This is a genomic window from Brevibacillus sp. FW306-2-1A-C05A, from assembly GCF_058781555.1.
In genome coordinates, this window is record NZ_JBYSWV010000003.1 from 1 (window position 1) to 56602 (window position 56602).

Below are 56602 nucleotides of genomic sequence, written 5' to 3' on the forward strand. Positions count from 1 at the left end.
GTCGTGACTTCATTTTACACGAATCAATCATGGGCCGTTTTTTTATCTAGGTGTCGCACTTGATATTACAATCTGTCTTAGTAAAAAAACTTTTTGCGAAAAAACATATGGGGAGGGATGACAATGACTTCCGTTCTGCTGTTGAACGGTCCCAATCTCAATTTGCTGGGAACGCGGGAGCCAGAAATTTACGGAAAGGAAACGCTGGACGATCTGGTAGCCAAGCTGTCTTCTGTCATGGACGAACTGGGCGGCAAACTTGCGCACTGCCAGTCCAATCACGAGGGAGTCCTGATTGATGCGATTCACCAGGCAAGAGGCGTTCACGACGGCATTTTGATTAACCCTGGCGCATTCACGCACTACAGCTATGCCATTCGCGATGCGCTCGCCAGTGTGGCGCTCCCGACGATTGAAATACATATTTCCAATATTCACGCGCGCGAGGAATTTCGCCATCACTCGGTCATTGCGCCCGTCGCGATCGGCCAGGTGGTCGGCTTGGGCATGGACGGATACGAGTGGGCGCTGCGGGCGCTCGTCCGCAAAATCGAAAAAAATAACGGCTTCGCATAGACGAAAGGGGAAACGGATTGCCATGAAACAACGTTTGGATAAATTGCGTGAAGCGCTTGCCCAAGTGGGAGCGAATGCGTTCATTACGGAAAAAGCGGAAAACCGCTTCTATCTGAGCGGCTTTACCGGCTCGACCGGCTGGGTGGTTGTCACCGAAACAGAAGCGTTCCTCGTTACAGACTTCCGCTACGTGGAGCAAGCGCAGGAGCAGGCGCCGGATTTTACGGTCGTCAACAACGAGCGCAAAGCCGTCGAGGCGATCGCCAAGCTGCTGCAGGAAAAAGGCGTCAAGCGACTGGCGTTCGAAAGCAGCATCTCCTTCGGCACGTATCAGGAGTGGAGCAAAGGCTTTGACGGCGTAGAGCTCGTCCCGACAAGCGGCCTGCTGGAAAAAATCCGCATGTTCAAAGACGAGGCGGAAATGGTCATCATCCGCGAAGCGGTGGGAATTGCCGAAGCGGCTTTTGCGCATATTCAAGGATATATCCGCCCAGGCGTGCGCGAGGTGGACGTCGCGCTGGAGCTGGAGTATTTCATGCGCAAGCAGGGCGCGACAGGCTCTGCCTTTGACATGATCGTGGCGTCCGGCGTGCGCGGTGCGCTGCCGCATGGACGAGCCAGCGAAAAAGTGATCGAGGCAGGCGAAATGGTCACGCTCGATTTCGGAGCTGCCTACAAAGGCTACAACTCGGACATTACCCGCACACTCGCTGTCGGAGAGCCGAGCGCGAAAATGAAAGAGATTTACGACATCGTGCTGCGGGCGCAACTGGCAGGTCTGGAAGCGCTGAAGCCAGGCGTGACGGCAAAAGCAGCGGATGCCGCAACGAGAGACATCATCACGGCGGCAGGCTACGGCGAAGCGTACGGACACAGCGCGGGTCACGGCCTTGGCATCGAAGTGCATGAGCTGCCAGGTCTGTCTACCGCAAGCACGTTCGTACTGGAGCCAGGCATGCTCGTGACGATGGAGCCGGGCATTTACATTACCGGACTGGGCGGCGTGCGCATCGAGGACGACGTGCTGATTACCGCAGACGGGCATGAGAACCTCAACAAGTCTACGAAAGAGTTGCTCATTTTGCCCGTGTAATTTATACTATTCTACGTTATTGATTGATTTGGGAGGACAACGATGATCTCTGTAAACGATTTTCGGACCGGTTTGACGATCGAAGTGGACGGCAACATCTACACCGTGCTTGAATTCCAACACGTAAAACCAGGAAAAGGCGCGGCGTTCGTACGCTCCAAACTGCGCAACCTGCGCAACGGCAACACCACAGAAATGACTTTCCGCGGCGGTGAAAAAGTAAACCCTGCCCGCATCGAAACCAGCACCATGCAATACTTGTATGCGAGCGGTGACGAGTACACGTTCATGAACACCGAAACCTATGAGCAACTGACGTTCACTCGTAGCCAGATCGAGCGCGAGCTGCGTTTCCTCAAGGAAAACATGAATGTGCAAATCATGCAGTACAACGGCGAAACCATCGGTATCCAGTTGCCAAACACAGTCGAACTGGTTGTAACGGAATGTGAGCCAGGCGTTAAAGGCGATACCGCTTCCAACGTGACCAAAAAAGCAACGCTGGAAACTGGCTTTGTCGTCAACGTTCCCCTCTTCGTAGAAGAAGGCGAGCGTCTGATTATCGACACGCGTACAGAGGCATACGTTTCTCGCGCGTAAGGCGTAACCGACAGAATGGACAAGAAAAAGCTGTGCCCGCTCGGGTGCGGCTTTTTTTTGTACGGACAAGAACCCCCTTTTTCGCCTGAGAAAAAGGGGGGTGCCGTTTACTTCCGATCTTGCCGCTTTTATTGGGGCCAGCGCCCGCCAAACCATTCCCACAGCTTCAGCACGAAAGCGGTAATGCCTGCCGCCATGAGGGGGCCGACGGGAATGCCGCGAAAAAACACGATGCCAATGATCGACCCGATGACGAGGCCGATAATCATGTGCGGCTCGGTGCGCAACAGGTCAAGCCCCTTGCCGTTCATCCAGGTGGCAATCGCGCCACCTGCGAGTGCTGTGAAACCGACGACTGTCGTAAACAGCGGCGTGACATCTTTCCACGATATTTTTTCGCTGGCAAACGGGACCAGTACGGAAATCGTCAAAAAAAGCAGGCCAAGTTCCAGGCCGCGACGCTCGACCGTGGGGAAAAAGCGCTCCAGGGCCGTCAGCTTCAGCACCAAAAGAATGCTCGCTGCCGTCGCGATAATCGGTGAACGGCCAATTAACCCTATGACGATCAGGATGACAAGCATCACTTCTCCAGACATCATCATTGGCATCAAAACCCCTGTCCCTGTTCTCCTTTCACTCTATGAGACAAGGTGGGGGAGTATGTGTTTGTCCTTGACGTAGGGGACGAGCTGGAACTGGTCGACCTGGGAGCAGAAGCGCAAATCCTCGGCAAAATGATGCGAGACGAGCCGCTTTCCCGTCGTCGTTTGCAGCAACTGCTCCCTCAATTTGTCCGCATAATACAGGTAGCTCGCTTTCAAGGCTTCCCCCAGATCGCAAGTCTGGATGTTGGCCAACGCTTTTTGCGCCTGCACGATCATCAGCCCGGCGGCAAGCCCATCCTCGAGCGCGAACTCGGAGCGCGTGCCCGCGCAGTACAGCGTAATATCGAGATGATAGGTGAGCGCGTGATTGATGCAGGCCGTCGCGTTTAAAAAGCAGCCGATCAGCAGCGCAGAGGCTCGCTCCGCCTTTTGGATCGCGCGCGTTCCGTTCGTCGTCGTGAGCACGAGGCGCTTGCCTGGCTTTTTGGTCGCAGAGATTTCCGTCGGCGAGTTGTTGCAGTCAAAATCCGGAATTTTGCGGCAGTGCCGCTCGCCAGCCAACAGGCAGTCGGCAGCGCGCAACGAGTTTGCCTGCCCGATCGTCTCGACGGGAATGACGCACACAAAGCTGTTTCCGAGCGCGGTGACGATCGTGCTGGAAGCGCGCAGGACGTCGATGACGATGACGACGTGGTTGCTGATCTGGTCAAAGCGAATTTCCTCGACTGTCGGCACTACTTCTATTCGCACGGAGCCGACCTCCCCTCTTCCATAATCAGGGCCGTATCCCCGCGCAGGCCCCGGCGCAGCGTCTCGACGGACAAGACGTCCGTGCAAGCGATGTTGCCGAGGTTGACATCGCTGCCAAGAGCCTGAATCAAGCCCACTTGCTGATCTTTTTGTGGCGCTTCCCAGATGAGCCGCTCCGCGTTGGCCTGCGCTGCCCAGACAATGTCCCGAAGAAACGTGTGATCGACCTTGCCGTTTCCGTCGAAGACGCCGACTGTCCCGCTCTCCCGCGCTTCGACGATGACGTAACTGGCGCCGGCCGTCAGGTCAAAGTCGAGCGTTTCGAGCAGCTCCTGGCGCTGGGCGCGGTAGCCGGCAGCCTTTTTGCCCACCTCTGTATAGACGATAAGCCCGGCGTCCACGCCCAGCGCAATCGCCTCCTTGCGTTTTTCAAAAGGGAGGGGAAAGGTGCCGTCGGAAATTTCCACAGCGGAAAATCCGAGCGAACGAATTTGCTGCATGTACTCCTTGATCGTGCTGTGCCGGATGGCGACCTCGAAAAAGGTTCCGCCAGGCATGATGTGCAGTCCGTGAGCCTTCGCGGCATCGAGCTTTTGCCGGAGCACTTTTGGCGGATAGAGGGCAGTCGTGCCAAAGCCGAGTTTGTATATATCCATATAAGGAGAAGCCAGATCCAGTAAATCGAAGTAAGCAGTAAGTCCCAGTCCTTTGTCAATGACCATGGTCAGCCCCTTCTGGCGGGGCTTTTCGCGCATGCGCCCGGACGGATTCGCCCAGCTTGGGGGCAAAAACGGATGCTCACAGTCTACCATCGCATTTTCCTCATTTCTTCTAGGCGTATGGTTCAGTGTATGCCCATCTGACAACAGGAGTGAAGAAGAAAGGCGGTAGGCGATCGCCCAGTGCAAGTGCTGAAATGAGCGGGTACAGGCATAGAGTGAACGGAGGGGAGGACGAGACGGTATGTGGGAAAAAGCGATTATGGGCATGGCCGCCCTGCGGGTTTTGTCAGGCAGCATCGAAATTTTGGCCGCCCTGCTCATTTTGAAGGTCAATCAGGTCGAAAAGGCGCTGCTCATCAATTCCGGGCTGGCGATTGTCGGACCTGTCATTTTGATTACGACGACGACGATCGGCCTGCTCGGCATGTCGGATCGGGTCAGCTTTGCCAAAATCGCCTGGATTTTGCTCGGCATCTCCTGCATCCTGATCGGGGTGCGCAAGTAGCGATTCGACGATCCAGTTCCTTCCAATGGTAATCCGCGCCGCTCTAGGGAATGCTAGTGTCAAAAGACCAATGGGAGGGAATGGGATGATCGAAGCGATGGCGAATCGAATCGCCTATTTGCGTGGACTGGCTGACGGCCTGGATGTGGGCGAAAAGAGTGCGGAAGGCAAAATCATGGCAGAGATGATCGAGATCATGGACGAGGTGTGCGCCCAGTTCCGCGAGCTGCACGCCCGCGTGGAAGAGGCGGAGGATTATGTCGAGGCGCTGGACGAAGACCTCGAAGATGTGGAACTCTATCTTTTCGAAGAGGACGACGACTTGTACGAAACGATAGAAGACGACGACATAGAGTACGCCACCTGCTACGACCTCGACGATGACGAGGACGCGTATTTGTACGAAGCAGATGGCGACGCATATCTGGCGGGCGGCTACGAATTTTCCTGCCCGCACTGCCAAAAAGAGATTCACTTGCGAGAGGGCCATGATGAGGAAGGCTACACCCACTACGTCATCGAGCAGTCTTCTGGCGAGCGTGAATACCAGCCGATCAACCCTACGTAAAAAGCTTGTCCCCGCGTGCTGCCAAAAGCGCCGGGGCAAGCTTTTTTTGTTTGCAGCGGCACGCGAATGAGCCTGCTGCTTTTTCGCATTTTGCCAAAAGAGTCTTAGCATAAATCTCGTCCATCCGCGCATAGGATGGAGGTAAGTCAATGTGGACAAACGAGAGTCAGCCACAAAAAGGAGGGTACCAGATGTGAGAGAGATCATGGCGATCTTGCCGGAAGCCATACGCTCGATTTTGACTGCTCTTCCCTCCGCAGTCAAAGAGCATTTGGAAGAGATACGGCTTCGGCAAAATCAGCCGTTGGAAGTGCGCTTTGGCCAGCAATCCAGCTATGTGACGCCGACAGGCCAGCTTACCTCCACCGCGAGTAAAGGATGGATTTTTTCCGCAGAGCACGCAGTCAAGCTGTTGAATCAGGTCAGCCAGCATTCTTTGTACGCGCTGGAGGAAGAGCTGAAGCGGGGCTACATTACAGTCGTAGGCGGCCATCGCATCGGCATCGCAGGAAAAGTGGTGCTGGACAAAGGGGATGTCAAAGGCATCAGGGATATCACCAGCTTCAATATCCGGATTGCCCGGGAGAAAAAAGGGGCTGCGCAAAAAGTAATGCCCTATTTGTTTGAAGGCGGCAAAGTGCTGAGTACGCTGGTGATCTCTCCGCCGCAATGCGGGAAGACGACGCTTTTGCGCGATATGGCCCGCTCCCTCAGCTACGGGAGTGAATGGTCGTCCAGTCGCAAGGTAGGGATTGTGGACGAGCGTTCCGAGCTGGCCGGGTGTCTCCAGGGAGTGCCGCAGCGAGATGTCGGCCCCAGGACAGATGTGCTGGACGCTTGCCCGAAAGCCGCAGGGATGATGATGCTGATTCGCTCCATGTCTCCCGATGTGCTGATCGTGGACGAGGTGGGGCGGGCGGAGGACGGGGATGCCGTCTGGGAAGCGATTCATGCCGGAGTCGCGGTCATCTGCTCCGCGCATGGCGCCGACATCCAGGAGGTGGCCCGGCGCCCGATGCTCGGCAACCTGGTGCGACACGGCGTGTTTGCCCGCTATATCGTGCTTAGCCGGGCGAAAGGCGTGGGCACGATCCAGGCGATCTACGACCAAAGCATGAAGCCGCTCGAAAAGGAGAAGGTCGCATGGTCAAGCTGATTGGTGCGGTGCTCATCCTGTTCTCCGCTTCCATGGTCGGCTGGCAGATCGGCAGGTACTACGCCTATCGCCCGGTTCAGCTACGGGCGCTCCTGGTCGCCTTGCAAATGCTGGAGACGGAAATCGTGTACGGCATGACGCCGCTGCACCGCGCTTTTGTCAAAGTGGGTCGCCGCGTCTCCGAGGAAGTGGGCAAAGTGTTTCTGCACGCCGCAGAGCTTTTGGTCAGCGAAAAGGCGCAATCGGCCGAAGATTCCTTGCAGCAGGCGATGGGAAAGCATTGGGCGCAAACGGCCCTGCGCCGGCAGGAGCGGGAGGTGCTCGCGAGTCTCGGACAGGTTCTCGGGTCATCCGACAGGGAAGACCAGCAAAAGCATCTGCGCCTTGCGGTGACCCACCTGCGAGGACTTGAGGAAGAAGCGCGGGCGGAGCAGGCAAAATACGAACGCATGTACAAAAGTCTTGGCTTCCTCGGCGGGCTCTTGGTCGTCATCCTGATGTTCTAAAGGCGAGGTGTTCACAGTGGATTTTGATTTGACACCTGTTTTCCAGATCGGAGCGGTAGGGTTCATCACAGCGATCTTGCACACGGTCCTCAAACAGGCGGGAAAGGAAGATATTGCGCACTGGGCGACACTGGTCGGATTCATCATCGTCCTGTACATGGTGTCCCACTACCTCGGCGACCTGTTTTCTGAGGTGAAACGCGTCTTCCTGTTCAACTGAGGAGGGGCTCTCGATGGAAATCGTACAAATCGTTGGACTTGGACTGGTCGCAACCATACTTGCCCTGGTGATTAAAGAACAAAAGCCGATGTTCGCTTTTCTTTTGGCGATTGCGAGCGGCGTCATCATTTTCTACTTCCTGGTAGGAAAAATCGCCGAAGTCATTCGCATTCTGGAAAGGCTGGCGGTCCAGGCAGATTTGAACCTCGTGTTTCTGGAAACGATTTTAAAAATTATCGGAATTGCCTACATCGCAGAATTTGGGGCGCAAATGACCCGCGATGCCGGACAAGGGGCGATTGCCTCCAAAATCGAGTTGGCGGGAAAAGTGCTGATCCTGGTCATGGCCGTGCCGATTATCCAAATCATCATCGAAACAGTGATCGACTTGCTGCCGGCGTAAGGGAGGGGGGATGTCTGTGGCGCGTACTGGCAAATTGATCCTGTTATGGTTCGCACTCTTTTTCTATCTGTCGCCGGGAATGGTCGATGCAGCCGGGGCACCCGCAGCCAACCCGATCAACCAAATCGTCGAAGAGCAAGTCGATCACCTGCAACTGGAGCGTGTCGAGCAGTATTGGCAGCAGCTTCAGCGGGAGTACAAAGGCTACTTGCCGGACTTGAAATCCCAGGGCTTCATCCAGATTTTGATGCAGCAGGAGGAACTGACGATCTCTGGCGTCCTGCAAGGGATGGGCAAATTCATCTTCCACGAAATCTTGATGAACGGCAAACTGCTCAGCTCGATTATCATCATCACGGTGTTTGCCATGATCCTGGAGACGATGCAAAATGCTTTCGAACGAAACGCCGTTTCTACCGTGGCCTATTCCATCGCTTATCTCGTTTTGATGGTGTTGGCTATCAACAGCTTTCACCTCGCCATCACTTACGCCAAGGACGCGATCAGCAGCATGACGGATTTCATGCTCGCCATGATCCCGCTGGTCATCGCCCTCCTGGCTTCAGTGGGGAACCTCGCGACAGCGACCATGTTTCACCCGCTGATTATTTTCATGATTAACATCAGCGGCATGATGATTACGTACGTCGTGTTCCCGCTCCTGTTTCTCTCGGCGATGCTGTCGATTGTCAGCCTGTTTTCGGAACGCTACAAGGTCACGCAGCTTGCTACGCTGCTCCGAAATATCGCGATGGGCGTGCTCGGTTCCTTCCTGACGATTTTTCTCGCGGTCATCTCGATTCAGGGAGCCACCTCGGCTGTCGCAGACGGCGTCACCTTGCGGACTGCCAAATACATTACCGGCAACTTCATCCCGATCGTCGGACGCATGTTCTCCGATGCGGCCGATACGGTCTTAAACGCATCGCTTCTGGTCAAAAACGCAGTCGGCCTCGCTGGAGTGGTCATCCTCATCATCTTGTGCGCTTTCCCGGCTCTCAAGATACTGGTGCTCGCCCTGATCTACAACGTGTCATCCGCCGTGCTGCAGCCGCTCGGCAACAGCCCGATCATCAGCGCGCTCGGCACGATCGGAAAAAGTCTCCTGTTCGTCTTCGCCGCGCTGGCGACGGTGGGCTTGATGTTCTTTCTGGCTATTACCATCATCATTGCGGCAGGCAACATCTCCATGATGGTTCGGTAGGTGATGACATGACATGGTTAACGCTTTGGCTGAAAAAAATCATCCTGCTCGTCCTCCTGGCAGCCTTTCTCGATCTGATCCTGCCCAATACGACCTTGCAGCGCTACGTGAAAATGGTCATGGGGCTGATCCTTTTGTTGACGATCATCTCCCCGGTGTTCAGCCTGTTCAGTCTGTCGCAGGATGATCTCGCCCTCCGGTTGGATCGCTACCAGCAAGAGCTGAACAAACCGGCCTCTGTCGAATGGAAAAAAATGACTGACAAGCTTCTGGGACAGCAAAACGAGCAGATGACCGCTTACGTGCAGGCGCAGGTAGCAGCCGCTGTGAAGGCGCAAATCAAGGCCGATTACGGTGTGGAGGTCGCGGACGTGGCAGTCGTGATCGAGCAGAAGCAGCAGGGAGAGCCGACCTTGTCCCGCATGGAGCTGGTGATCGGCGAAGCGGACAGCGCCCCGGACCAGAACGGGTTGCAGCAGGTCCAGCCGATCAAGCCGATTACGCCCATCGCCCCGGTGGAGGTCACGATTGGCGAGGCGCAGGAGCCCAAACAGGAAGTCGAGGTGGCGGCGCGCGAGGACAATCCGCTGATGAGCCGGATGGCGAGCGATCTGGCCGCACAATGGGGGCTTTCCAAAGAGCAGGTCATTATCAAAGACGAGTCCAGGGAAAGAGAAAAACAGTAATGGCGCTGTCGACACAAGCGAGGTGAGAAAAATGCTGGAAAAGCTGAAAAAACTGTGGGAAGGAAACGGCAGCAACAAAAAGCTCAAGCCGTTGCACTATTTGATCGTCGTCCTTGGCATCGGGATTGCTGTCATGATCTTGACGGATTTTCTGCACGTCGAAAAAGATCAGCCGCTCGGATTCGCGATAAACTCCGGCGAGACGTCGCCGCAGCCATCAGGCGATGCGACGTCTCCGGTGCTTGGCGGGTCGCCCGCGCCGGACATTATCGCGGAGTACGAAAACATCTACGAATCCCAGCTTCGCGATATCCTCGCGAGTGTAGTCGGCGTGGGAGAGGTGGAAGTCATGGTCAATCTGGAATCGACACCGGAGCTGGTCGTCGAGAAAAACACGAATGTCCGCTCCTCGGTCAACCAGGAGATGGATAAGGAAAAGGCAACCCGGAATCAGAGTGACCAATCACGCGATTCGCAGGTCGTCATTGTCCAGGGCGGCAAGCAAGACCAGCCCGTCATCGTCAAGACATTGAAGCCGCGCGTCCGGGGGGTGCTGGTCGTGGCCAAAGGGGCCGACAACATCCAGGTAAAAGCGTGGATCACCGAGGCCGTGCAAAAGGTTTTGGATGTTCCCGCTTACAAGATATCCATATTGCCCAAAAAAGGGTAGGAGGTAATGGCGAATGATTCTGCGCAAGCAAACAGTTTGGTTGTTGACGATGCTGGCTGTAATGGTGGTACTCTCCGGCTACTATTTGGTGAAGGGGCCGCAAGAGCAGATTCCGACCTCGGGACAAGAGCAGGCAGTCCAGAAGCAAGAGCAGATTTCCGGCGTGGAGGTGGAGACCAAGCAAGTCGAGCAGGCTCCAGGCGCTACTGCGGTCGATGCCAAGGATGGCAAGCAGGAAGCAACGACTCCTGTCGGGCAAACGCCAGCTCCTGAAGAAGCGAAGCAAACTTCTGGCAACGCGGTCGTTCCGGTAGCCGAGACGGCGGCCGAAGTTTTCCAGGGCTTCAAGCTGAATCGGGAAGCGCAAATCCAGCAGCAAAAGGATGAGCAGCTTGCGATTATCAACAATGCCGATGCTACTCCGCAGGCGGTAGCCGAAGCCAAGGCCAAGTACGACGAGCTGTCCACGTTGGAGACGGCTACGATGAACGTGGAAGAAATGCTCAAGGCGAGCGGCTACCAGGATGCGGTCGTCCTCATCAAGAACGACAAAGCCACTGTGATTGTGCAAAAAGACAAACTGAGCGCAAACGAAGTGGTGGAAATCATCGCCCAGGTCAAGCAGCATTTGAACATGCCGGCGACGAACATCAACGTCCAGTTCAAGGCGTCCTGACTGGCGAAAACAAGCTGAGCTACCCGTTATAAGCGGCCCCTGTAGTGGGCATGCTGGTAAGGATTTTCTCGCTTCCTCTCGGCAGGAAGCGGGGAAATCCTTTCTTGACGTGGTATGGGCAACAGGCTACCATGGATTTATGGTTTGCCAAAAAGGATACATATGGGACTCCCTGTTCCGCTATTGAAACAAACGAAGGAGTGCTTTTTCGTCATGAAAATTCATGAAATCCGAGAAATTATTAAGCTGATCGATCAATCTTCCATTAATGAATTTAAACTGGAGACCGAAGGGGCAAAAGTGACTCTGAAGAAATCCAGCGGTACAGAGACAGTAGTAGTGACACAACCAGTCGTACAAGCCCAGGCGGCGGCTCCTGTTGCGGCTGCGCCAGTAGCGGCGGCTCCAGCGCCTGTGCAAGCAGCGCCTGTTGCGGCGGAAGCGCCGAAAGCTGCTCCGAGCGCTCCTGCTGTTGACGACGCGAACCTGCACAAGATCGTCTCGCCGATGGTCGGAACCTTCTACAGCGCACCAGAGCCTGGCAAGCCTCCTTATGTACAAGCTGGCGACAAGGTCAATCCGAACAAGGTCGTCTGCATCGTGGAAGCGATGAAGCTGTTCAACGAAATCGAAGCAGAAGTACATGGCGAGATCGTCAAAGTGCTGGTCGAAGACGGCCAGCTCGTTGAATACGGTCAAGCACTGTTTTTGGTGAAGCCAGAATAAGGTGGGGGAGAGCGAAATGTTTCAAAAAGTATTGATTGCCAATCGCGGGGAGATTGCCGTTCGGATCATCCGGGCATGCTGCGAGCTGGGCATTCGTACGGTCGCTGTCTACTCCGAAGCGGATCGTGAAGCGCTTCATGTGAAAATGGCCGACGAAGCTTACTGTATTGGTCCAAAAGCATCTAAGGAAAGCTATCTGAACATAGCGAACATCATGAGCGTGGCGACCAAGGTGGGCGTAGACGCGATTCACCCGGGCTACGGATTTTTGGCGGAGAACGCTGACTTTGCCGAGATTTGCGCGGCATGCAACATCACCTTTATCGGTCCTGATCCGGAAGCGATCGTGAAGATGGGCGACAAGTCCACGGCAAAAGATACGATGAAAGCGGCCGGAGTGCCGACAGTACCTGGGACAGAAGGGCTGATTGAGGATATCGAGAGCGCCATCCGGACAGCCAACGAAATCGGCTATCCGGTGATGGTCAAAGCGACTGCGGGCGGCGGCGGACGCGGCATGCGCGTAGCGGTCGACGACGAAGATTTGGAAAAGGCGATCCGCCAGGCGCAAAACGAGGCGAAAACCGCTTTCGGCAACCCGGGCGTGTACCTGGAAAAATTCGTCGAAGGTCCGCGTCACGTCGAAATCCAGATCATGGCCGACAAGCATGGCAACGCGGTCTACCTGGGCGAGCGCGACTGCTCCATCCAGCGCCGTCACCAAAAGCTGATTGAAGAAGCGCCATCGCCTGCCTTGAGCGAGGAGACGCGCAAGCAAATGGGCGAAGCGGCTGTCGCGGCGGCCAAAGCGGTTTCCTATCACGGAGCCGGTACGGTCGAATTTTTGCTGGACAAGCACGGACAGTTTTACTTTATGGAAATGAACACGCGGATTCAGGTAGAGCATCCGGTGACCGAGCTGGTTACGGGCTTCGACTTAATCAAGGAGCAGCTCACGGTAGCAGCGGGAGAGCCGCTGTCCTTTACGCAGGAAGACATCAAGCTTGACGGCTGGGCGATCGAATGCCGGATCAACGCAGAGAACCCGGCGAAAAACTTCATGCCGTCACCTGGACGCATCACCGAATACTTGCCTCCGGGCGGTTTCGGCGTGCGGGTGGACAGCGCTGCCTATGCGGGCTATTCCATTCCGCCTTACTACGACTCCATGATCGCCAAGCTGATCGTCTGGGGCAAGGACCGCAACGAGGCGATCGAACGGATGAAGCGCGCACTCGGCGAATTTGTCATCGACGGCATCACCACGACGATTCCGTTCCATCAAAAAGTGCTGGAGCATGAAGTGTTCGTGAGCGGCCACTTCGACACCAAGTTCCTGGAAAACTACGAATTGAACCTGGATGAAGAATAATCAAGGCTGATTTGTAAAAAAACGGTGCGCTTGGTATAATGAATTACAAATCTAAAGGGAGGTGCGAAGCATGGAAGAGTTTACTCCGGATTTAGATAGAACAGAGCTTGGAAAGGTCCAGATCGCTCCCGAAGTACTGGAAGTGATCGCCGGCATGGCTGCGTCCGAGGTGGAAGGCGTAGCACAGATGAGCGGCGGTTTCGTAGGGGAAATAGCTGAACGATTAGGCCGTAAAAATATAGCTCGCGGCGTTCGCGTGGAGGTTGGCTCCCGCGAAGCGGCAGTGGATGTCTCCATCATTGTCAAGTACGGACACCGGATTCCAGACGTCGCTCGTAATATTCAAGATAGTGTGCGCAATGCGATCGAAGGAATGACCGGACTTTCGGTGGTGGAAGTAAACGTACATATCGTCGATGTAGAGCTGAAAGCCGAAGAAAAAGCTCCGGCGACGCCTGTAGTCGAAGATTACCAGCGTGTGCGCTAACATGCACCGGATGGATGCCCCCTACTGACAGGGGGCATTTTCCTCATTCCAAGTCAGTTGTTTTGCCAAGCCTTGGCTAAGGCGGGGAATTAGCCTTTGACCTTGCCCTGTTTGTCTCCTTTCAAACACGGCGAAAAGGAGAGATGCATGTGAATTTGTTTGACCGCTTTATTTTGACGATTTACAGCTTTGCGCTGATTATTTTGTCCTGCATCGCGATAGCTGCCACCAGCGGTTTGATTTCACCCGAGTTTTTCCGCCCTTATGTCGAGCAAATGCTGGCGGGAACGAACATCACGTATCTCATCGTCGCGATTATTTTCCTCGTTGTGAGTCTTCGCTTCTTTTTCAGTTCTTTTCGTTCCACGAAGCCAAAAATTGATCGTGGCATTCGCCAGCGCAGTGATCTTGGCGAAGTCCACATTACGATGCAGACGATCCAGACGATTGCCGAGCGCGCTGCCCGGCGCGTAAAAGGCGTGCGCGATATGAAAACGGCAGTCAAAGCGCTGGAGAGTGGGAACATCATCACCTTGCGCGTTTCCGTCGATGGCGAGACCCCGTTGCCGGAGCTGACGCAAAAGTTGCAGGCAGACGTGAAGGAGCAAGTCGAAGGAATTGCTGGCGTCGTGATTTCCGAAGTGTCGGTTGTGGTAACGGAAGTGGCTCAGCAAGAAAACTACGCGGCTCGCAAGCGAGTGGAATAGAAGGTGAAGTCCATGATGTGGGAGTTATTGTGGGAACACAAGGGGAAGCTAATGGGGATTTTGGCCGGAATTTTTTTCGGCATCATCTACCTTCTCGTCGGTTTTTGGAATACACTAGTCTTTGTTGTGTTTGTCGGGACCGGCTATTACATCGGTCGCAAGCTCGACCATAAGGAAGACTTGCGCGAAATACTGGATCGGATTCTGCCTGGCAAGTTTCGGTAGCAGATTAAGAGGGGAAGGAATTTGCTCCCCTGCTGACTTTAATTAGTAGGTGAATGGAATGAAGCGTAGAACAGCACGAGAAAAAGCAGTCCAATGTCTTTTCCAGATCGACATGGCCGAGGTGCCTGTCAAGGAAGCGGTTGATCTGGTCATGGAAGAGTCCGAGGAAAGCTCGCAGTATTTGCGTTATTTGCTCGATGGGGTTTTGGCGAACCTGGCAGAGATCGACGCAGAGATCAAAAAGTATTTGCGCGGCTGGCAGTTGGAGCGTATTGCCAACGTAGACCGCGCCATTTTGCGCCTCGCTTTTTACGAGATCATGTTTGAAGCGGATACGCCTGACAAGGTCGTCATGAACGAAGCGATTGAAATTGCGAAGCTGTTCAGCGACGAAGCGTCCCACCGTTATATCAACGGCGTACTGGCGAGCTTCTTGCAGGCAAGAGAAACGCAAAAGGCATAAAACAGGCAGGAGATACAAGCATGAGTAAGGTAATGTTAGGCATTGATACGAGCAATTACCGGACATCGCTGTGCTTGGCTCAGGAAGACGGCCGAATTGTTGCAGAAGCAAAACGCCTTCTCAAAGTGAAGGAGGGCAAACGCGGGCTGCAACAATCCGAAGCCGTCTTTCAGCATGTGATGAACTTGCCGGAACTAAGCGAGCAAATGAAGTGGAACGAATACGAGATCGAGGCGATCTGCGTCAGCGAAAAGCCGAGGCCCGTCGACCGTTCGTACATGCCGGTGTTCAAGGTAGGGGAAGGGCTGGCCAAATCGCTTGCGACCTACTTGCGCGTTCCCTTGCACCTGACCACCCACCAGGAAGGACATATTGCGGCAGGGGAGTACACAGCCGAAGAACGCCCGCAGCAGGACCGCTTTTTGGCCGTCCATCTGTCTGGCGGAACGAGCGAGCTGCTCTTGTGCGAGCGGCAGGCGGCCGGGTATGCGATTGAAAAAATCGGCGGCACGATCGACTTGCACGCAGGACAACTGGTGGATCGGATCGGAGTAGCGCTCGGGCTGGCTTTTCCGGCGGGACCGTATTTGGAGCAGTTGGCCAAGGAGTCGACAGGGGAATTTCGCATCGCCTCTGCGGTGGACGGCTTGGCCTTCAGCTTTTCCGGCCCGGAAGCGTCGCTGTTGCGGGCCATCGAGCGCGGCGAGACGAGCCATGCCGATATCGCCCGCGCAACCGAACAGTGTATCGCCAACTCGTTGGAAAAAGTATTGCGTCACGCTGTCGAACAGGGCCATCCACGGGACATCCTGATCGTAGGGGGAGTCGCTGCCAATCAGTACATGCGCGAGCGGCTGATAAAGCGGCTGGAGCACCCTGCGGTCAAAGCCAAGCTGTATTTTTGCGACCCGGTTTACTCCGGCGACAACGCCTACGGAGTGGCGATGCTTGGATGGATGAAGCAAAAGACGAACATTAAATAATGATAAACTTTTTATGATTCGGCTTTACAGTTGCGAGCGAAATCGGTACACTAATGGTATCGACGTTTAAGAAGGAGGCTTTTTCTCCATGACTGCAACCATTCTCCAAGGAAAAGAAGTGGCAAAAAGCATTCGCGAAGAGCTCGCGATTGAAGTGGCGGAACTGAAAAAACAAGGCATTGTCCCTGGTCTGACTGTTGTGCTTGTGGGTGACGATCCCGCATCGCATTCGTATGTACGCGGAAAATCAAAAGGCTGCGAGGAAGTCGGTATCCACTCCGAGCTGATCCTCAAGGAAGCTTCGACGACAGAGGAAGAACTGCTCGCGATCATCCACGAGTTGAACGAAAATCCGAACGTTCACGGGATTTTGGTTCAGCTTCCTCTGCCGGCGCATATTTCGGAGAAGGCAGTCATTGCAGCGATTCATCCTGAAAAAGACGTGGATGGCTTCCATCCGATCAGCGTAGGCAACATGGTACTCGGCAATGAGACGATGCTGCCGTGCACTCCGCATGGCGTCATCGAGCTGATTAAGCGGACGGGAACAGACATCGCAGGCAAGCACGCTGTCGTCATCGGACGCAGCAACATTGTCGGCAAGCCTGTATCGCTTTTGCTGCAGCAGGAAAACGCTACGGTGACCATGTGTCACTCGCGTACGCAAAACCTGGAAGAACATACGAGAAGGGCAGATATTCTCGTGGTGGCGACAGGCCGCGCGCACATGATCGGCAAGGAGCACGTAAAGCCGGGAGCGGTCGTGATTGACGTCGGGGTAAACCGGATCGAAACCGGGAAGCTGGTCGGAGACGTCAAGTTCGACGAAGTGAAAGAGGTCGCCAGCTTTTTGACTCCGGTACCTGGCGGTGTCGGGCCGATGACGATTACCATGCTGCTGAAAAACACGGTCGTGGCAGCACGCAAGCAAGCGCAACTGTAGAAGAAGCATCGCAAGGAATGGATAGGGCCTGTGCTTTATCCATTTCTTTTTGCATCGGAACAAACAAGGGACTGAAAGGAGGAGGAGTGTATGGCTGCACCCAATATTTTGTCTGTCAGCGATCTCAACCGTTATATCAAGCTCGTGCTGGAAAGAGAGACGAATTTGCAGGACGTCTGGGTGAGGGGGGAAATCTCCAACTTCACGCACCATTCCAGCGGCCATATGTATTTTACCTTGAAGGACAAGACGTCGCGGATCAAAGTCGTGATGTTTGCCAGCTACAACCGCTTCCTGCGCTTTTTGCCCAAGGACGGGACGAAGGCGATTGTGCGCGGCTCGATTTCCGCCTTCGAACGCGATGGCGCCTATCAACTGTATGCAAAAGAGATGCAGCCGGACGGCCTTGGCACGCTCTACTTGGCTTTTGAACAGCTCAAGGAAAAGCTCGCGCAGGAAGGTCTGTTTGCAGCGGAGCGAAAGCGCGTCCTCCCTCGTTTTCCGAAGCGGGTAGGAGTGGTGACCTCTCCGACCGGAGCGGCGATTCGCGATATTTGCACGACGATCCGCAGGCGATACCCGCAGGCGGAGATTGTGTTGTCGCCAGCAGTCGTGCAGGGGACGGACGCTCCGGCTTCGATCGTCTCGGCGATTCGCATTATCAACCAGCAACCCGACATCGACGTGCTGATCGTCGGCCGGGGCGGCGGCTCGATTGAAGAGCTGTGGGCCTTCAACGATGAAAGCGTAGCGCGAGCCATCGCGGCTTCGATGATTCCGGTCATTTCGGCGGTGGGCCATGAGACAGACGTCACGATTGCCGATTTCGTGGCCGATGTCCGTGCGGCGACGCCAACGGCAGCGGCGGAGCTGGCCGTGCCGCACTATCTGGAATGGGTGGAGCGCGTTCGGCAACTGGACATTCGCATGCAAAGGGCGGTGCGCAATCAGTTGGCAGAGGAACGCACCCGCCTGAACCGCCTGAGCAACTCGTATGCGATGCGTCAGCCGCAGCGGCGACTGGAGGAAGCGGCGGAACGGCTGGATCGGACGCATTTGCGGATGCGCCAGGCGATGAAGCATTTGATGGAGCGCAGGCGCGAGCGCTACACGCGGTTGGACGAGCAGATCAAGCGGTATCGGCTGGCGGATCAGGTCGGGGAACGGCGCAAAGCGGTTGCGACGATTCGCGCCCGGCTGGACGAGCGGATGCTGGCGCGGCTCAACCAAAAGCGGATGGCTTTTGCCTCGCGCATCGCGACGCTGGAGGCGCTCAGTCCGCTCGCGGTCATGAAGCGCGGTTTTTCGCTTGTGTACACGGGTGACAAGCTGGTAAAATCCGTGGAACAATTTGCTCCTGGCGACGAGATCGTGGTACGATTAAGTGATGGCAGTGCTACTGCACGAGTGGAACAGTTGAATCGGGAGGAGATTCGCAATGGCTCGCAAGAAAACGGACCAAGAGACTGACATGCAGTTCGAAGAAGCGATGAAGCGGCTGGAGGAAGTCGTCGGGAAGCTCGAAGAAGGAGACATCCCGCTGGAGGAAGCGATTACGCTGTACCAGGAAGGGGTCACTCTCTCGCGGATTTGCGGACAGAAGCTCGATGCAATTGAAGCCAAGATCATTCAGTTGGTAGAAGAAGACGGGCAACTGAAGCAGAAGGCTTTTCGCGTGGAAGGGGAATAAAGACACCGTGGATACATTCCAACAATATTTGGCGGAAAAAACGTCCTACATTGAGCAGCATCTCTTGCCTGCCCTGGAGCAGCAAGGAGTCCCGACCCAGTTGTACGAATCCATGAAGTATTCGCTCATGGCAGGCGGAAAAAGGCTGCGCCCGATGCTGGTCCTCGCTGTGCTCGAAGCGCTGGACAAGCCGATGGAGCGCGGAGTCCCGTTCGCGGTTGCCCTGGAAATGATCCATACATACTCGCTGATTCACGACGACCTGCCCGCAATGGACGACGACGATTTGCGCCGCGGCAAGCCGGCGAATCACAAAGTGTTCGGGGAGGCGACGGCGATTCTCGCGGGAGACGCGCTTCTGACGCGGGCGTTTGCCTATATCGCAGAGGCGTACCAGGAGCGCTCCGATGTGGCGCCAATCACGACTGTCAAGCTGATTGCCGAGCTGGGCAAACGAGCGGGTGCGACAGGCATGGTCGGCGGACAGATGGCGGATATCGAGGGAGAGGGCAAGCAGCTTGATCTGGAGCAACTGGAGTTCATCCATCGCCACAAGACAGGGGATTTGCTGGTGGCAGCCTTGCGCGGCGGCGGCTATCTGGCGGAAGCGAGCGAAGCGCAGATGGACGCTTTGACCCGCTACGGCGTCTGCATCGGACTGGCTTTTCAAATCCAGGACGACATCCTCAATGTAGAAGGGGACGCCGCGGAGCTGGGGAAAGCCGTTGGCAGCGACGCGGACCGGGAAAAGGTGACTTATCCGTCGTTGCTCGGGCTGGCTGAGTCCAAGGAAAGGCTCACCGCTTTGATTGCCGAAGCAAAGGCGGCTCTCGCGGATGCCGGAATCGAGCATTCCGCATTAAGCCCGCTGGCAGATTACGTGCAAAACCGGAACAAGTAATATAAAAGCTGGCATCTGCATGGGGATGCCAGCTTTTTTACGTATAGGCCGGTGTTTACAAGCGCTTGTCGTCCACGCTGTTCAGCCACGCCTCGATGTCGCCGATGACCGACTGGATGCAGCCATCTTCAAACGGCGAGTACAGCTTCGCGACTTTGACCAGCTCCGTAAACGACTTGCTGCCGCCCTCCCGGCAGAGAGTCAGGTAGTCTGCCCACGCCTGCTCGGGATTTTCCTGAGCCCGCTTCCAGAACTGGAAGGCGCAAATTTGCGCCAGCGTGTAGTCGATGTAGTAGAACGGATCGCGGAAAATGTGCGATTGCTGCTGCCAGAAGCCGCCTTCCTCCAAAAACTCGTTCTCGTCGTAATTGCGGTACGGGAGGTATTTACGCTCGATCTCGCGCCAGGTGCGCTTCCGCTCGGCCGGGGTCATTTCCGGCTGTTCGTAGACTGCATGCTGGAACTCGTCGACGGCGACGCCGTAAGGGATGAACAGCAGCGAGCTGCTCAGATGCGAGAACTTGTACTTGTCCGTATCTTCCTCGAAGAACAACTCCATCCACGGCCAGGTCAAAAACTCCATGCTCATCGAATGGATCTCGCACGCTTCATACGTCGGGAAGTGGTACTCCGGCACTTCAAAGCCGCGGCTGACGTACACCTGGAAGGCGTGTCCCGCCTCGTGGGTCAAAACGTCGATATCGCCTGAGGTGCCGTTGAAGTTGGCGAAGATGTAAGGCAGCTTGTACTTGCTCATATAGGTGCAGTAGCCGCCTGTCGCTTTGCCTTTTTTGCTCAGCAAATCGAGACATTCGTTTTCGAGCATGAAGCTGAAAAACTCGTCGGTTTCCGGAGAAAGCTGCGCGTACATTTTTCTGCCGTTTTCCACGATCCAGTCCGGAGAGCCTTTTGGCGTCGGATTACCCGTAGCGAAATCGAAAGCCAAATCGTAATACTTCATAGTATCTACGCCGATCCGCTCGCGTTGGCGCTCGACCAGCTTGGTGGCGACCGGAACAATCTGTTCCTCGACCTGACGGCGGAAGCGGGCGACCATATCCGCGTCGTAATCGGTGCGGTTCAGCCGGGCATAGGCCAGCTCCACGAAGCTGTTGAAGCCGAGCTTTTTCGCAATGCGGGTCCGCACCTTGACCAGACTGTCGTAGATGCTGTCCAGCTTCTCGGTGTGCTGGCGGAGAAAATCGTACTTGGCTTCGTTCGCCTTTTTGCGCATTTGTCTGTCCGTCGATGTCTGGAAGGGGAGCAATTGCGGAAGCGTGCGCTCTTCGCCTTCGAACATGATTTTCGCGGAAGCCATCAGAGCGATGTACTGGCTGGCCAAACGGTTTTCCTCCTGCAAATCGGCGACGACCTCCGGGGAAAAGGTGGTAAGCGTCGTTTCGGCAATGCGGAAAAGCTGGGCTCCCCATTTTTGCTCAAGCTGGGAGCGGTAGGGAGAGTGGACGATGGCGGCGTAGTAGCGGGAGACGATGCCCTGATACACCGGACCCGCTTCGTCCCAGTAGTCCTGCTCTTCTTTGTAAAAGGGGTCCTCCGTATTGATCGTGTGGCGGATTTGCGCCACTTCTCGCGCGGATTCCACCTCTTGCCGAAGCTCGTTCAGCTTACCCATCACCTGGTCTTGCTCTTCGAAGCTTGCGGCCTGCTGAAACGCTTTCAACAAGCTTGTGAAACGTTCCTCGACATCTGTCATATCAACGCGTGTGTACGGTATTTGCGAGAACTTCACGGGGTCCACCTCTTTTTTCTCGAATGGATTGATCCATTTTATTTTACCAGAAGTTAGCAGCCGTTGCGCACAAGATTGCGAGTGTGGATCAAAAGTGGTGTTTTTATGAAGAAACCGTTATAATGAATCAAGTTGAAATTAAGCGGAGTATAGGCTCCAGGCCACAACGAAGAAGCCTAGTTTTCCATGTGGTGGATTGAATTGCAGCATGCACAATCGCCGGAGAACGAACAGTGGAAAGTGAGGAATACCAATGCTGCTTACTACCATAAATGATCCTCAAGACCTGAAAAAGTGCAATTCGCAGCAGCTTCATACGCTGGCATCCGAAATCAGGCAGTTTCTCGTCGAGACGCTCTCAAAGACGGGGGGACACCTCGCGCCGAATTTGGGCGTTGTCGAGCTGACGCTGGCTTTGCACTACGTGTTTAACAGCCCCAAGGACAAGCTGATTTGGGATGTCGGGCACCAGGCATACGTACATAAAATGCTGACAGGACGCCGGGATATGTTCCCTACGTTGCGCCAGTACAAAGGGTTGTGCGGCTTCCCCAAGATGAACGAGAGCCCGCATGACGTCTGGGAGACCGGGCACAGCAGCACATCCTTGTCCGCTGCGATGGGGATGGCGACCGCCCGCGATCTGAAAAAAGAAAAAAACCACGTCGTGGCGATCATCGGAGACGGGGCGCTGACGGGCGGCATGGCGCTGGAAGCGTTGAACCATATCGGGCACGAGCGCAAAAACGTCATCGTCGTGTTGAATGACAACGAGATGTCCATCGCGCCAAACGTGGGCGCTTTGCATAACTACCTGGGCAAAATCCGCTCCACGGAAAACTACCAGTGGGCCAAGGACGAGGTCGAAGGGCTGCTCAAATCCATCCCGGCCGTAGGCGGCAAGCTGGCCTCAATCGCCGAGCGCTTCAAGGACAGCATGAAGTATTTGCTCGTATCCGGCGTTCTATTCGAGGAACTGGGCTTCACCTACATCGGGCCGATTGACGGCCACAACATGGAGCTGTTGGTCGATACGCTGAAAACGGCCAAGCAGACAAAAGGCCCGGTACTGATTCACGCGATTACGAAAAAAGGCAAAGGCTACGCTCCGGCAGAGGCGGATTCCGTGAAATGGCACGGAATCGGCACGTACAAAATCGAGTCCGGGGATACGCCGAAGTCGGCACCGACCTACACGTCCGTCTTTGCGGAAACGATGATCGAGCTGGCTGCGGAAGACAAGTCGCTCGTGGCAGTGACCCCAGCCATGCCGGCAGGCTCCGGCCTGATTCCGTTTGGACAAAAATATCCGGACCGCCTGTTTGACGTCGGGATTGCCGAGCAGCACGCTTGTACCTTTGCGGCTGGCCTTGCGACACAAGGTTTGAAGCCGGTGCTTGCGATTTACTCGACGTTTTTGCAGCGGGCGTACGACCAGTTGATTCACGATGTAGCGAGACAAAAGCTGAACGTCGTGTTTGCGGTCGACCGGGCAGGACTGGTCGGGGCGGACGGGGAAACCCATCAGGGCATGTACGATATCGCGTTCATGCGCATCATTCCGAACATGGTCATCATGGCGCCAAAGGACGAAAACGAGCTGCGCCACATGATGAAAACGGCGATGGCCTACAACGAAGGGCCGATCTCCTACCGCTACCCGCGCCTGCCAGCGCGCGGCGTGCCGCTGGATCGGGAGCTGCAAGTGTTGCCGATCGGCAAGGCGGAGATCGTCCGCGAAGGAAAGCAAGTGGCGATCCTCTCGTTTGGCCATGTATTTGAACTGGCGGAGCAGGCAGTCAACCAGTTGAATGCGGAAGGAATCAGACCGATGCTCGTCAATGCCCGCTTCTGCAAGCCGCTCGATGAGGAGCTGTTGTTCAGGCTGGCGAAGGAAGGCTACGACATCGTCACCGTCGAGGAAGGCTGTGAAATGGGCGGATTCGGCAGCGCCGTCATCGAATGTTACAACCGCGCGGGCTACCACGGCGTGAACGTGCAGGTCGTTGCCGTTCCGGATTATTTTGTCGAGCATGGCAGCGTAAAAGAACAGCGTCAAGAGGTCGAGCTGACCGTGGAGAACATCGCTTCCCGGGTACGCGCCTTGATGCCGATATCGAAGGGTGTACTGGAAGCATGAGTGTGAGAAAAGAACGAGTCGACGTATTGCTCGTCGAACGGGGACATTTTGAAACCCGGGAAAAAGCGAAAGCAGCCGTCATGGCTGGGCTGGTTCAGGTGGCGGGAGAGCGCTGCGACAAGCCAGGCACCAAATTTGCCGAGGACGTCGCGATTACGGTCAAAGGCGAGGTCCATCCGTACGTCAGCCGCGGCGGGCTGAAGCTGGAAAAGGCGCTGAAAGTGTTTGGCATCGACTTGCACGACAAAGTCATGATGGACATCGGAGCCTCGACAGGCGGATTCACCGACTGCGCCCTGCAAAACGGCGCCCGCCTCGTCTACGCGATTGACGTCGGCTACGGACAGCTTGCGTGGAGTCTGCGCCAGGATGAGCGAGTCGTCGTCATGGAGCGGACCAACTTCCGCCACATGGACCCGGAAGCCTTCGAACAGGAGCGTCCGGACGCCGCTTCCATTGATGTTTCCTTTATCTCGCTGCGCTTGATCTTGCCCGTCCTGTACCGCTTTTTAAAAGAAGGCGGAGACGTAGTGGCCTTGGTCAAGCCGCAGTTTGAGGCAGGCAAGGACAAGGTCGGAAAAAACGGGATTGTGCGGGAGCCGGAAATACACGAAGCGGTGTTGACGGACATCGGGCAATTCGCCAGCGGCCTTGGATTTGCGCTGAAAGGATTGGACTTTTCGCCGATTACGGGCGGCGAGGGCAATATTGAATTTGTCATGCATGTGGCAAAAAGCGAAGGCGGCATGGACGCCGAAGCGTGGCTGAAGCTCGTCGGCGAGGTTGTCGCGCAGGCCCATGCCAAATTGAAATAGGGACAAAAAACAAAAGCCTCGGGAGTTTTGTTGCAATCGAGGCTTTTTATTTATGCATGAAAAGTTGTATACTTGTATAAGGATTTCCAACCAACCAGTTTGGGGTGGACCATGTGAAAAAGATAGGAATCATTGCAAACAAAGGAAAGCCCGAGGCACGGATCGTGGCGCGGGAGCTCGTCTATCTGTTGGAGGTACGGGGAGCGCACGTATTTTTGGACGAAACGATCGCATCGGATCTGGGGCGCGCCGAGCTGGGCGCTTCCATCGAGCAAATCGGCAGCCACGCTGACCTGGTCTGTGTGCTCGGCGGCGACGGAACGCTGCTCAGCATCGCCCGCAAGCTCGCCGGACGATCGATCCCCATTTTCGGGATCAATCTGGGCACGCTGGGCTTTTTGTCAGAAGCGGAGCCGGAGCACCTGCCTCACGCCGTAGATAATCTGCTTTCAGGCAAGTACAATATCGAAGAGCGCGCCATGCTGGAAGCGTCATTAGTCCGCAAAGGCAGCACGCTGGGTACATATACCGCCATGAATGACATCGGGATCGCCAAAGGCTCTTTTTGCCGGATCATTCAATGCGCTGTCTACTCGGATGACGAATACGTAGCTACGTTCAGCGGAGATGGGGTCATCGTATCGAGTCCGACCGGATCTACCGCCTACTCGCTGTCTGCGGGCGGACCGATTGTGGCCCCGAATGTGGACATGCTATTACTGACTCCGGTGGCGCCCCATTCGCTGACGGCGCGGCCGATGGTGTTGTCGGGCAATCAGACGATTCGCGTAGAGGTCGATGCCATCCACCAGGAGATGGGGCTGTCCATCGACGGCCAGTTCGGTTACCGGCTGGAGGGCGGCGATCAAATCTACATCAAAAAGTCTCCGTGCGTCACTCCGCTCATCAAGTGGAAAAAGGGCAGCTTTTTTGAAGCAATTCGCACGAAACTACAAGGGGAATGGGAGTAATCCATATGAACAAGGGGCAACGACATATCCGTATTCGGGATATCATCAGCAACCAAGAGGTGGAAACTCAGGATGAACTGGTGGAGCGACTGCGCGCTGCAGGGTTCAATGTTACGCAGGCGACAGTATCCCGAGACATCAAGGAATTGCATCTGGTGAAGGTGCCACTCCCTGATGGGCGATATAAATATTCCATGCCTGCTGAACAAAAATTCAATCCGCTGCAAAAGCTCAAACGGATGTTGGTCGACTCGTTTGTCAGCATCGACCAGGCCGATCACTTCATCGTGCTGAAAACACTTTCCGGCCATGCCAACGCCGTAGCGGAGCTGATTGACAACCTGCCTTGGGAAGAGATCATGGGCACGATCAGCGGGGACAACACGATCCTGATTATTTGCCGTTCCAAGGAAAATACAGCGGAAGTCACCAAGCGCTTTATGGAAATGCTGTAGAAGGTGGGCGCAACAGATGCTAGTGGAACTCTCTATCCGTAATTTTGCCATCATTAAATCGGTCACTGTCTCTTTTCAGCGCGGGCTGAATATCCTCACAGGAGAGACGGGGGCCGGAAAATCCATCATTATCGACGCGCTCGGGCTGCTTCTGGGCGGTCGCGCCTCCGCAGATTTTGTCCGCTATGGCGAACAGCGCGCAGAGGTGGAAGGGCTGTTTGAACTGCCGCCTGGCCATCCGGCGCTCGCGGTGTGTGCCAACGTCGGCGTACAAGTCGAGCAAGATGGCATGCTCGTCGTCCGCCGCGACATTTCCAACCAGGGCAAAAGCATCATTCGCCTGAACGGGCAGATGGTGACGCTTGCCATGCTGCGCGAGCTGGGACCGTGGCTGGTCACGGTGCACGGACAGCACGACACGCACATGCTGATGCAGGCGGACAAGCATATCAACTGGCTCGACGCCTACGGCGAGGCCGCGCTCGGAGCGGCGAAAGAGGAGTACGGCAAGCTGTACGCCGCGTACCGGAAAACGAAGCAGGACCTCGAACGGATGGCCCGCAACGAGCGCGAGCTGGTGCAGCGCATTGACCTTTTGCAATACCAGTTGGACGAGATCGAAGCGGCTGCGCTTTCGCCGGGCGAGGACGAAAAGCTGATGCAGCAGCGCAAAAAGTGGATGAACATTGAGAAGGTTTACGCGACCGTCCAGGATGCGTACCGCTCGCTGCACGGCGATCAAAAAGGCATGGACTGGCTCGGACATGCGATGAGCGAGCTGGAGCGCGGGGTGCTGTACGAGGAGCAGTTGGCTCCGATTCTCGAGACGGTGCAGACGGCGTACTACCAGATTGAAGACGTCGTGCACAAGCTGCGCCAGCTCTCCTACCACCTCGACTTTGAGCCGGAGCAGCTCGCGGAAGTAGAGCGCAGGCTCGATCAGATCCAGTCCTTGAAGCGCAAGTACGGAAAAAGCGTGGACGACATTTTGGAGTACGCGGCAACGATTTCCGACGAGCTGGACGAGATGCACCATTACGAGGATCGGCTGCAACAGGTGGAAAAGCGGCTGCAAGAGCTGGCAGCAGACTTGGCCGTAGAGGCGCTGGAGCTGTCCGTCATTCGCCAGGAGTGTGCGACGAAGCTCGCCCGCGAGATCGAGCAGCAGCTAAAAGAGCTGCACATGGAACGGGCGCGCTTCGCCATTGACGTGCGCCAGACCCCTGACGAGGAAGGGGTAGAAATCGAAGGGATCAAGCGGCACGTCGACGCGAACGGCATGGACCAGATCGAGTTTTTGATCTCCCCGAACCCGGGCGAGCCATTGCGCCCGCTGGCCAAGATCGCTTCCGGCGGGGAGCTGTCGCGGGTGATGCTGGCGATCAAAACGATTCTCGCCGGAACCGATCAGGTGGAGACGCTGATTTTTGACGAGGTCGACACAGGGGTAAGCGGAAGAGCGGCGCAGGCGATTGCCGAAAAGCTGGCCCGTGTCGCCCAGAAGCGGCAAGTATTGTGCATTACGCACTTGCCTCAAGTAGCATCCATGGCCGATGCGCATTTTCTCATTAAAAAGGAAATGAGCGAGCACGAGACGAAAACGGTCGTGACGAGGCTCTCGGAGGAGGAGCGGGTGACCGAGCTTGCCCGCATGCTCAGCGGGGCGGAAGTAACGGCGAAAACAGAAGAACACGCGCGCGAGATGATTGTCCTCGGCCGCGAAAGAAAGGCTGTCAACTGATCCGGGTTGGCAGTCTTTTTTTGACGCAAAAAAGTTTGCAAAGACGCTGGCAGGTGAGGGATTTTCCTGACATAATCCGCTTGGCTGGGGGCAACATTAAAAGTACACAAGGTGGAGGTGTCTCTTTGTAGGTGTAGGTAGGGAACGGTAGGAGTGATTGCTGGTGATCCGACAAAACAAAAGAAAATGGATGGGAAGTCTCCTTCTCCTCATCACGGCGCTTGTCGTGAGTTCCACCCCGTTTCGCGATCTGTCCTCCTTTCCCCGTGAATTGCGTTTGATGGAAGGGTCCCTTGAGCAGCTCCGGGTCTCCGTGCCGGTGATGGGCACGCTAATCAATAGCAATCCTGACATTTTGCACGTCAACGGGACAGAAGCGCGCGAAGTATCCGTTGATTTGAGCCAGCCGATGTCGGTAGAACCGCGCAGGGCTGGAGAAGCCGAATTGCAGGTAAAATGGCGAAACATTCCGCTGACGGCTGTAAAAGTAAATGTGCTGCCGGACCTGCGGTTGTACCCTGGTGGGCAATCGATCGGGGTCAAGCTGCAAACGGCGGGTGTTCTCGTTGTCGGTCATCACCTCGTGGACAATGGCAAAAGCAAGGCTTCCCCTGGCGAGCAGGCAGGCATTCACGTTGGTGACATGATTGTCAAAATGAATGATCTGTACATCAATGACATGAACGAAGTAAAGAAGCTGATTAACGAAGCCGGAAAAAAGAATAGCCCGGTGCAGTTGCTCGTCGTGCGCGGGAAAGAAAAGCTGAATCTGACGCTCCATCCCGCCAAGGACCAAAAAGACGGGGAATACCGGATGGGACTGTACATTCGCGACTCAGCGGCTGGCGTGGGCACTTTGACCTTTTACGATCCCAATTCCAAGGCGTACGGCGCGCTGGGACACGTCATTTCCGATGTCGATACGGGCCAAGCCATCGTGGTAGGGGATGGCCAGATCGTCCAGGCGAGCGTGACGTCGATCGAAAAAGGACAGAGCGGCAATCCGGGAGAAAAATTCGCCCGCTTTTACAACGAAAGCGAAGTGCTGGGGAACATCACCAAAAACACGCCGTTTGGCATCTTCGGCAAAATGAAAGACGAGCCAAAGCGCAGCTATTACCGTGAGCCGCTCCCTGTAGCGCTCGCCGAGCAGGTCGTGGAAGGTCCTGCGAAAATCCTCACCGTCGTCGAAGGACAGAAGGTGGAGGAGTTCGATATCGAGATCGCCAACGTCATCAAGCAGCATTTTCCCGCAACAAAGGGCATGATAATCAAGGTGACGGACAAACGTCTTTTGGAAAAGACAGGCGGCATCGTACAAGGAATGAGCGGTAGCCCGATCATTCAAAACGGCAAGATTGTAGGCGCCGTCACGCATGTCTTTGTCAACGACCCGACATCGGGCTATGGCTGCTACATTGAATGGATGCTGCAGGATGCAGGCGTGCAGGTGCGCAACGCCCCGCAGTCGAATGCCAAAGCCGAACAGGCTGCCTGAATACGAAGAGACGAGCCGTCACGCAAACGAAGCGAGGCGGCTTTTTTCCATGGCACCATGCGCGCAAGACCGTAAGCTTCAAACCGTCGCCATAAGCATAACCTTCCACTGGAACGACGTCGGCTTGCATGGTAAAGTCATGGAGGCTTATGACGAATAGATGAAAAATGAGGGGATTCTTTGTCGAAATATCAGTAAAATCATTCAATCTTTCGTCATTGGCAGGAATGAATATGGCTTTGTCGAATTATTTTTCTCAGAGAAAAAGATGGTATGGACTAATCGTTTGTAGAAATGGAACCCCCTAGAACGCCACCTTCTTTCCAAAAGACCGTCCATTGTTAGGAGGAACGACCTTGAGCAAGATTGAAGTGTTGTTGGCAGATGATAACCGAGAATTTGTAAGCCTGTTGGAAGAGTATATCAGCAGCCAGTATGACATGAACGTCATCGGTGTCGCGTACAACGGCAATGAAGTTGTGCGCTTGCTGCAGGAACGGGTACCGGATGTACTGATTTTGGACATTATTATGCCTCACCTGGATGGACTCGCCGTCCTGGAGCAGATCCAGGCCATGCGCTTGAGTCCGCAGCCCAAAATTATTATGCTGACGGCATTCGGACAGGAAGAGATTACGAAGAAAGCGGTTGAACTGGGAGCTGCCTACTACATCCTCAAGCCGTTTGACATGGAGGTCCTCGCGCAGCGCATCCGTCAAATCATCACGACGAAGCCAGCCTCCTCCTTCGTCACATCGGTCAAGCCGCAATCGACTCTGCAAGTGCGCGGCCGCAACCTGGATGCAAGCATCACCAGCATCATCCACGAGATCGGTGTGCCTGCCCACATCAAAGGCTATTTGTATTTGCGCGAAGCCATCACGATGGTGTACAACGACGTCGAGCTGCTCGGCTCGATCACCAAAGTCCTGTACCCGGACATCGCCAAAAAGTTCAACACCACCGCAAGCCGCGTCGAGCGTGCCATCCGCCACGCCATCGAAGTCGCCTGGTCCCGCGGAAATCTCGATTCCATCTCCAGCCTGTTTGGATACACGATTTCCAACACGAAGGCGAAGCCGACCAACAGCGAGTTTATTGCGATGGTCGCGGATAAGTTAAGGATTGAGGCGAAGATTAGTTAGGCGCAATATAACAACGTTTTTAAACAATGGCTGATCGGTCTGTTCCCGTAAATTTTGCGATCATTTGCGGGGACGTTCTGACAAACTCGATTCCTGCCATTCCGAAAACGTGTGAGGAGTTCACTTCCGTAAATCGTGAACTTCACCTGATGTATCGTTGAGCCGAGTCTAACCGAATACACGTTCGAAAGCAAACGTTGCCTGAATGGGATGACGTTTGCTTTTTTGTCTCTGTACTTTAGTATGTGAAAGCGCGGGGCACACGCCATCGCGTCTGCGGAAGAAAATGCGAACGCTATCTCGTTTTAATGCAGCAAAGTGGCGGTGTGGGCAAGCGCGATCCCTTGGTACAAATTCGGGCGAATGCCGTGATTTCATCCGCAGTAAACTCGACGAGCGAAACATACCGCACGAAGTTACAACGTTACCGGAGGCGCTCAGCTTGCGGTGATGCTTTCCGGACTTGCTGCCAAGGTTGTGCGGTCGGGTGTGTAATTCATTGACTGCCGATCATTCTCGCCCGCATGGTATCATAAGGAAAGGAATACAAATGGAGGTTTGCCATGAAACGTGCATGGTACATACTCGCAGCTTTTGCGGTATGTACACCCACCGAGCGGAGTGAAAATCCGATTAGGGGGTGTTTTTTTATAAGCGCAAAGTTATCGAAGGAAAAAGAACGGTGGGAAATGAAAAACGCCATTAGGCCGTGCTAGCCTCGCACTTGGATAGCCAGCAAATAGAACGTTCCTTTGAATCAAGTCGATTCATTGGGGGTTTTTCGTTGTAAACAAGGAAGATTGGACAGTGGGCAGTACAGTATAGGCAGCGCCGCTTCGCACGAGTCAATAAACATCATGAACATGAACCTTCGAAGACCACACTGCAATGCCCGAGCGAATTAAAAGGAAGATGTTGACAATGACAAAATCAACGTAATAATATTTAGTTACGTAAAAATATAATTTTATGGAGGCCCGATACAATGGAAATTTTCAAGGGAGTAGAAATGCTACACCTAGACTATCATGGATACGAGATTCACCCCGTCCTTTTGTCGGGCCAAGACATGGCTGTCCTGATAGACACGGGCTTCCCGGGACAAATAGAAGAATTGCGTACGGCCATGGAAAAAGCGGGAGTCCCGCTTACCAAACTGAAAGCCGTCATTTTGACGCATCAAGATGTCGATCATATCGGTTGTCTTCCTGAGATTTTGCAGGAGTGCGGTCATCGTGTGCAAGTTTACGCGCACGCACTCGACAAGCCGTATATTCAGGGAGAAATCCCGCTTGTCAAAGACGCGCACCTTGAAAATCCGCCGAAGGGCAGGGTAGATCATACGGTGGTGGACGGCCAGGAGCTGCCGTTTTGCGGCGGGATTCGCGTCATTCATACGCCGGGTCACACGCCCGGGCACATCAGCCTTTACGTCAGGCAAAGCAAGACGCTCATTGCCGGGGATTCGCTGTACAGTGTAAATGGGACGCTCGCAGGGATTCACGCCCCGACGACCCTGGATATGCACGCAGCTCGCCTCTCGTTGAAAAAGTATGTAGACCTCGACATTGCGTCTGTGGTTTGTTACCACGGGGGAGTGAGCAGGGGGAAAGTGAAGGAGCAGATCGCAGGAATGATCCAGGGAGAATGACGGGGAAGGAACGAAAAGCCGGTGACACAGCAAAACCATCTCACAAGGATGGTTTTTTGTTTTGCTATTGTCGAAACATGTCGTGGTTATTTGCTTGTTGCAGGCATCGCGTTTGGAATTTTGCTGGGACTTGCAATGGGAATCAGATTCTGGATTGATTCCATTGCCCAAGAGAAACTGCGACGCTCCGGCATTGCGGAAATAGAAAAATGGACGGCAGGCAGTTTGAACATTACCTTGGACTGCTGTTTCACTCACAAGGATACAAAACGACCGTAACAAGGGCAGCAGGCGATTACGGCGCTGATCTCATTCTGGAACAGAATGGACGGAAGGTAGCGGTCCAGGCGAAGCGATATAGTAAAAACGTCGGGATCGATGCCGTTCAGCAAATTGTGGGGGCACTTGCTCACTATGGAGCAAATGCAGCATGGGTTGTCACTAACAGAGATTTTACAGACGCCGCCTACAAGCTGGCCGCTTCAAATGGCGTTCGATTGATAAATCGCGAGGCGCTGATTGAAATGATCCAGCGCATGAATACTGCGGCAAAACCAAACCCGAAACAGGTGAGGGCGCAGTTCCCGCAACAAAAGCTGCAATGCGATCGCTGCGGTAGTCAAATGGTCGTACGCAAAAGTACAAAAGGCGAGTTTTACGGATGCAGCAGTTTTCCAAAGTGCAGGAATACGAAGGCAGTTTAAAACGATAGCGATTATGGAGCAGGCGATATATAACCATAACTGAGTGGCTAGGGTTCAACCATGAAGGTGCTGATATCAATCGCCAAGAGGTTTAGTCTAACAGCAGCCACGTATAGCAGACCATCGTCTTCTGCGCGATTGAGGTCTGCTGCGTCAGATAGTAATTTCTGCTCCATCTTCAGCCAGTACCAAAATATTCGCCATGAAAATTCCGCCTACGGTCACCTCTTTTGCCTAACGCAGAAGTCCGTCCCAGTGTCACTGATTTCCACCCCCTCACCTATCATTGTAAAAATTGTAAAAACATAGCAAAATCTCGCCGCCAATGTGCCCCAGTCGCTTGAACGATGCCAATAAGTATGTACAATAGAAAACATACTCCTAATTAAGAGCGAGGAAGGTGTTGCAACATGCGCAATTTGGATGAAATTCTCGCGTTTAACCGTGAATTTGTAGCGAATCGTGAATATGAAAAATATCAAACGACCAAGTTTCCCGACAAGCGCCTGGTTGTTCTCTCCTGCATGGACACGCGTCTGGAGGAGCTGCTGCCCAAGGCGATGAACATGCGCAACGGCGACATCAAGCACGTAAAAAGCGCCGGAGCCATCGTCTCTCACCCTTTTGGAAGTATCATGCGCAGTATTCTCGTGGCGATTTATGAACTGAATGCCGAGGAAGTGATCGTCGTCGGCCATTACGACTGTGGGATGAGCGCCATTGACAGCAAGCGGACGATGGCGAAGATGCTGGAGAAAGGCGTCTCTGCCCAAACCTTCTCCACCCTCCAGCACGCAGGGATCAATTTGCACAAATGGCTGCACGGCTTCGACCGGGTGGAGGAAAGTGTGCGCAACAGCGTGGAAACGATTAAAAAACACCCGTTGCTGCCGGCTAACGTCGACGTTCACGGCCTGTTGATCGATCCGGAGACAGGGCGCCTGGATGTCGTCGTAAATGGCTACGAGCGAACGGAAGCTAGTGAATGATCCAAAGCTTGTCACAGTCTCACGTCGAACCTTTTTGCATCGTTCGATGAAGTGGCTGGGAGGATTGGTGGGACTCGGGCTTGTGGCAGGTACATACGGCTATGCATGGGAGCGCACCTGGCTGCAAATCGAGCGGGTGACGCTTTCGCTGCCGCGACTTTCGAAAAGCTTCGACGGCTGCAAGCTGGTACAGTTCAGCGACGTCCACCTGGGGCACTATTGCAAGCCCGAGCAACTGCAAGGCATTCTCGACTTGATTCAAAACGAGCAGCCGGATATGATCTGCTTTACCGGCGATATCGTGGACCTGGAGACACAGTCGTTTTCCGCGGCTGTTCCGATGCTGGCCGAGTTGCAGGCGCCGCTTGGAAAATTTGCGGTGCTGGGCAACCACGACTACCGGGCGGGCCAGCAGCATGCGATTCGCCAAGGCTGGGCTGCCGCTGGTTTTGAGGTGTTGGACAACCGACATGTGGCGGTCGGCAAAAATGGCGACAGTTTGTACATAGCCGGAATCGACGACGCGCTGAACGGCGTGCCTGATCTGCCGAAGGCGCTGGTCGGGATTCCGGAGGCGGCCAGCGTCATCCTTTTGGCGCACGAGCCGGACTTTGCGGATGAAGCGGCTCGCTATCCTGTCGATTTGCAACTGTCCGGGCACAGCCACGGCGGGCAGGTGCGGTTGCCGTTTGTCGGGCATGTCCTGACGCCCAAGCTTGCGGCGAAGTACGTCAAAGGCTTGTACCGCGCAGGCGACAACCAGATGCCAGTGTACGTGAACAGAGGGCTGGGGACGACGATTTTGCCTGTCCGTTTTTTGTGCCGACCCGAATTGACAGTCTTTACTTTGCATCAATAAGCATCTTTGATCCATTGGACGAATTGCTGAAAAGCTTCGTCCTCTTTTTTTTGATGCAAATAGGCGATGAGAGTTGGGCGCTGCAGCGTGCCTTCCGCGATGTCGTGGGCGACGAGCCTGCCTTCCGCCAGTTCGCGCAGGATCGTTCGTTCCGGCAGCATTGTGATCCCGAGCTGGCGTTCCACCATTTTTTTGACCGCGCTGAAGCTGTCCAGCTCCATGATGACGTTGGGAAACACGCCGTTTCGCGCGAGAAAATGATCGATGCGCTGGCGGTAGGGGGCGGTATGGTTGCCGAACAAAATCATTTCCTGCGCGCCCCAGCTCGCAAAGCCCGGAAAGCGGCTGGCCCAGGGATGCTCGGGTGCCATGACGAGCAAGATGCGGTCGCTTGGCAAAAATTCCTGGTGGACGTGCGGATGGTACATCTCGCTGCCGAGAAAGGCGATATCGGCGGTGCCTGTCAACAGGGCGCTGAGCGACTCCTCGTACAGTGTCGAGCGGACGTAACAGGTAAAGCCGGGGTTCGCCTGGCGGTATTCGCCGATCAGGCGGGGCAGCTCGTAGGCGACAAACGCTTTTCCGGCGACAATCGTCATGGATTTCACCTGTTCTTTTTGCTCCATGAACGAACGCATCTGCTCCACGATGTTCGCCGCGATCGGCAGCAGGCGGCGTCCTTCCCCCGTCAAGCTCACACCGGAGGCGGTCCGCACAAACAGCGGGCTGCCGATTTGCCGCTCCAACTGCTTGAGCCGATGCGTCAAGGTCGATTGGGCGAGAAACAACGCCTGTGCCGCACGATTGATCGACCCGTGATGAGCGATCGTCAAAAAAACTTCCAGGCTTTCTTTGTCCACAAGAAACCCTCCTATTCAAAAACTCGATAACTGGTTAACCATATTCTATAACAAAGCCAACAAAAATTGGCATAAAATACGAGCAGGAGGTGGGAGTATGGACAAAAATCAGGAAGTAAAACAGGCCGTGCAGCAGCAATTCGGGAAAAACGCACAGGAGTACGTGCAGAGCAAAACCCACGCGCAAGGAGCGGATTTGCCGCTTATGGTCGAGTGGCTTTCGCCGCAAACAAGCTGGAAGGTGCTCGATATCGCCACGGGGGGAGGGCATGTTGCCCGCACGCTGGCACCGCTTGTCGAGCTTGTGGTCGCGACCGATCTGACCCGCCCGATGCTTGCGGCGGCAGCGCAGGCGAACGAGCAAGCGCCGAACATTTTGTACGTCCAGGCCGACGCAGAGGCGCTGCCGTTTCTGTCCGAAACGTTCGATCTGGTCACTTGCCGGATTGCGGCGCACCATTTTCCAGATCCGGCCGCCTTTGTCCGTGAGACGAGTCGCGTGCTGCGCCCGGGCGGACGGTTTTTGTTCATCGACAACGTAGCGCCGGAGGAAGAACAGCTCGCGGACTTCGTGAACCAGGTAGAGAAGCGGCGCGACCCAAGCCACGTGCGCTGCCTGTCGGTGAGCGAGTGGAGAGCGCTGCACGCGGCTTGCGATTTGCAGGAGCGGCAGGCACGGCTGCGGAAAAAACAGTTTGCCTTTTTGCCCTGGGTACAGCGGATGTCCGAATCACCGGAGCAGGAGCAGGCAGTCGAGCGAATGCTCCTGGAGGCGACTGCAGAGCAGCAACACTATCTCGGCGTGAAAATCGAGCAAGGAAGAGTTGTGGCGCATCAGATTGATGAATGGATGGTAATGTGCCAAAAAAAGGGAGGAAATGACGATGAGTAACCAGTTTGAATGGATCGGCTTGGATCACGTCCAGTTGGCAGCCCCGCCAGGAGCGGAAGAGGAGGCACGGCGCTTTTTCACAGGCTTGCTCGGCATGCCGGAAGTGCCCAAGCCGGAAAAGCTCCGGGCGCGCGGCGGCGCATGGTTCCGCTGCGGCGCCCAATTGATTCACCTCGGAATCGAGCAGGGCTTTGTTCCGGCGAAAAAAGCGCACCCTGCCTTTGTCGTGCAAAACATCGAGGCGCTGATCGCGCATTTGGAGCAGGCGGGCGTACCGATTCGGCTCGACGATGAAATCCCCGGGCTTGTCCGCTTCTTTACCGAAGACCCATTCGGAAACCGTCTGGAGTTTATGGAGGCGAAGTAGCATGAAAATGGATTTTCACGCCAAGGAAAACGAAGACAGCTACACAGGTCGAGCGGCAGACGCCACGTGGGCGAGCACCATGCTGTCTGTCGTCGATCCGCGCGACAAGCGCGTGGTCGATATCGGCTGCGGAGGCGGCATCTACAGCAAGGCGTGGGCGAAGCTGGGCGCTGCAAGCGTCACCGGAGTCGATTTTTCCAGCGTGATGCTGGCAGCGGCGCAAAAGCAATGCGCAGACGAGCCGCGCATCTCGTTCGTGCAGGGCGATGCGCTGGAAACCGGGCTGCCTGACGGCTGTGCCGATATCGTCTTTGCCCGGGCGCTGATTCACCATCTCCACGATCTGCGCGGATTTTTTTCCGAAGTAAAACGACTGCTCGCTCCCGGCGGCATTTGTCTGATTCAGGATCGAACGATTGACGACTGTGCCGTCCCGGCTTCCCAAACGCATCTGCGCGGCTATTTTTTCGAGCAGTTTCCGCGATTGCTTGAAGTCGAGGCCAAGCGTCGCCCGGCTGATCGGACGGTCCGGGCAGCGATGCAGCAGGCTGGACTTGCAAAAATCGAGCGGCTGTCGCTCTGGGAGGTCAGGCGCGTCTATGGCACTCTCGATGAGCTGGCGCGTGATTTGCGCTCGCGCAAAGGGCGTTCTTTGCTCCACGAGCTGACGGACGCCGAGCTGGAGCAGTTGGTGGACGCGATTTGCCTGAAGCTGTCCGGACATGAGACGATCAGCGAGCAGGATCGCTGGACGATATGGATAGGCAAATAAGTTTGTGGCACAATAAAAATAAACGTAATTGTGAATTTGTTTGTCACAAATTTGGATATGCTTGTCTCTTAATACGCGAGGATATATAATAATATTGCCATTGTATTATCGGTTAGCGTCATCATGTTGAAGGAGTTGTCGTACATGAAGATTGTGTTGTTTGATATTTTGATGTTCGTCTTCACGTTTTTTATCGCTTGGGGCTGTTTGAACTCGATTAAGGCGAAAAACAAATTCGCAATCGGATTTGGTTTGCTTTCGCTGGCGGTTTTCCTGTTTGCTGACGGTTTGATTATTTACTACATAACAAAGGGAGCCTAGTCAACAAGGCTTTCCGTCCGGCCAAAAAGAGGTTGTGCGATTCCTGCACAGCCTCTTTTTTGCATGCTCCAAGGAAATTTTTAGCATACTATTCCTGGAGGTGGAAAAGATGGGCAAGCGAAAACGTCTCGATTTTCTTACCTATACGGGAGTGATTGCTGCTGACCGCAAGACGAAGCAGCTTTGCAAACGGCTCCACCCCCACCATATCGCCGTCATCGATCATCCCGATGTGGATGAGATGGCGGCCAGGTCCTTGCTGGAAGCGGGGGCGAGGGTAGTTGTCAACCTGTCCGCTTTCATGACAGGACAGTATCCAGCCGAAGGAGCGCGGCTCTTGCTGCGAGCGGGCGTCGCTTTGTACGAGGCAGAGCGCGAGCCGGCAGAGCCGACCGCGTTGGAAGCGTGGAACGGCCAATTTGCAGCCATCCGTGAAGGCAGTCTGTACTTGAAACGAAAGGCGCAATGGGAGCTTGCCCTGTCGCTTCGCCACGTCACAGTGGAGGCGGTGCTCGGGAAGTGGGCCGAGGCGCAGAGCAGGCTGGATGATACGCTGTCCTTATTTATTGATAACACGCTCATGTACGCCAATAAAGAAAAAGACTTGTTTTTAAAGCCGCTCTGTCCCATGCCGCTGCGGACCAGACTGGAAAAACGGCACGTCGTCGTCGTCGTCCGCGGCAAGCATTACAAGGAAGATTTGCAGACGCTCTCCTCCTACATACGCGAATGCCGGCCCGTGCTCATCGGGGTCGACGGGGGAGCGGACGCTCTTTTGCAAGCGGGGTACAAGCCCGACCTGATCGTCGGCGACATGGACAGCATCTCGGACAAGGCGCTCTTGTGCGGGGCCGAAATCGTCGTCCACGCCTTTGTCGACGGGCTTGCTCCCGGAAAAGCCAGAGTCGAGCAGCTCGGGGTGGCGCATCACGTCCTGCCTGCGCCTGGCACGAGCGAAGATGTGGCGATGCTGTTGGCCTATGAGAAAAAAGCAGAGCTGATCGTGACGATTGGTGCCCATACGAACATGATTGATTTTCTGGAAAAAGGCCGCAAAGGGATGGCCAGTACTTTGCTGGTGCGCACGAAGATCGGCCCCAGGCTGATTGACGCCAAAGGAGTCAGCCAGCTCTACCAGCCGACTGGCTCGTGGAAGCTGTGGGGCTGGTGCATGGCGGCGATGCTGTTGCCTGTCACCGCTGCGCTGATGATTCATCCGATCGCCCGTCACGCGGCGCAAATGCTCTGGACGCAATGGCGGACCTGGGCTTTTTAAGGAGGCGCTATGATTTCTTTTCGGTATCATCTGATTACGTTGGCAGCCGTATTCGTTGCGCTTGGCGTCGGCATCCTGCTGGGAGGAACGGCGGGTCATCCGTGGTTTTCTGAGGGCGCCCAGGAAATTTTGGCGAAAATGGAGGCCAAATACGACCGGGCGCTGAAAAGCAACCACGATTTGAAGCAGCAAATCAATCGGCTGCTGCAGGAAGTGGAGCAACGCAACCAGGAAGTCGTCCACATGATGGCGATGCGCTACGGCAATGATCTCGCAGGGAAAAAAGTGTACGTCTGGCAGGATACAGACAAGGAAGCCAAAGAGATTACCCGGCTGATGCATTCGGTAGGCATCAACGTCGTCACTTATGAACGGGGCGGGACTTGGGAGGACGGCTTGCTGCTTGTGGTCGCGGGCCAGCCGCCGCCATGGCTGGAGCAGCGGACGGGTACGGGCAAATGGCTGCTGGTGGAGCAGGTGCCGGATTCGTTGGCCAAGCAATGGGCCTTGCTGGAAAAGGTGCAGCAAACCATGACAGAAATGAGGGTCGCGCGTGAAAAAAGTTAGCGTCATCATTCCTGCCTACAACGAAGCCGACGCGATCGGAGCGACGCTGCGAGCGATTCGCGAACGGCTTTTCTGCCATGAGCTGATTGTCGTCGACGACGGCAGCGAGGACGAGACGGCTGCTCTCGCCAAAAAGTGGGCCGATCTCGTCATTACCGTGCCGCGCAACCGGGGCAAAGGCGCTGCCGTCCAACTCGGCTGGCAACGGGCAAACGGCGATGTCGTCATGCTGCTGGATGGCGATTTGCGCGAGAGTGCGGCAGAGGCCGAGCATCTGCTTGCCCCTGTGATGGAGGATGCCTGCGATATGGCGATCGCGATTCTGCCTTCCCCGAGGCAAAAAGCGGGAATGGGTCTGGCCAAAGGGCTGGCTCATCGAGGGATCAAGTGGCTGACGGGCTTTGAGGCAAGCGCGCCCTTGTCCGGTCAGCGGGCCATTCGCCGCGACCTGTTGCAAAAGCTGGGGAAAATCGACAAAGGCTTCGGCATCGAGGTAAGTCTTACGGTAGATGCCTTGCGTGCAGGCTATCGCATCCGGGAAGTGCCCGTCGGGTTTTTTCACCGGGAAACGGGCAACGACTGGCGAGGCTACTCTCATCGCGGCAAAGAGTTTGTCGCCATCGGCCGGACGCTCTGCACAAAGTGGTGGGAGGGAAAGCCATGGCTGCACACGCCGTGATACTCGCGCTTTTCAGCGCACTCGTGTTGCCGCTCGTCCTGCAGCGTCCCATGCTCAGTTTCTGCTCGCAGATTCTCGCCAAAAAGCGCATGACCCGGCCCAATTATCGCGGCGAGCCAGTGCTGACGGCAGGCGGGCTGGTGCTTGTGGCGAGCATGGCCGTGACGATTCTCGTCCAGCTTCTGCATCTCGCGCTTGCAGGCGCTCCGCGCGAGGTGCTGGTGCAAGGCTTGCTGCTCGCCTGCGGAATGGCGGCGATGGCGTGCTGGGGCTGGATCGACGACAAGGCTGGTGACCGGATCACGAAAGGATTTCGCGGCCACTTCGGCGCGCTTTTGCGCGAGAGGCGCGTGACGAGCGGGATGGGCAAGCTGATTGGCGGCGGGCTGACGGCTGTCAGCGTATCGCTGTTCGTTTCGGCCGGCTTCTGGCCGTGGCTGGTCGCTTGCGGCTTGCTGGCGATTTCCCCGAACATCCTGAACCTGTTTGATTTAAGACCGGCGCGCGCGATCAAAGTGTTTTGGCTGCTCGTGTCGCTGGCTGCCATCGGGAGCGTTTCGGGGGGGACAACGGGGGAGCCGTCTGCGGTCTGGCTGTTTCTTCTGCCGGTTCTCGTCGCGACGGTTTTGTTTTTTCCGCACGATGCAGGCGGCCGGATCATGCTCGGGGATACCGGAGCGAATGCGCTCGGCTTTGCCATTGGCTATACATACGCGACGGCGACGCCGCTGTTTTGGCAAGCCGCCTTCCTGTGCGGCTTCGTCGCGCTTCAGGTCGCGGCCGAGTTCGTCTCGTTTTCGCAGGTCATTGAACAAAAAGCGTGGCTCAAAAGGCTGGACGAGTGGGGAAGATGAGCGCAATCAAAAACAGGCAGATTTTCACCTGCCTGTTCTACTCGTCGTCTTCTGCCTCGCGAATCATGAAGCGGGGTTGTACCCGATTTTTTTTGCGTTCGTGGTGCAAAATGAACCCGGCAATAAACAAGACGGGAATGGCGAAAGCAAGGACGCCGAGAATGAGCTTTCCCCACAGGAAGCTGACATCGGGTGCCGTCGAATAAAAAAAGGCGTCGCGGATCAGCTTGATCCCGTACATGGCAATCGCAGCCGGAATGACCATGATTAAGAGGGCAATGACTTTCTGTACGATCACTGGTGGTTCACACCTTTCTCTCTCATTCTTTCATCATATCGGATGCCAGTATGCTTGTCCACCGTCCGTCCCTGTGCACACGAGCGAGCGCACGTTAGGGAAGAGAGCCTGTCCATCAACGGTTTGTTGCAGTACAATGGTAACGAGTAAGATGAAAAGCGAGGGGTCTAGCGCATGCACAAGCTGCTTATAGTAGGTGCTGGACGAGGCGGTACGGCTCTGCTGCGGACGCTGAACCAGATGGACAGGCTGAAAATTGTCGCCGTGGTCGATCGGCGGCCAGACGCTCCCGGAATTGAGCTGGCGAGATCGCTGGGCATCAAGGTCGATTCGGATTACCGCCCTTATTTGGACGACGAGCTGGACGTGATTTTGGAAGCGACAGGGGACATGGAAGAATACGAGCAGCTCCGCCAGTTAAAGCGGGAAAAGACGGTGCTCATTCCGGGCACTTTCACGCGAATTGTCATGCGGCTCATCCGCGAGCGCGACAAGCTGATCGCGGCGATGATGCAAAACCAGCGCGAGCGCGAGACGATGCTCGACTCTACGCACGATGCCATTATCGGCGTCAATCGGCAAGGAGTCATCACGTTGTTCAACAAGGCGGCCGAACGCCTGATGGACATCGAGGCAAGCGAAGTGCTGGATACAAAAGTATCCGAGCGCATCCCCAACACCAGACTACATATTGTATTAGAGACAGGCTGCCCTGAGCTGAACCAGGAGCAGATTTTGCCGAACCAGACGCGCATTATCACGAACCGCGTCCCCGTGCGCAACGACAAAGGGGAAGTGGTCGGAGCCGTGGCGATTTTCCGCGACATTACCGAGGTGATGGCGCTCGCTGAAGAAGTGACCAATCTCAAGGAACTGCAGAGCATGCTGCAAGCGATCATTCAATCCTCGGACGAGGCGATCTCGGTCGTGGATCAGAACGGCATCGGCTTGTTAATCAATCCGGCGTACACGAGACTGACGGGGCTGACGCCGGACGATATTATCGGCAAGCCGGCTACGGTCGACATTTCCGAAGGCGACAGCATGCACATGCAAGTGTTGAAAACGAAGCGGCCTGTCCGGGGCGTCCCGATGAAGCTCGGGCCGAAGCGCAAGGACGTGGTCGTGAACGTCGCTCCGGTCGTCGTCGATGGCGAGCTGAAAGGCAGCGTCGGCGTCATTCACGACGTTTCCGAGTTCAAGCGGTTGACAGAAGAGCTGGAAAAAGCCCGGCGCATCATCCGCACGCTGGAGGCGAAGTACAGCTTCGCGGATATTATCGGCTACAGCGAGCAGATGAAAAGCGCCATCGAGCAGGCGAAAAAAGCGGCGTTGACGCCAGCGACCGTGCTGCTGCGCGGAGAGTCCGGGACGGGCAAGGAGCTGTTTGCCCACGCCATTCACAACGCGAGCGAGCGCAAGTACAACCAGTTTATCCGGGTCAACTGCGCGGCGATTTCCGAGAGCCTGTTGGAGAGCGAGCTGTTCGGCTACGAGGAAGGCGCTTTTACGGGAGCGAGGCGAGGCGGAAAGCGCGGCTTGTTCGAGGAAGCGAGCGGAGGCACGATATTTTTGGATGAAATCGGTGAGCTGTCCATGGGGATGCAGGTCATGCTTTTGCGCGTCCTGCAGGAACGGGAGGTCGTCCGGGTCGGGGGCACAAAGCCGATCAATATCGACGTCCGGGTCATTGCCGCAACCCATGTGAACCTGGAAGCGGCGATTGGCGCGGGACGTTTTCGCGAAGACTTGTACTACCGCCTCCACGTCGTCCCCATCCATATCCCACCGCTCCGCCAGCGGCTGGAAGATATCAAGCCGATTGCGATGTACCTCTTGCGCAAGGCGAATCTGGAATACGGCAGAAACGTCGAGGAGCTGCATGAGGAAACGTTGCAGATGCTGTTGTCCTACCATTGGCCGGGCAATGTGCGCGAGCTGGAGAACGTCCTCGGCAGGGCGATGATACATATGCGCATCAACGAACGCACGATCATGCCTGAGCATTTGCCTCCTTTGGAACGAAAAATCAGCAAGGCCCCAAAGGAAGCAGAGACGACGGCAGGCTCCACGGGGAAAACATTGAAGCAGGCGGTGGAGGAAGCGGAACGTCAACATATTATGCGCGAACTGGCTGCGGCCAAAGGCAATCGGACCTTGGCGGCCAAGCGGCTCGGAATTGCGATCCGCAGCCTGTACTACAAGATGGAAAAATTGGGAATCATGGATGAGCAGGAAGATGTAAAATGAATGCGCAAAAATTTGCGTGCAAATAATTGCGCGTTTGTGCAAAAAACTGCACACTTGACGAATGGAGAATTCATCCACATCCCCTCAAATAAAGCGCTTTCAAAAAACGATTGCGTTGGCATGACTTTTGCATAAACTACTTGGCGGGAAATTCTCCACACGGAGCCCACTGTTAACACAGAAGAATGATACTAGGGAGGTTTCTTCATTGAACATCTTTGACTACATGCAAAAGTACGATTACGAGCAACTGGTATTTTGCCAGGACGAAAATTCCGGCCTGAAAGCAATCATTTGCATTCATGATACGACACTTGGACCAGCATTGGGCGGCACGCGCATGTGGCCGTACAAAACAGAAGAAGAAGCGATCATCGACGTACTGCGCCTCGGTCGCGGCATGACCTACAAAAACGCGGCAGCAGGGCTTAACATCGGCGGCGGTAAAGCCGTTATCATCGGCGACCCGCGCCAGCACAAGAGCGAAGAGCTGTTCCGCGCGTTTGGCCGCTACATTCAAGGGCTGAATGGCCGCTACATCACGGCAGAGGACGTAGGTACGACTGTCGCGGACATGGATATGATCCACCTGGAGACAGATTATGTGACAGGCGTTTCTCCTGCATTCGGCTCCAGCGGCAACCCGTCCCCGGTAACAGCTTACGGCGTGTACCGCGGAATGAAGGCAGCGGCGAAGCTCGCTTTCGGCTCTGACTCTCTCTCCGGCCGGGTCGTTGCTGTACAAGGCGTCGGGAACGTGGCCTACAACTTGTGCCGCCATCTGCATGAAGAAGGCGCACATTTAATCGTCACCGATATCAATGAAGAAAACGTAAACCGCGCTGTCAACGATTTCGGGGCAAAAGCGGTTGGCGTCAACGATATTTTCGGCGTCGAGTGCGACATCTTCTCGCCTTGCGCACTGGGTGCGATCATCAACGACGACACCATTCCGCTTTTGAAAGCAAAAGTAATCGCAGGTGCGGCGAACAACCAGTTGAAAGAAGAGCGCCACGGCGACCTCATCCACGAAATGGGCCTGATCTACGCGCCAGACTACGTTATCAACGCGGGCGGCGTCATCAACGTGGCTGACGAGTTGCAAGGCTACAACCGCGAGCGCGCCCTGAAAAAAGTAGAAACAATCTACGACACGATCCTGAAAGTGTACGAAATTGCCGAGCGCGACGGCATGCCATCCTACAAGGCGGCTGACCGCATGGCCGAAGAGCGCATTGCCAGCGTAGGCAAATCCCGCAATACGTTCCTGCAAAACGGCAAGACCGTCTACCATCGCTAATCATTGTATAGCGAAAAACACTCCCCTGCTCCCGCTCTTTCCCGTCGACTGGGCGGTCAGGGGGTACATATCCTTTGTTCTTAGAATATTCTCATTCTCAGAAAAACGTAGGCAAGCGACACGAAAAATCAGCAGCCAGCTTTTTCGACTGTCTTCACCCATGTGGGAAGACGCTTCGTATGAAAGGGGAGATCCAGCATGTCTCAAGAATTCGATCTGGTCGTTCTCGGTGGAGGGACCGGCGGTTATGTAGCGGCGATTCGCGCTTCCCAGCTCGGAATGAATGTCGCGATTGTAGAAAAGGAAAAGCTCGGTGGCACATGCCTGCACCGCGGCTGCATCCCGTCCAAGGCGCTGTTGCGCAGCGCAGAAGTGTTTTCGACCTTGAAGGAAGCAGACAAGTACGGTGTTTCGGCAGGCGCTGTCGGCTATGACTTCGGCAAAATTCAGGATCGCAAGCAGGGCATTATCGACCAGCTTCACAAAGGGATTCAGTTTTTGATGAAAAAAGGCAAAATCACCGTCTTTGAAGGCTTCGGGCGCGTGATGGGGCCATCCATCTTTTCCCCGCAGGCAGGCGCTGTCCGCATCGAAAAAGAAAACGGCGACCAGGAAATGATCGTGCCGCGCTTTTTGCTGCTCGCGACCGGATCTCGTCCGCGCACGCTTCCAGGGCTGACGATTGACGGGTCCTACGTCGTGACCAGCGACGAGGCGCTGCAATGGGAAAAACTCCCTGAGTCGGTCGTCATCGTAGGCGGCGGCGTGATCGGCGTCGAGTGGGCGTCCATGCTGAACGATTTTGGCGTCGAGGTTACGATTGTCGAGTACGCGGATCGGATTTTGCCGTTCGAAGACGAAGAAGTGAGCAAGGAACTGGCCCGTTTGCTGAAAAAACGCAAAGTCAACATCGTCACTGGCGCGAAAGTTTTGCCGGAGACACTGGAAAAAGGCGAAGGCAAAGTCGTCATTTCCGCGGAGACGAAAAACGGCGTGGACACGTTTACGGCCGAGAAAATTCTCGTATCCGTAGGGCGTCAAGCCAATGTGGAAAACCTCGGCCTGGAAGCGACGGAAATCAAGGTCGAGCGCGGCGTCATCGTCGTCAACGAACATTTCCAGACGGCTGAATCGCATATATATGCCATTGGCGATGTCATTGGCGGCTTGCAGCTCGCTCACGTCGCTTCGCACGAAGGAATTTTGGCGGTCGAGCACATGGCAGGGCTGAATCCGCATCCGCTCGATTACACAAAGGTTCCGAAATGCACGTACAGCCGTCCGGAAGTGGCGAATGTCGGCTTGACGGAAAAAGAGGCGCGCGAACAAGGCTTTGACGTGAAGGTAGGCAAGTTCAGCTTCAAGCCATTGGGTAAAGCGCTGATCCACGGCGAAAATGACGGCTTTGTGAAGCTGGTCGTTGATGCCAAGACAAATGACCTGTTAGGAGTACACATGATCGGCACGCATGTGACCGATATGATTTCCGAGGCGGGCCTTGCCCGGGTGCTGGATGCGACTCCGTGGGAGATTGGACAGACCATCCACCCGCATCCTTCGCTCTCGGAGGCAATCATGGAAGCGGCCCAGGCCGTAGATGGAAAAGCGATTCACAATTAGCAAGGAGGGTATCCACGATGACAACCAAACGGCATGAACAAGTTGGTTTGACTGATGCGCAAGTCTTGGATATGTACTATTACATGCTGCTCGCGCGAAAAATTGACGAGCGCCAGTGGCTGTTGAATCGAGCGGGCAAAGTGCCGTTCGTCATTTCTTGCCAGGGGCAGGAGGCGGCTCAGGTAGGGGCGGCTTTCGCGCTGGAGACAGACAAAGATTTCTTGTGCCCGTACTACCGCGACCTCGGTCTGGTGCTCGTATTCGGCCAGACGGCGCGAGACTGCATGCTCTCCGCTTTTGCCAAGGCAGAAGACCCGAACAGCGGCGGACGCCAGATGCCAGGGCACTTCGGCGGTAAAAAATACAACATCCTGACAGGCTCCAGCCCGGTAACGACACAAGTTCCGCACGCAGTCGGCATGGCGCTGGCAGGCAGAATGCAAAACAAAGACTTTGTCGTGTACACCTCCTTCGGCGAAGGCTCCAGCAACCAGGGGGATTTCCACGAGGGAGCCAACTTCGCGGGCGTGCACAAGCTCCCGGTCATCTTTTTCTGTGAAAATAACAAATACGCGATCTCCGTTCCGCTGAAAAAGCAGCTCGCTTGCGAAAGCGTAGCAGACCGGGCGATTGGCTACGGCTTCCCGGGCGTCAGCGTAGACGGCAACGATCCGATTGAAGTGTACCGCGTCATGAAGGAAGCGGTGGACCGCGCTCGCCGCGGCGAAGGGCCGACATTGATCGAAGCGGTGATGTATCGTCTGGTACCTCACTCCAGCGACGACGACGACCGCGTGTATCGCACGCGGGAAGAGGTAGAAGAAGCGAAGAAAAAAGATCCGCTGATCGTTTTTGCCGCTTATTTGCGAGAAATCGGCTTGCTTGATGAAAATACAGAAGCGGATATGCTGGCGCGTGTGCAGCTCGAAGTAGACGAGGCGACCGAGTACGCGGAAAACGCTCCGTATCCGACACCTGAATCGACATTGACACACGTCTACGGGAACTAAGGGGGGAACTTTCATGGCAGTCATTTCGTTTATTGATGCGATTACGATGGCGATGCGCGAAGAGATGCGTCGCGATCCGAATGTATTTGTCCTCGGTGAAGACGTCGGGGTGCGCGGCGGCGTGTTCCGTGCGACCAACGGATTGATTGAAGAGTTCGGCGAGGCGCGCGTGATTGATACGCCGCTCGCAGAATCCGCGATTGTCGGAGTAGGGATCGGGGCGGCGGCTTACGGCATGCGCCCGATTGCTGAAATCCAGTTTGCCGACTTCATCATGCCGGCCGTGAACCAGATTGTCAGCGAAGCGGCGAAAATGCGCTATCGCTCCAACAACGACTGGAATTGCCCGATCACGATCCGCGCTCCGTTCGGCGGCGGCGTGCACGGCGCGCTCTACCACTCGCAGTCGGTTGAGGCGATGTTTACGAATGTTCCCGGCTTGAAGGTCGTGGCGCCTTCCACTCCGTACGATGCAAAAGGTCTGCTCAAGGCGGCCATTCGCGACGAGGACCCGGTGCTGTTCTTCGAGCACAAGCGCTGCTACCGCCTTATCAAAGGCGAAGTGCCGGAGCATGACTACGTGCTGCCGATCGGAAAAGCAGATGTCAAACGGGAAGGTACGGACATCACCGTCATTTCCTACGGCCTTGCCCTGCACTTCTGCCTGCAAGCAGCCGAGAAGCTCGCACAGGAAGGCATCAGCGCGCACGTTCTCGATTTGCGTACGCTGTACCCGCTGGACAAGGAAGCGATTGTCGAAGCGGCGTCCAAGACCGGAAAAGTGCTGATCGTGCATGAGGACAACAAGGAGGGCGGCGTCGGCGGAGAGGTAGCGGCAATCGTGGCTGAGCATTGCCTGTTCGATCTGGATGCGCCGATCAAGCGTCTGTGCGGACCGGATGTACCTGCGATGCCGTACAGCCCGCCGATGGAGAAATTTTTCATGCTCAACCCGGAAAAAGTATTGGAAGCAATGCGCGAGTTGGCCAACTTTTAAAGGCGAGGAGGACCAAAGATCATGGCAACGAAAGTACTTATGCCCCAGCTCGGCGAGAGTGTGACCGAGGGGACCATCAGCAAATGGTTGGTCAATGTTGGCGACACCGTCAAAAAATACGATCCGTTGGCGGAAGTGACGACAGACAAGGTGAATGCGGAGGTTCCTTCCACCGTATCCGGACGAGTCGCGGAGATCGTCGTTCCCGAAGGAGAAACGGTAGCGGTCGGGACATTGATCCTATATATAGAAGAAAGTGGTGCAGCAGGCGAGTCTGCCAGCCCGGCAGCAGCAGAGGCGCCAGCACCAGCTTCTGCGGCGATTCAGGCGAGCACCGCACCGAGTGCCCCGGCAGCAGCACCCGCTGTACCATCCGCTCCGGCAGCCCGGCAAGCGGCTGGAAACGACGGGACGAAGCAGCGCTATTCGCCTGCCGTCGTGATGCTCTCGCAGCAGCATGGTATTGATCTGTCCCGCGTCGTGGGAACAGGCGCAGGCGGACGGATTACGCGCAAAGACGTGCAAGCGATCATTGACGCGGGCGGCCAAAAGCCGGCTGAGCCAGTGGCAGAGGCAGTTGCACAACCACCTGTGGCAGCGACTCCTGCTCCAGCGGCTGCAACTCCGGCTCCGACAGCAGCTCCGGCTCCGACAGCGCCTGCTGCGACGCCAGCACCTTCCGTCGACATTCCGGTTGCGACTGGCGATCAGATCGTTCCGGTAACGCCAATTCGCCGGACGATCGCCAACCGGATGGTGCAAAGCAAGCACGAGGCGCCACATGCCTGGACGATGATCGAGGTGGACGTGACCAATCTGGTCAACTTCCGCAACCAGGCAAAAGCCGAGTTTGCGAAAAAAGAAGGGCTCAACCTCACCTTCCTGCCGTTCTTTATCAAGGCGGTTGTCGAAGCGCTGAAAGAATACCCGATGATTAACTCGACATGGGCGAACGACAAAATCATCGTGAAAAAAGACATCAATATTTCCATTGCGGTCGCGACAGAGGACGCGCTTTACGTTCCGGTCATCAAGGACGCCGACCAGAAGTCGATTCTCGGCATCGCCAAGGCTGTCGACGATCTGGCTGCACGCACACGCGCCGGCAAGCTGACGATGGACGACATGACGGGCGGTACGTTTACCGTCAACAACACTGGCTCGTTTGGCTCCGTTTTGTCGCAGCCGATCATCAATTCGCCGCAAGCGGCAATTCTCAGCGTGGAATCAATCGTGAAGCGTCCGGTCGTCATCAACGACATGATCGCCGTGCGTTCCATGGTGAACCTGTGCATGTCTTTGGATCACCGCGTGCTCGATGGACTCATTTGCGGACGCTTCCTGCAAAGCGTCAAGCAAAAGCTGGAGAGCATCGGCCCGGATACGAAGCTGTACTGATCGCTCGCCAAAAAGCGAGCAACGCCAACCAGGTCGGGTCCGGCCTGGTTTTTTTATGGCTGCCGAAGAGAGGGGCATTCGCCAGCAAAAAAATTTTCCGATGAACGATTTTTACATGTAACTTTTTCGCGGGTGAATGCGTCTTAGCAATAGTAGCCAAGGAGTCTCTTATCTTCCATAGAAGAGATTCCCTCCAGATATCATTTATGGTAGACTGGTAGCGACCTGCTAGAGAATGATTTCCAGATTATAGGTAAATGTGGGAGGAAAAACATGAAGAAGAGTAAAAAAGCACTGCCAATAGTGCTGGCATCAGCGCTGGCCGCTACACCTTTTGTCGCTGTACCGAAAGAAGCCCATGCTTTGAAAAAAGTGACCGTCAAAGCGGACAACGATGGGGCTGACAAGGATAGCTCTTACGACATCAGCTTCACGCTGGAAGACGATCTATCCAAAGGAGATACCATTACGGTTGAGTTTGACTCCGAATATACCGTGAGCAAAAATATCAGTTCTAGTGATATAGATGCGGATTTCAAAATCAAAAGCGCGAAAGCAAGCGGTAAAAAAGTTATCATTACCGTGAACGAAGACTTTGAAGATGGCGACAAAATTTCGTTCACTATTGAAGACGGAATCACAAACCCTGAAGACAAGGGAACCTATGATGTATATGTTTCAACCAGCAATGAAGATGAAGAATCCACCGAAGTCACGATCAAAAGCAGCTCCAGCAGCTCCGGCTCCAGCAAGGACTACTCCGTATCACTCAGCAGCAAGGCAGCGGGCGAAGCGACAAGCGTCAAGCTGGGCAAAATCTCGCTGAAAGGCAGCGACGAGCTGGAAACCAACGAGTACATCACCGTCATTTTCCCGGATGAAGACATGCTGCCGTCCAAAATCGACGCGGGCGATGTCAAGTTGAACGGCTACTCGGTGAAAACCGTCAGCGTAAAAGATGACGAGGTGGAAATCAAGGTTCCAAGCTCCGTTGCCGGAGATGATTACATCACCCTCGAATTCAGCAAGTCTGCTGGCATCGAAAACCCTAGCGCTGGCAGCAAATACACGTACAAAGTCAAATACGATGGTGTTACATACGAATCTGAACAGTTCGAAATCACCAAATCCGGTTCCAGCACCAGCACAGCGACCAACAGCTTTACGGTCAACCTGTCCGACCCGTCTGCGGGAGCGCGTTCCAGCTACACGTTTGACGCCGACTTCGGCAGCAAACAGTTGAAAGCGGACGAAGAGCTCGTTCTGGAATTCCCGTCTGCCGATATGGTTCCAGGCATTCTGTCTGCCTCTGATTTTACCTTGAACGGCAAAACGGCCAAGCGAGTCAGCGCTTCCGGCAACAAGGTGTACATTACGGCTCCGTCCAACTTCTCTGCCACCAGCGAAGTAAAAGTAGTCGTTTCCTTCTCTGCCTGGATCACCAACCCGAAAACAGCGGGCAGCTACACCTTGAAGGCGACAGCCGCTGGCCGGACTTTGGAGTCCAAGTCGTTCACGATTGGCGGTTCTGTTGTCAATCCGACACCGAACCCGGCGCCAACACCTACTCCGACACCAACACCGAACAACACGGTGAATAACAGCACAGCGACCATCGCGCTGACCTCGACAGCGCTTGGCAAGCCGACAGGTGTCAATGTGGCGATCAAAGGTCTCGGCGTAGGACTTGTGAAGCAGCGCGACTTCGTGGAGCTTGTGTTCCCGGCAGGTTACAAGGTTCCGGCGTACATCGCTCCGGCAAACGTAACCGTGAACGGCGTAGCCGCCAACTACGTAGCGGTGCGCGGCCAAAACGTGCTGATTTACCCGTCGCAAGACATTCCGGCAGCGACAGCGGCAAACATCAGCATCAATGCTGCTGCCAACATCGTAAACCCTGCTGTGAAAAACACATACAGCATCAGCGTCTTTACGTCTGAAGAAAAAGGATTGCTGTTTGCGCGCGCAGTAGGCGTCGGAATGCCAGCTCCGGCTCAACCAGCGCCGCAGCCGACACCACAGCCGCAACAGCCAGCCGTGACCGTGCCGACGAATGCAGCGCTGTTCAAGGTGAATACAGCGAACTTCACCTTGCACGGTAAAACCTATCCATTGCAAGTAGCGCCTTATATCGCAAACGGCAATACGACAATGGTACCAGCGCAATTCTTCAAGGAAGCGCTCGCGCTGACCACCCAATGGAACAATTCCACTGTGGCGATCATCAGCGGAACAAAAGTGATGAAGTTCACCGTTGGCTCCAACAAAGCAAGAGTGGGCAACCAGGAAATCACCCTGCCTACGCCTGTCGTGCTGAAAAATGGCATGCCAATGATCCCGGTTCGCACCGTAACCGACAACCTCGGCTACAAAGTAGGCTGGGATGCGAAGACATCCAGCGTCTTCGTTTACAAGTAAAAACAGGCAAGCATTACTGTAGAACGGAAAAACCCCCTGCGCAGCATGTTGGCTGCGGCAGGGGGTTTTTGGCGTACCCGCAGGCGTTTACAGGTAGTAAAAAAACGTAGGCACAACGAGGGAGAGAATCAGCAAGCCAATTAGGATTTTCGCAAACAGCGACTGAAATTTCACGGTGGAAAAACCTCCTTTCAGATCGGAAAATGACCAAATGAGAGGAAAATATCAGGTAATTTCGACTCTAGCTATGCTAGAATGAAAAGAGAACAACCTTGATTGTTTTTTTAGCTTTAACACGAATGTGTGACCTCAACAGGATTGTACCGAAATGTAGCCGAAGAGACAACCATTTGCGAAAAGGATGATGGCTGTGAGCGCACCAAACAAGATTGCCCATATCGGAATTGCGGTAAAAAGTCTGGAGCAGTCGCTCCCTTTTTACACCGAGCAGTTGGGCTTGACATTGGTTGGGACGGAAAAAGTCGAGAGTGAGCAAGTAAACGTAGCGTTTTTGGCGATCGGAGAAAGCCGGATCGAACTGTTGGAACCGCTTTCGGCGGACAGCCCGATTGCCAAGTTCATCGAAAAGCGGGGCGAAGGGGTGCACCATATCGCGTTCGACGTAGATGACGTGGCAAGCCGATTGCAGCAGTTGAAGGAGCAGGGAGTGGCGCTCATTCACGAAGTGCCGAAAGCCGGTGCGCACGACGCTCTGATCGGATTTTTGCATCCGAAGGCGGCGGGCGGCGTCCTGTACGAGCTGTGCCAGTATCCAAAAGCGTAAAAGAATCGCGAGCGATTTCGTAGTAGAAAAAATTTTTTTGCGGTATACTGGAACTTGTGAATATGTACCAAAATCGGGCAAGTAATCGGGAGGTAACGAGTGTGAGTGCGATCAACGAAGAACGTTTGCTAAACGAGTTTCTGGAGCTCGTGCAGATTGACAGCGAAACGAAAAACGAGGCAGCCATCAACAAGGTGCTGAAACAAAAGCTGATCGAGATGGGCTTTACGGTCGAAGAGGATGACGCAGCAGCGAAGACAGGCCATGGAGCCAACAACCTGATTGCGACCTTGGAAGGCACAGGAAACGGTCCGGCGATTTTGTTCAGCAGCCACATGGATACCGTTGTGCCGGGTAACGGCATCAAGCCGCAAATCCGCGATGGCTACGTCTATTCCGACGGTACGACCATTCTCGGAGCGGATGACAAGGCGGGGATTGCTGCTATTTTTGAAGGCATTCGCACGCTGAAGGAACAAAACTTGCCCCATCCAACGATCCAGGTTGTCTTGACCGTAGGGGAAGAATCCGGTCTGGTCGGTTCCCGCGCGTTGGACGCAAGCTTGCTCAAGGCGGAGATGGGCTTCATTCTCGACTCTGAAGGCCCTGTCGGCAAAATTACGGTGGCAGGTGCGGGTCAGTACCGTATCGTCACCAAAATCCATGGGAAAGCCGCTCACGCTGGCGTCAACCCAGAGGATGGAATCAGCGCGATCACCGTTGCTAGCAAGGCGATTTCCCGCATGTCGCTGGGACGCATCGACGCGGATACCACCGCGAATATCGGGCGTTTCGAAGGCGGCAAGGCGTACAACATCGTCAGCGATTACGTGGAAATCTGGTCCGAAGCGCGCAGTCTCGTGATGGACAAGTTGGAAGCGCAAGTGAAGAAAATGACGACAGCGTTCGAGGAAGCGGCAGCCGAGATGGGCGCTACTTGCGAGAACAACGTCATCTTCATGTACCACGGCTACAAATTCAATGAAGAAACGCCAGTCGTGCAAAAAGCGATCGGCGCAGTCAAACGCATTGACCGCAATCCGGAGCTTGTCGCAAGCGGCGGCGGCAGCGACGGCAACGTGTTCAACGGCTACAACATCCCGAGCGTGAACTTTGCCATCGGCTACGAGGAAATTCATACGAAAAACGAGCGCATGCCAATCGCTGAACTGAACAAAGCAGCCGAGCTGGTGCTCGCTATCATCGCAGAAGTACAGGAACAGTAGGAACAGGCTGGCGGAATCCCGATGGGGGTTCCGCTTTTTGCTTTTTTGCGAATGGATGATTGGGACAAACGTTGTCTGTCATAGACTGTAGGAAGGAGCGGGACGAGGGGGAGGAGCATGCTGTATCTGGTGACGGGCACGGTCATTCGTATAGGAGAAAAGCACGCGGGAATGCAAGTGCTGGAGGTCGAGTTGGCTGCTTGCGCCGGGGAGGAAGCTGGCCCGCAGAAGGCACTTTCGTTTGCCCAGGAGGACTACCGCATCGGCGATACGCTCCTGCTCAATACGACGGCGCTGCGCCTGCAACTCGGGACGGGCGGGTTTCATCTGGTCGTCGGCAAGACTGGGGAAGAGGCAAGCCGCGACGTCATGCCGAGCAAATGGGGACATATTATGAAAATGCGCTATTCGCCCTGGCAGTTGGCAGTGGATGCGGTCGAAGAACAGGCCAGCCCTTTTCACGACTTGTTTCGGCAGCCGGACCTGTCGCTGGACGGTACGCCTGTGCTCATCGGCGAGCTGCACAGCCTGCTGCCGCCGGCAATACTTGCGCTCAAAGAAAACGATCCGCAACTGCGGTTAGTCTATGTCATGCCCGATGCGGCTTCGCTGCCGATTGCGCTTAGCCGTCACGTCCAACAGTTGTCCCGGTCGGGCAACTTGACGGCGACGATTACGACGGGACATGCGTGGGGCGGCGATCGCGAGGCGGTGACGATTCATAGCGGTTTGCTGGCCGCGCGCCATGTGGAGCGGGCCGATGTCATCGTCTGCATGCTTGGCCCGGGCGTTGCGGGAACGGGCACTTCCTACGGTTTTTCCGGCGTCCAGTTGGCAGAAGTGATTCATGCCGTGTCGGCACTGGGAGGCACGCCTTTTTTTATTCCGCGCATCAGCTTTGCCGACCAGCGCAGCCGCCATTACGGCATCAGCCATCATACGACTGCGATCCTCGGCAGATTTGCCCTCTGCCCCGTGCTGGTGACGTTGCCGCGGCTTGGCGACGAGCGCGATGCGATTATCGAAGAGCAGCTCGCAGCGATTACAGACAGCCGGGCCGGACACAGGCTGGCATATGGACCAGCGCCGTCTGTCGCGCGCCTCGATGCGCTGGAAAAAGGCTACGGCTTGTCCTTTTCCACAATGGGCAGAAGCTGGCGAGAGGACCCGGTTCCGTTTCAGACGGCTGTTTTGGCCGCCGATCTTTTGGGGAAAAGCCTGTCGTATCCGGCGGAGGCGCTCAGCGGCGAGCAGCGTTTGTCCGCTTCGTCAAATACTCTTGAAGCGTTAGCTCTTTATTTGACCAGGAGCGGAGAGCGGCCTTGATTTCCCATGCTTTTCCAACCATCCGCAATTGCTTTTCGCTGACATAGGTTTTCATTCACAATCTCCTCCGATACAATGAGTGTGGACAAGCTTTATGCTCCCAACTTATGGAGCGAGGAATCGAATTAGAACGACCAAGCTGAAAAAAAGGATGATGAATGTGAGCAAGCAAGACCACTTGTACGAAAAAACGATTGCCAGCCAGCCGATTTACGAGGGACGGATTATCAGTTTGAAGGTCGACGAGGTGCTTTTGCCAAACGGACATACAGCGAAGCGGGAGATCGTCAATCATCCGGGAGCGGTTGCCGTCATGGCGCTGACGGATGACAACAAGCTGGTGGCGGTGCGGCAATTTCGCAAGCCGCTGGAGCAGACGATTGTCGAGATTCCCGCAGGCAAGCTGGAGCCGGGAGAAGAGCCACTGACTTGCGCCAAGCGCGAATTGGAAGAAGAGACAGGCTATGTGGCGAGCCACTACGAGCCGCTCAGCTCGTTTTACACCTCGCCAGGCTTCGCCGACGAGATTTTGCATGTGTTTGTCGCGACAGGGCTGAAAAAAGGCGAGAGCAAGCCGGACGAGGATGAGTTCGTGGACGCGCTTGAGCTGACACTGGAGGAAGCGCACGCCTTGCACCGCAGCGGGGAGATTCGCGATGCGAAAACGGTAGTGGCGCTGTTTGCCTGGGAGAACATGCTGCTCCGAAAGCAGTTGAACGGGTAATGCAGACTTATTTTTGCGACATGCACATCCACATAGGCGGAACGTGGACCGGAAAGCCCGTGAAAATTACCGCGTCGCGCCAGATGACCTTGACGAAAATTTTGGAGGAAGCTTCGGAAAAAAAGGGAATGGATGTCATCGGGATTATCGACGCGCATTCGCCGGAGGTGCAGGACGAGCTAATGTCTCTGTTGGAGGCGGGAGCGGCGACGGAGCATGCGGACGGAGGGATTTTATACAAAGGGACGATGCTGATTCTCGGCTGCGAGCTGGAAATCAAGGAGCCGGGGCGGGGAGCGGCTCACTTCCTCGTCTACTTGCCGAGGCTGGCTAACATGCAGCAATGGACCCGCTGGCTTGCCGAGCGCTGCAAAAATGTCCAGCTCAGCTCCCAGCGCGTGGCTGCCCGGATTGGCGAGCTGCAGGATGCCGTGGAACAGTTGGGCGGGATGCTCATTCCGGCGCACATTTTCACCCCGCACAAAGGGCTGTACGGAAGCTGTACAGA

General features: G+C 55.3%; 61 protein-coding genes and 1 pseudogene (1 of these 62 cut by a window edge). 55 read left to right on the forward strand and 7 right to left on the reverse strand.

Going from position 1 to position 56602, the window contains the following annotated elements:
- The first annotated feature begins 123 nt into the window (after positions 1-123).
- The 3 genes from aroQ to efp are packed head-to-tail and all read left to right on the forward strand — an operon-like array spanning position 124 to position 2269.
- A complete protein-coding gene (gene aroQ, locus AC3WJN_RS03950; protein ID WP_007785619.1) occupies positions 124-576 on the forward strand; it encodes a type II 3-dehydroquinate dehydratase in 453 nt (150 codons plus the stop codon).
- Positions 577-598: 22 nt separating this feature from the next.
- A complete protein-coding gene (locus tag AC3WJN_RS03955; protein WP_005827243.1) occupies positions 599-1669 on the forward strand; it encodes a M24 family metallopeptidase in 1071 nt (356 codons plus the stop codon).
- Between the two features lie 42 nt (positions 1670-1711).
- Positions 1712-2269 carry an elongation factor P gene (gene efp / locus AC3WJN_RS03960; protein ID WP_005827245.1) on the forward strand — a complete coding sequence of 186 codons (558 nt, stop codon included), beginning with the start codon at positions 1712-1714 and terminating at the stop codon, positions 2267-2269.
- Between the two features lie 128 nt (positions 2270-2397).
- On the opposite strand, the gene AC3WJN_RS03965 is transcribed toward efp, so the two are convergent.
- The 3 genes from AC3WJN_RS03965 to comA are packed head-to-tail and all read right to left on the reverse strand — an operon-like array spanning position 2398 to position 4436.
- Complete coding sequence (locus AC3WJN_RS03965) at positions 2398-2868, reverse strand: DUF441 domain-containing protein (RefSeq protein ID WP_025843720.1); 471 nt, start codon at positions 2866-2868, stop codon at positions 2398-2400.
- Positions 2869-2907: 39 nt separating this feature from the next.
- Positions 2908-3624: a 2-phosphosulfolactate phosphatase gene (locus AC3WJN_RS03970; protein WP_007785614.1), complete on the reverse strand. Its 717-nt coding sequence runs from the start codon at positions 3622-3624 to the stop codon at positions 2908-2910.
- Positions 3615-4436, reverse strand: a complete 822-nt coding sequence (comA, locus tag AC3WJN_RS03975; protein WP_005827251.1) for a phosphosulfolactate synthase — start codon at positions 4434-4436, stop codon at positions 3615-3617. The genes AC3WJN_RS03970 and comA overlap by 10 nt, the downstream gene beginning before the upstream one ends.
- 151 nt (positions 4437-4587) lie before the next feature.
- Between comA and AC3WJN_RS03980 the strand changes: the two genes are divergently transcribed.
- The 21 genes from AC3WJN_RS03980 (at position 4588) to AC3WJN_RS04080 (ending at position 19437) form a co-directional block, all read left to right on the forward strand.
- Entirely contained in the window at positions 4588-4851 is a 264-nt protein-coding gene (locus AC3WJN_RS03980; RefSeq protein ID WP_005827253.1) for a YqhV family protein, read from the forward strand.
- A gap of 85 nt (positions 4852-4936) precedes the next feature.
- On the forward strand, positions 4937-5419 hold the full coding sequence (locus tag AC3WJN_RS03985) for a CD1247 N-terminal domain-containing protein (protein WP_005827255.1): 483 nt from the start codon (positions 4937-4939) through the stop codon (positions 5417-5419).
- A 193-nt stretch (positions 5420-5612) separates the two neighbouring features.
- Positions 5613-6575: a stage III sporulation protein AA gene (gene spoIIIAA / locus AC3WJN_RS03990; protein ID WP_007785609.1), complete on the forward strand. Its 963-nt coding sequence runs from the start codon at positions 5613-5615 to the stop codon at positions 6573-6575.
- Positions 6563-7081, forward strand: coding sequence for a stage III sporulation protein SpoIIIAB (gene spoIIIAB, locus AC3WJN_RS03995; RefSeq protein WP_005827261.1), 519 nt, complete (start codon positions 6563-6565; stop codon positions 7079-7081). The genes spoIIIAA and spoIIIAB overlap by 13 nt, the downstream gene beginning before the upstream one ends.
- Before the next feature lie 16 nt (positions 7082-7097).
- Positions 7098-7301, forward strand: a complete 204-nt coding sequence (gene spoIIIAC / locus AC3WJN_RS04000; protein ID WP_005827263.1) for a stage III sporulation protein AC — start codon at positions 7098-7100, stop codon at positions 7299-7301.
- Positions 7302-7314: 13 nt separating this feature from the next.
- Entirely contained in the window at positions 7315-7704 is a 390-nt protein-coding gene (spoIIIAD, locus tag AC3WJN_RS04005; RefSeq protein ID WP_005827266.1) for a stage III sporulation protein AD, read from the forward strand.
- Between the two features lie 16 nt (positions 7705-7720).
- Complete coding sequence (spoIIIAE, locus tag AC3WJN_RS04010) at positions 7721-8908, forward strand: stage III sporulation protein AE (RefSeq protein WP_026557063.1); 1188 nt, start codon at positions 7721-7723, stop codon at positions 8906-8908.
- 8 nt (positions 8909-8916) lie between these two features.
- On the forward strand, positions 8917-9594 hold the full coding sequence (gene spoIIIAF, locus AC3WJN_RS04015) for a stage III sporulation protein AF (RefSeq protein ID WP_005827270.1): 678 nt from the start codon (positions 8917-8919) through the stop codon (positions 9592-9594).
- 31 nt (positions 9595-9625) lie between these two features.
- The gene (gene spoIIIAG / locus AC3WJN_RS04020; protein ID WP_005827272.1) at positions 9626-10264 is read left to right on the forward strand and encodes a stage III sporulation protein AG; all 639 of its coding nucleotides are present in this window, start codon (positions 9626-9628) and stop codon (positions 10262-10264) included.
- Between the two features lie 13 nt (positions 10265-10277).
- Entirely contained in the window at positions 10278-10940 is a 663-nt protein-coding gene (locus tag AC3WJN_RS04025) for a SpoIIIAH-like family protein (protein WP_005827274.1), read from the forward strand.
- A gap of 213 nt (positions 10941-11153) precedes the next feature.
- Entirely contained in the window at positions 11154-11666 is a 513-nt protein-coding gene (gene accB / locus AC3WJN_RS04030; protein ID WP_005827276.1) for an acetyl-CoA carboxylase biotin carboxyl carrier protein, read from the forward strand.
- Positions 11667-11682: 16 nt separating this feature from the next.
- Positions 11683-13038, forward strand: coding sequence for an acetyl-CoA carboxylase biotin carboxylase subunit (accC, locus tag AC3WJN_RS04035; protein WP_007785602.1), 1356 nt, complete (start codon positions 11683-11685; stop codon positions 13036-13038).
- A 70-nt stretch (positions 13039-13108) separates the two neighbouring features.
- Complete coding sequence (locus tag AC3WJN_RS04040) at positions 13109-13525, forward strand: Asp23/Gls24 family envelope stress response protein (RefSeq protein ID WP_005827279.1); 417 nt, start codon at positions 13109-13111, stop codon at positions 13523-13525.
- Positions 13526-13674: 149 nt separating this feature from the next.
- The gene (gene amaP, locus AC3WJN_RS04045) at positions 13675-14232 is read left to right on the forward strand and encodes an alkaline shock response membrane anchor protein AmaP (RefSeq protein ID WP_025843725.1); all 558 of its coding nucleotides are present in this window, start codon (positions 13675-13677) and stop codon (positions 14230-14232) included.
- A 12-nt stretch (positions 14233-14244) separates the two neighbouring features.
- Positions 14245-14457 carry a DUF2273 domain-containing protein gene (locus AC3WJN_RS04050; RefSeq protein ID WP_005827283.1) on the forward strand — a complete coding sequence of 71 codons (213 nt, stop codon included), beginning with the start codon at positions 14245-14247 and terminating at the stop codon, positions 14455-14457.
- A gap of 58 nt (positions 14458-14515) precedes the next feature.
- Positions 14516-14920 (forward strand): transcription antitermination factor NusB, encoded by a 405-nt coding sequence (nusB, locus tag AC3WJN_RS04055; RefSeq protein ID WP_005827285.1) that lies wholly within the window; start codon positions 14516-14518, stop codon positions 14918-14920.
- A 20-nt stretch (positions 14921-14940) separates the two neighbouring features.
- Positions 14941-15903, forward strand: coding sequence for a Kae1-like domain-containing protein (locus tag AC3WJN_RS04060; RefSeq protein ID WP_039970368.1), 963 nt, complete (start codon positions 14941-14943; stop codon positions 15901-15903).
- Positions 15904-15991: 88 nt separating this feature from the next.
- A complete protein-coding gene (gene folD, locus AC3WJN_RS04065) occupies positions 15992-16846 on the forward strand; it encodes a bifunctional methylenetetrahydrofolate dehydrogenase/methenyltetrahydrofolate cyclohydrolase FolD (protein ID WP_005827289.1) in 855 nt (284 codons plus the stop codon).
- 90 nt (positions 16847-16936) lie between these two features.
- Positions 16937-18316 (forward strand): exodeoxyribonuclease VII large subunit, encoded by a 1380-nt coding sequence (gene xseA, locus AC3WJN_RS04070; protein ID WP_005827291.1) that lies wholly within the window; start codon positions 16937-16939, stop codon positions 18314-18316.
- Positions 18285-18536: an exodeoxyribonuclease VII small subunit gene (gene xseB, locus AC3WJN_RS04075; RefSeq protein WP_005827293.1), complete on the forward strand. Its 252-nt coding sequence runs from the start codon at positions 18285-18287 to the stop codon at positions 18534-18536. Before xseA ends, xseB begins: the two co-directional genes overlap by 32 nt.
- A 7-nt stretch (positions 18537-18543) precedes the next feature.
- The gene (locus AC3WJN_RS04080; protein ID WP_005827295.1) at positions 18544-19437 is read left to right on the forward strand and encodes a polyprenyl synthetase family protein; all 894 of its coding nucleotides are present in this window, start codon (positions 18544-18546) and stop codon (positions 19435-19437) included.
- Between the two features lie 55 nt (positions 19438-19492).
- Here the strand turns inward: AC3WJN_RS04080 and AC3WJN_RS04085 are convergent, their stop codons facing one another.
- The gene (locus AC3WJN_RS04085; RefSeq protein ID WP_005827297.1) at positions 19493-21187 is read right to left on the reverse strand and encodes a M3 family oligoendopeptidase; all 1695 of its coding nucleotides are present in this window, start codon (positions 21185-21187) and stop codon (positions 19493-19495) included.
- 253 nt (positions 21188-21440) lie between these two features.
- Between AC3WJN_RS04085 and dxs the strand changes: the two genes are divergently transcribed.
- The 11 genes from dxs to AC3WJN_RS04140 all read left to right on the forward strand — a co-directional run bounded on the left by dxs (position 21441) and on the right by AC3WJN_RS04140 (position 34155).
- Positions 21441-23327, forward strand: a complete 1887-nt coding sequence (gene dxs, locus AC3WJN_RS04090) for a 1-deoxy-D-xylulose-5-phosphate synthase (protein ID WP_007785589.1) — start codon at positions 21441-21443, stop codon at positions 23325-23327.
- Positions 23324-24142, forward strand: coding sequence for a TlyA family RNA methyltransferase (locus tag AC3WJN_RS04095; protein WP_005827298.1), 819 nt, complete (start codon positions 23324-23326; stop codon positions 24140-24142). Before dxs ends, AC3WJN_RS04095 begins: the two co-directional genes overlap by 4 nt.
- 113 nt (positions 24143-24255) lie before the next feature.
- The gene (locus tag AC3WJN_RS04100) at positions 24256-25113 is read left to right on the forward strand and encodes an NAD(+)/NADH kinase (protein WP_005827300.1); all 858 of its coding nucleotides are present in this window, start codon (positions 24256-24258) and stop codon (positions 25111-25113) included.
- A 5-nt stretch (positions 25114-25118) separates the two neighbouring features.
- Positions 25119-25568, forward strand: coding sequence for a transcriptional regulator AhrC/ArgR (ahrC, locus tag AC3WJN_RS04105; RefSeq protein WP_005827301.1), 450 nt, complete (start codon positions 25119-25121; stop codon positions 25566-25568).
- A gap of 16 nt (positions 25569-25584) precedes the next feature.
- Positions 25585-27309 (forward strand): DNA repair protein RecN, encoded by a 1725-nt coding sequence (gene recN, locus AC3WJN_RS04110; RefSeq protein WP_005827302.1) that lies wholly within the window; start codon positions 25585-25587, stop codon positions 27307-27309.
- Between the two features lie 163 nt (positions 27310-27472).
- Complete coding sequence (gene spoIVB / locus AC3WJN_RS04115; protein ID WP_005827304.1) at positions 27473-28807, forward strand: SpoIVB peptidase; 1335 nt, start codon at positions 27473-27475, stop codon at positions 28805-28807.
- Positions 28808-29163: 356 nt separating this feature from the next.
- A complete protein-coding gene (gene spo0A / locus AC3WJN_RS04120) occupies positions 29164-29952 on the forward strand; it encodes a sporulation transcription factor Spo0A (RefSeq protein WP_005827306.1) in 789 nt (262 codons plus the stop codon).
- A gap of 985 nt (positions 29953-30937) precedes the next feature.
- Positions 30938-31603: an MBL fold metallo-hydrolase gene (locus AC3WJN_RS04125; protein ID WP_007785582.1), complete on the forward strand. Its 666-nt coding sequence runs from the start codon at positions 30938-30940 to the stop codon at positions 31601-31603.
- A 209-nt stretch (positions 31604-31812) separates the two neighbouring features.
- Positions 31813-32307, forward strand: a complete 495-nt coding sequence (locus tag AC3WJN_RS04130; RefSeq protein ID WP_007785580.1) for a restriction endonuclease — start codon at positions 31813-31815, stop codon at positions 32305-32307.
- A 410-nt stretch (positions 32308-32717) separates the two neighbouring features.
- Entirely contained in the window at positions 32718-33296 is a 579-nt protein-coding gene (locus tag AC3WJN_RS04135; protein ID WP_005827311.1) for a beta-class carbonic anhydrase, read from the forward strand.
- Positions 33297-33363: 67 nt separating this feature from the next.
- Positions 33364-34155, forward strand: coding sequence for a metallophosphoesterase (locus AC3WJN_RS04140; protein WP_007785578.1), 792 nt, complete (start codon positions 33364-33366; stop codon positions 34153-34155).
- Here the strand turns inward: AC3WJN_RS04140 and AC3WJN_RS04145 are convergent.
- On the reverse strand, positions 34149-35015 hold the full coding sequence (locus AC3WJN_RS04145) for a LysR family transcriptional regulator (RefSeq protein WP_005827315.1): 867 nt from the start codon (positions 35013-35015) through the stop codon (positions 34149-34151). The two genes, AC3WJN_RS04140 and AC3WJN_RS04145, sit on opposite strands and share 7 nt — an antisense overlap.
- Before the next feature lie 97 nt (positions 35016-35112).
- On the opposite strand from AC3WJN_RS04145, the gene AC3WJN_RS04150 reads away from it, so the two are divergent.
- The 8 genes from AC3WJN_RS04150 to AC3WJN_RS04185 all read left to right on the forward strand — a co-directional run bounded on the left by AC3WJN_RS04150 (position 35113) and on the right by AC3WJN_RS04185 (position 40743).
- The gene (locus AC3WJN_RS04150; protein WP_005827317.1) at positions 35113-35907 is read left to right on the forward strand and encodes a class I SAM-dependent methyltransferase; all 795 of its coding nucleotides are present in this window, start codon (positions 35113-35115) and stop codon (positions 35905-35907) included.
- Complete coding sequence (locus AC3WJN_RS04155; protein ID WP_005827320.1) at positions 35900-36274, forward strand: VOC family protein; 375 nt, start codon at positions 35900-35902, stop codon at positions 36272-36274. Before AC3WJN_RS04150 ends, AC3WJN_RS04155 begins: the two co-directional genes overlap by 8 nt.
- Before the next feature lies 1 nt (position 36275).
- The gene (locus AC3WJN_RS04160; RefSeq protein WP_007785571.1) at positions 36276-37046 is read left to right on the forward strand and encodes a class I SAM-dependent methyltransferase; all 771 of its coding nucleotides are present in this window, start codon (positions 36276-36278) and stop codon (positions 37044-37046) included.
- 144 nt (positions 37047-37190) lie between these two features.
- Positions 37191-37367, forward strand: a complete 177-nt coding sequence (locus AC3WJN_RS04165) for a DUF2759 family protein (RefSeq protein ID WP_005827324.1) — start codon at positions 37191-37193, stop codon at positions 37365-37367.
- Between the two features lie 109 nt (positions 37368-37476).
- Positions 37477-38643 carry a putative cytokinetic ring protein SteA gene (steA, locus tag AC3WJN_RS04170; protein ID WP_007785569.1) on the forward strand — a complete coding sequence of 389 codons (1167 nt, stop codon included), beginning with the start codon at positions 37477-37479 and terminating at the stop codon, positions 38641-38643.
- Positions 38644-38652: 9 nt separating this feature from the next.
- Positions 38653-39210: a copper transporter gene (locus tag AC3WJN_RS04175; protein ID WP_007785567.1), complete on the forward strand. Its 558-nt coding sequence runs from the start codon at positions 38653-38655 to the stop codon at positions 39208-39210.
- Positions 39197-39889 (forward strand): glycosyltransferase family 2 protein, encoded by a 693-nt coding sequence (locus AC3WJN_RS04180; protein WP_007785564.1) that lies wholly within the window; start codon positions 39197-39199, stop codon positions 39887-39889. The genes AC3WJN_RS04175 and AC3WJN_RS04180 overlap by 14 nt, the downstream gene beginning before the upstream one ends.
- A complete protein-coding gene (locus tag AC3WJN_RS04185) occupies positions 39871-40743 on the forward strand; it encodes a hypothetical protein (RefSeq protein WP_007785562.1) in 873 nt (290 codons plus the stop codon). Before AC3WJN_RS04180 ends, AC3WJN_RS04185 begins: the two co-directional genes overlap by 19 nt.
- Positions 40744-40780: 37 nt before the next feature.
- On the opposite strand, the gene AC3WJN_RS04190 is transcribed toward AC3WJN_RS04185, so the two are convergent.
- Complete coding sequence (locus AC3WJN_RS04190) at positions 40781-41041, reverse strand: DUF2627 domain-containing protein (protein ID WP_005827332.1); 261 nt, start codon at positions 41039-41041, stop codon at positions 40781-40783.
- A gap of 174 nt (positions 41042-41215) precedes the next feature.
- Here AC3WJN_RS04190 and AC3WJN_RS04195 point away from each other — a divergent pair, with 174 nt between their 5' ends.
- The 10 genes from AC3WJN_RS04195 (at position 41216) to AC3WJN_RS04240 (ending at position 55370) form a co-directional block, all read left to right on the forward strand.
- Positions 41216-43291, forward strand: coding sequence for a sigma 54-interacting transcriptional regulator (locus tag AC3WJN_RS04195; RefSeq protein ID WP_007785557.1), 2076 nt, complete (start codon positions 41216-41218; stop codon positions 43289-43291).
- 208 nt (positions 43292-43499) lie between these two features.
- Positions 43500-44591 (forward strand): Glu/Leu/Phe/Val dehydrogenase dimerization domain-containing protein, encoded by a 1092-nt coding sequence (locus AC3WJN_RS04200; RefSeq protein ID WP_005827335.1) that lies wholly within the window; start codon positions 43500-43502, stop codon positions 44589-44591.
- Between the two features lie 198 nt (positions 44592-44789).
- Positions 44790-46211 (forward strand): dihydrolipoyl dehydrogenase, encoded by a 1422-nt coding sequence (lpdA, locus tag AC3WJN_RS04205; protein WP_005827336.1) that lies wholly within the window; start codon positions 44790-44792, stop codon positions 46209-46211.
- A gap of 17 nt (positions 46212-46228) precedes the next feature.
- Positions 46229-47221, forward strand: coding sequence for a thiamine pyrophosphate-dependent dehydrogenase E1 component subunit alpha (locus AC3WJN_RS04210; RefSeq protein ID WP_005827338.1), 993 nt, complete (start codon positions 46229-46231; stop codon positions 47219-47221).
- Between the two features lie 13 nt (positions 47222-47234).
- On the forward strand, positions 47235-48218 hold the full coding sequence (locus AC3WJN_RS04215) for an alpha-ketoacid dehydrogenase subunit beta (RefSeq protein ID WP_005827340.1): 984 nt from the start codon (positions 47235-47237) through the stop codon (positions 48216-48218).
- A 21-nt stretch (positions 48219-48239) separates the two neighbouring features.
- Positions 48240-49616, forward strand: coding sequence for a dihydrolipoamide acetyltransferase family protein (locus tag AC3WJN_RS04220; protein ID WP_007785554.1), 1377 nt, complete (start codon positions 48240-48242; stop codon positions 49614-49616).
- A 273-nt stretch (positions 49617-49889) separates the two neighbouring features.
- Complete coding sequence (locus tag AC3WJN_RS04225) at positions 49890-52034, forward strand: copper amine oxidase N-terminal domain-containing protein (protein WP_007785552.1); 2145 nt, start codon at positions 49890-49892, stop codon at positions 52032-52034.
- 370 nt (positions 52035-52404) lie between these two features.
- A complete protein-coding gene (gene mce, locus AC3WJN_RS04230; RefSeq protein ID WP_007785548.1) occupies positions 52405-52818 on the forward strand; it encodes a methylmalonyl-CoA epimerase in 414 nt (137 codons plus the stop codon).
- A gap of 101 nt (positions 52819-52919) precedes the next feature.
- Entirely contained in the window at positions 52920-54044 is a 1125-nt protein-coding gene (locus AC3WJN_RS04235) for a M20/M25/M40 family metallo-hydrolase (protein WP_007785547.1), read from the forward strand.
- 117 nt (positions 54045-54161) lie between these two features.
- A complete protein-coding gene (locus AC3WJN_RS04240) occupies positions 54162-55370 on the forward strand; it encodes a DUF3866 family protein (protein WP_007785545.1) in 1209 nt (402 codons plus the stop codon).
- Positions 55371-55374: 4 nt separating this feature from the next.
- On the opposite strand, the pseudogene mciZ reads toward AC3WJN_RS04240, so the two are convergent.
- A pseudogene (gene mciZ, locus AC3WJN_RS04245) lies at positions 55375-55425 on the reverse strand (Z-ring formation inhibitor MciZ); the annotation flags it as partial.
- Between the two features lie 105 nt (positions 55426-55530).
- On the opposite strand from mciZ, the gene AC3WJN_RS04250 reads away from it, so the two are divergent.
- Both AC3WJN_RS04250 and AC3WJN_RS04255 read left to right on the forward strand, forming a co-directional pair.
- On the forward strand, positions 55531-56094 hold the full coding sequence (locus AC3WJN_RS04250) for an NUDIX domain-containing protein (protein ID WP_005827350.1): 564 nt from the start codon (positions 55531-55533) through the stop codon (positions 56092-56094).
- Positions 56094-56602, forward strand: the start of a protein-coding gene (locus AC3WJN_RS04255) for an endonuclease Q family protein (protein ID WP_005827351.1). Its footprint extends 661 nt past the window's final position; 509 of the gene's 1170 nt are visible here — the first part of the coding sequence; it begins with the start codon at positions 56094-56096; its stop codon lies off the right edge, out of view. Before AC3WJN_RS04250 ends, AC3WJN_RS04255 begins: the two co-directional genes overlap by 1 nt.

Excerpts from the sequence above, each read along its gene's own strand:
- aroQ (WP_007785619.1), top strand. The coding sequence starts at position 124 with ATGACTTCCGTTCTGCTGTTGAACGGTCCCAATCTCAATTTGCTGGGA.
- AC3WJN_RS03955 (WP_005827243.1), top strand. The coding sequence starts at position 599 with ATGAAACAACGTTTGGATAAATTGCGTGAAGCGCTTGCCCAAGTGGGA.
- efp (WP_005827245.1), top strand. The coding sequence starts at position 1,712 with ATGATCTCTGTAAACGATTTTCGGACCGGTTTGACGATCGAAGTGGAC.
- AC3WJN_RS03965 (WP_025843720.1), bottom strand. The coding sequence starts at position 2,868 with ATGATGTCTGGAGAAGTGATGCTTGTCATCCTGATCGTCATAGGGTTA.
- comA (WP_005827251.1), bottom strand. The coding sequence starts at position 4,436 with ATGGTAGACTGTGAGCATCCGTTTTTGCCCCCAAGCTGGGCGAATCCG.
- AC3WJN_RS03980 (WP_005827253.1), top strand. The coding sequence starts at position 4,588 with ATGTGGGAAAAAGCGATTATGGGCATGGCCGCCCTGCGGGTTTTGTCA.
- AC3WJN_RS03985 (WP_005827255.1), top strand. The coding sequence starts at position 4,937 with ATGATCGAAGCGATGGCGAATCGAATCGCCTATTTGCGTGGACTGGCT.
- spoIIIAB (WP_005827261.1), top strand. The coding sequence starts at position 6,563 with ATGGTCAAGCTGATTGGTGCGGTGCTCATCCTGTTCTCCGCTTCCATG.
- spoIIIAD (WP_005827266.1), top strand. The coding sequence starts at position 7,315 with ATGGAAATCGTACAAATCGTTGGACTTGGACTGGTCGCAACCATACTT.
- spoIIIAF (WP_005827270.1), top strand. The coding sequence starts at position 8,917 with ATGACATGGTTAACGCTTTGGCTGAAAAAAATCATCCTGCTCGTCCTC.
- spoIIIAG (WP_005827272.1), top strand. The coding sequence starts at position 9,626 with ATGCTGGAAAAGCTGAAAAAACTGTGGGAAGGAAACGGCAGCAACAAA.
- AC3WJN_RS04025 (WP_005827274.1), top strand. The coding sequence starts at position 10,278 with ATGATTCTGCGCAAGCAAACAGTTTGGTTGTTGACGATGCTGGCTGTA.
- accB (WP_005827276.1), top strand. The coding sequence starts at position 11,154 with ATGAAAATTCATGAAATCCGAGAAATTATTAAGCTGATCGATCAATCT.
- accC (WP_007785602.1), top strand. The coding sequence starts at position 11,683 with ATGTTTCAAAAAGTATTGATTGCCAATCGCGGGGAGATTGCCGTTCGG.
- AC3WJN_RS04040 (WP_005827279.1), top strand. The coding sequence starts at position 13,109 with ATGGAAGAGTTTACTCCGGATTTAGATAGAACAGAGCTTGGAAAGGTC.
- AC3WJN_RS04050 (WP_005827283.1), top strand. The coding sequence starts at position 14,245 with ATGATGTGGGAGTTATTGTGGGAACACAAGGGGAAGCTAATGGGGATT.
- nusB (WP_005827285.1), top strand. The coding sequence starts at position 14,516 with ATGAAGCGTAGAACAGCACGAGAAAAAGCAGTCCAATGTCTTTTCCAG.
- AC3WJN_RS04060 (WP_039970368.1), top strand. The coding sequence starts at position 14,941 with ATGAGTAAGGTAATGTTAGGCATTGATACGAGCAATTACCGGACATCG.
- folD (WP_005827289.1), top strand. The coding sequence starts at position 15,992 with ATGACTGCAACCATTCTCCAAGGAAAAGAAGTGGCAAAAAGCATTCGC.
- xseA (WP_005827291.1), top strand. The coding sequence starts at position 16,937 with ATGGCTGCACCCAATATTTTGTCTGTCAGCGATCTCAACCGTTATATC.
- xseB (WP_005827293.1), top strand. The coding sequence starts at position 18,285 with ATGGCTCGCAAGAAAACGGACCAAGAGACTGACATGCAGTTCGAAGAA.
- dxs (WP_007785589.1), top strand. The coding sequence starts at position 21,441 with ATGCTGCTTACTACCATAAATGATCCTCAAGACCTGAAAAAGTGCAAT.
- AC3WJN_RS04095 (WP_005827298.1), top strand. The coding sequence starts at position 23,324 with ATGAGTGTGAGAAAAGAACGAGTCGACGTATTGCTCGTCGAACGGGGA.
- ahrC (WP_005827301.1), top strand. The coding sequence starts at position 25,119 with ATGAACAAGGGGCAACGACATATCCGTATTCGGGATATCATCAGCAAC.
- recN (WP_005827302.1), top strand. The coding sequence starts at position 25,585 with ATGCTAGTGGAACTCTCTATCCGTAATTTTGCCATCATTAAATCGGTC.
- AC3WJN_RS04125 (WP_007785582.1), top strand. The coding sequence starts at position 30,938 with ATGGAAATTTTCAAGGGAGTAGAAATGCTACACCTAGACTATCATGGA.
- AC3WJN_RS04130 (WP_007785580.1), top strand. The coding sequence starts at position 31,813 with ATGGACGGCAGGCAGTTTGAACATTACCTTGGACTGCTGTTTCACTCA.
- AC3WJN_RS04135 (WP_005827311.1), top strand. The coding sequence starts at position 32,718 with ATGCGCAATTTGGATGAAATTCTCGCGTTTAACCGTGAATTTGTAGCG.
- AC3WJN_RS04150 (WP_005827317.1), top strand. The coding sequence starts at position 35,113 with ATGGACAAAAATCAGGAAGTAAAACAGGCCGTGCAGCAGCAATTCGGG.
- AC3WJN_RS04155 (WP_005827320.1), top strand. The coding sequence starts at position 35,900 with ATGAGTAACCAGTTTGAATGGATCGGCTTGGATCACGTCCAGTTGGCA.
- AC3WJN_RS04160 (WP_007785571.1), top strand. The coding sequence starts at position 36,276 with ATGAAAATGGATTTTCACGCCAAGGAAAACGAAGACAGCTACACAGGT.
- AC3WJN_RS04165 (WP_005827324.1), top strand. The coding sequence starts at position 37,191 with ATGAAGATTGTGTTGTTTGATATTTTGATGTTCGTCTTCACGTTTTTT.
- steA (WP_007785569.1), top strand. The coding sequence starts at position 37,477 with ATGGGCAAGCGAAAACGTCTCGATTTTCTTACCTATACGGGAGTGATT.
- AC3WJN_RS04175 (WP_007785567.1), top strand. The coding sequence starts at position 38,653 with ATGATTTCTTTTCGGTATCATCTGATTACGTTGGCAGCCGTATTCGTT.
- AC3WJN_RS04185 (WP_007785562.1), top strand. The coding sequence starts at position 39,871 with ATGGCTGCACACGCCGTGATACTCGCGCTTTTCAGCGCACTCGTGTTG.
- AC3WJN_RS04195 (WP_007785557.1), top strand. The coding sequence starts at position 41,216 with ATGCACAAGCTGCTTATAGTAGGTGCTGGACGAGGCGGTACGGCTCTG.
- lpdA (WP_005827336.1), top strand. The coding sequence starts at position 44,790 with ATGTCTCAAGAATTCGATCTGGTCGTTCTCGGTGGAGGGACCGGCGGT.
- AC3WJN_RS04210 (WP_005827338.1), top strand. The coding sequence starts at position 46,229 with ATGACAACCAAACGGCATGAACAAGTTGGTTTGACTGATGCGCAAGTC.
- AC3WJN_RS04215 (WP_005827340.1), top strand. The coding sequence starts at position 47,235 with ATGGCAGTCATTTCGTTTATTGATGCGATTACGATGGCGATGCGCGAA.
- AC3WJN_RS04220 (WP_007785554.1), top strand. The coding sequence starts at position 48,240 with ATGGCAACGAAAGTACTTATGCCCCAGCTCGGCGAGAGTGTGACCGAG.
- AC3WJN_RS04225 (WP_007785552.1), top strand. The coding sequence starts at position 49,890 with ATGAAGAAGAGTAAAAAAGCACTGCCAATAGTGCTGGCATCAGCGCTG.
- AC3WJN_RS04240 (WP_007785545.1), top strand. The coding sequence starts at position 54,162 with ATGCTGTATCTGGTGACGGGCACGGTCATTCGTATAGGAGAAAAGCAC.